At 61.1% G+C, this 55,754-nt stretch carries 54 protein-coding genes and 1 tRNA gene; 25 read left to right on the top strand and 30 right to left on the bottom strand.

Annotation, left to right across the window (positions count from 1 at the left end):
- Positions 1–232: 232 nt before the first annotated feature.
- Positions 233–2,173, top strand: coding sequence for a M23 family metallopeptidase (locus tag ACSQ9D_RS16585; RefSeq protein ID WP_436283103.1), 1,941 nt, complete (start codon positions 233–235; stop codon positions 2,171–2,173).
- Positions 2,174–2,228: 55 nt separating this feature from the next.
- Here the strand turns inward: ACSQ9D_RS16585 and clpB are convergent, their stop codons facing one another.
- From clpB to ACSQ9D_RS16615, 6 genes are all read right to left on the bottom strand, one after another.
- Positions 2,229–4,832 carry an ATP-dependent chaperone ClpB gene (gene clpB, locus ACSQ9D_RS16590; protein ID WP_436283104.1) on the bottom strand — a complete coding sequence of 868 codons (2,604 nt, stop codon included), beginning with the start codon at positions 4,830–4,832 and terminating at the stop codon, positions 2,229–2,231.
- A 354-nt stretch (positions 4,833–5,186) separates the two neighbouring features.
- Positions 5,187–5,972, bottom strand: a complete 786-nt coding sequence (locus ACSQ9D_RS16595) for a DUF4167 domain-containing protein (RefSeq protein WP_436283105.1) — start codon at positions 5,970–5,972, stop codon at positions 5,187–5,189.
- A gap of 354 nt (positions 5,973–6,326) precedes the next feature.
- Complete coding sequence (prmC, locus tag ACSQ9D_RS16600) at positions 6,327–7,208, bottom strand: peptide chain release factor N(5)-glutamine methyltransferase (protein ID WP_436283106.1); 882 nt, start codon at positions 7,206–7,208, stop codon at positions 6,327–6,329.
- Entirely contained in the window at positions 7,205–8,284 is a 1,080-nt protein-coding gene (prfA, locus tag ACSQ9D_RS16605) for a peptide chain release factor 1 (RefSeq protein ID WP_436283107.1), read from the bottom strand. The genes prmC and prfA overlap by 4 nt, the downstream gene beginning before the upstream one ends.
- Before the next feature lie 28 nt (positions 8,285–8,312).
- Positions 8,313–10,580, bottom strand: coding sequence for a phosphoenolpyruvate--protein phosphotransferase (ptsP, locus tag ACSQ9D_RS16610; RefSeq protein WP_436283108.1), 2,268 nt, complete (start codon positions 10,578–10,580; stop codon positions 8,313–8,315).
- Between the two features lie 90 nt (positions 10,581–10,670).
- A complete protein-coding gene (locus ACSQ9D_RS16615; RefSeq protein ID WP_436283109.1) occupies positions 10,671–11,945 on the bottom strand; it encodes an aspartate kinase in 1,275 nt (424 codons plus the stop codon).
- A 363-nt stretch (positions 11,946–12,308) separates the two neighbouring features.
- Here ACSQ9D_RS16615 and ACSQ9D_RS16620 point away from each other — a divergent pair, with 363 nt between their 5' ends.
- The 3 genes from ACSQ9D_RS16620 (at position 12,309) to ACSQ9D_RS16630 (ending at position 16,083) form a co-directional block, all read left to right on the top strand.
- Positions 12,309–12,521 (top strand): hypothetical protein, encoded by a 213-nt coding sequence (locus tag ACSQ9D_RS16620; protein ID WP_156140021.1) that lies wholly within the window; start codon positions 12,309–12,311, stop codon positions 12,519–12,521.
- A gap of 37 nt (positions 12,522–12,558) precedes the next feature.
- Positions 12,559–13,662, top strand: coding sequence for an NADH:flavin oxidoreductase/NADH oxidase (locus tag ACSQ9D_RS16625; RefSeq protein ID WP_436283110.1), 1,104 nt, complete (start codon positions 12,559–12,561; stop codon positions 13,660–13,662).
- A gap of 213 nt (positions 13,663–13,875) precedes the next feature.
- Positions 13,876–16,083, top strand: a complete 2,208-nt coding sequence (locus ACSQ9D_RS16630) for a CHASE2 domain-containing protein (protein ID WP_436283111.1) — start codon at positions 13,876–13,878, stop codon at positions 16,081–16,083.
- Here ACSQ9D_RS16630 and ACSQ9D_RS16635 read toward each other — a convergent pair.
- The gene (locus ACSQ9D_RS16635) at positions 16,068–17,048 is read right to left on the bottom strand and encodes a FecR family protein (protein WP_436283112.1); all 981 of its coding nucleotides are present in this window, start codon (positions 17,046–17,048) and stop codon (positions 16,068–16,070) included. The genes ACSQ9D_RS16630 and ACSQ9D_RS16635 overlap by 16 nt on opposite strands.
- Positions 17,049–17,238: 190 nt before the next feature.
- Between ACSQ9D_RS16635 and ubiG the strand changes: the two genes are divergently transcribed.
- Complete coding sequence (ubiG, locus tag ACSQ9D_RS16640) at positions 17,239–17,985, top strand: bifunctional 2-polyprenyl-6-hydroxyphenol methylase/3-demethylubiquinol 3-O-methyltransferase UbiG (RefSeq protein WP_436283113.1); 747 nt, start codon at positions 17,239–17,241, stop codon at positions 17,983–17,985.
- 16 nt (positions 17,986–18,001) lie between these two features.
- Here the strand turns inward: ubiG and ACSQ9D_RS16645 are convergent, their stop codons facing one another.
- The 6 genes from ACSQ9D_RS16645 to ACSQ9D_RS16670 form a co-directional block, all read right to left on the bottom strand.
- On the bottom strand, positions 18,002–18,880 hold the full coding sequence (locus ACSQ9D_RS16645) for an SDR family NAD(P)-dependent oxidoreductase (RefSeq protein ID WP_436283114.1): 879 nt from the start codon (positions 18,878–18,880) through the stop codon (positions 18,002–18,004).
- A complete protein-coding gene (locus tag ACSQ9D_RS16650; RefSeq protein WP_436283855.1) occupies positions 18,877–19,662 on the bottom strand; it encodes a hypothetical protein in 786 nt (261 codons plus the stop codon). The genes ACSQ9D_RS16645 and ACSQ9D_RS16650 overlap by 4 nt, the downstream gene beginning before the upstream one ends.
- Positions 19,663–19,672: 10 nt before the next feature.
- The gene (locus ACSQ9D_RS16655; RefSeq protein ID WP_037122158.1) at positions 19,673–20,260 is read right to left on the bottom strand and encodes a protein-S-isoprenylcysteine O-methyltransferase; all 588 of its coding nucleotides are present in this window, start codon (positions 20,258–20,260) and stop codon (positions 19,673–19,675) included.
- 65 nt (positions 20,261–20,325) lie between these two features.
- Positions 20,326–20,904, bottom strand: a complete 579-nt coding sequence (locus ACSQ9D_RS16660; protein WP_436283115.1) for a hypothetical protein — start codon at positions 20,902–20,904, stop codon at positions 20,326–20,328.
- 152 nt (positions 20,905–21,056) lie between these two features.
- Positions 21,057–21,185, bottom strand: coding sequence for an ABC transporter (locus tag ACSQ9D_RS16665; protein ID WP_436283116.1), 129 nt, complete (start codon positions 21,183–21,185; stop codon positions 21,057–21,059).
- 169 nt (positions 21,186–21,354) lie between these two features.
- Entirely contained in the window at positions 21,355–21,936 is a 582-nt protein-coding gene (locus tag ACSQ9D_RS16670; protein ID WP_436283117.1) for a L,D-transpeptidase, read from the bottom strand.
- A gap of 348 nt (positions 21,937–22,284) precedes the next feature.
- On the opposite strand from ACSQ9D_RS16670, the gene ACSQ9D_RS16675 reads away from it, so the two are divergent.
- Positions 22,285–23,040: an SDR family NAD(P)-dependent oxidoreductase gene (locus ACSQ9D_RS16675; RefSeq protein ID WP_436283118.1), complete on the top strand. Its 756-nt coding sequence runs from the start codon at positions 22,285–22,287 to the stop codon at positions 23,038–23,040.
- Between the two features lies 1 nt (position 23,041).
- Here ACSQ9D_RS16675 and ACSQ9D_RS16680 read toward each other — a convergent pair whose 3' ends face one another.
- Genes ACSQ9D_RS16680 through ACSQ9D_RS16695 form a run of 4 tightly spaced genes read right to left on the bottom strand, consistent with a single transcriptional unit; the run spans position 23,042 to position 24,999 of the window.
- Positions 23,042–23,470, bottom strand: coding sequence for a DUF1178 family protein (locus ACSQ9D_RS16680; protein ID WP_037122163.1), 429 nt, complete (start codon positions 23,468–23,470; stop codon positions 23,042–23,044).
- On the bottom strand, positions 23,467–24,324 hold the full coding sequence (locus tag ACSQ9D_RS16685) for a carbon-nitrogen hydrolase family protein (RefSeq protein ID WP_436283119.1): 858 nt from the start codon (positions 24,322–24,324) through the stop codon (positions 23,467–23,469). The genes ACSQ9D_RS16680 and ACSQ9D_RS16685 overlap by 4 nt, the downstream gene beginning before the upstream one ends.
- A 9-nt stretch (positions 24,325–24,333) precedes the next feature.
- Positions 24,334–24,591, bottom strand: coding sequence for a glutaredoxin 3 (grxC, locus tag ACSQ9D_RS16690; RefSeq protein ID WP_436283120.1), 258 nt, complete (start codon positions 24,589–24,591; stop codon positions 24,334–24,336).
- Positions 24,592–24,624: 33 nt separating this feature from the next.
- Positions 24,625–24,999 (bottom strand): hypothetical protein, encoded by a 375-nt coding sequence (locus ACSQ9D_RS16695; RefSeq protein WP_436283856.1) that lies wholly within the window; start codon positions 24,997–24,999, stop codon positions 24,625–24,627.
- Positions 25,000–25,118: 119 nt separating this feature from the next.
- On the opposite strand from ACSQ9D_RS16695, the gene ACSQ9D_RS16700 reads away from it, so the two are divergent.
- Entirely contained in the window at positions 25,119–26,003 is an 885-nt protein-coding gene (locus ACSQ9D_RS16700) for a methyltransferase domain-containing protein (protein WP_436283857.1), read from the top strand.
- Between the two features lie 12 nt (positions 26,004–26,015).
- Here ACSQ9D_RS16700 and ACSQ9D_RS16705 read toward each other — a convergent pair whose 3' ends face one another.
- The 6 genes from ACSQ9D_RS16705 to ACSQ9D_RS16730 form a co-directional block, all read right to left on the bottom strand.
- A complete protein-coding gene (locus ACSQ9D_RS16705; protein WP_436283121.1) occupies positions 26,016–26,186 on the bottom strand; it encodes a Flp family type IVb pilin in 171 nt (56 codons plus the stop codon).
- Positions 26,187–26,252: 66 nt separating this feature from the next.
- Positions 26,253–26,570 carry a hypothetical protein gene (locus tag ACSQ9D_RS16710; protein WP_436283122.1) on the bottom strand — a complete coding sequence of 106 codons (318 nt, stop codon included), beginning with the start codon at positions 26,568–26,570 and terminating at the stop codon, positions 26,253–26,255.
- A gap of 123 nt (positions 26,571–26,693) precedes the next feature.
- On the bottom strand, positions 26,694–27,107 hold the full coding sequence (mutT, locus tag ACSQ9D_RS16715) for an 8-oxo-dGTP diphosphatase MutT (RefSeq protein WP_037122175.1): 414 nt from the start codon (positions 27,105–27,107) through the stop codon (positions 26,694–26,696).
- The gene (locus ACSQ9D_RS16720; protein ID WP_436283123.1) at positions 27,104–27,925 is read right to left on the bottom strand and encodes a GNAT family N-acetyltransferase; all 822 of its coding nucleotides are present in this window, start codon (positions 27,923–27,925) and stop codon (positions 27,104–27,106) included. The genes mutT and ACSQ9D_RS16720 overlap by 4 nt, the downstream gene beginning before the upstream one ends.
- On the bottom strand, positions 27,894–29,135 hold the full coding sequence (gene argJ / locus ACSQ9D_RS16725; RefSeq protein ID WP_436283124.1) for a bifunctional glutamate N-acetyltransferase/amino-acid acetyltransferase ArgJ: 1,242 nt from the start codon (positions 29,133–29,135) through the stop codon (positions 27,894–27,896). Before argJ ends, ACSQ9D_RS16720 begins: the two co-directional genes overlap by 32 nt.
- A 122-nt stretch (positions 29,136–29,257) precedes the next feature.
- Positions 29,258–30,145: a peptidylprolyl isomerase gene (locus ACSQ9D_RS16730; protein WP_436283125.1), complete on the bottom strand. Its 888-nt coding sequence runs from the start codon at positions 30,143–30,145 to the stop codon at positions 29,258–29,260.
- Positions 30,146–30,392: 247 nt separating this feature from the next.
- On the opposite strand from ACSQ9D_RS16730, the gene secA reads away from it, so the two are divergent.
- The 3 genes from secA to ACSQ9D_RS16745 all read left to right on the top strand — a co-directional run bounded on the left by secA (position 30,393) and on the right by ACSQ9D_RS16745 (position 35,974).
- The gene (secA, locus tag ACSQ9D_RS16735) at positions 30,393–33,107 is read left to right on the top strand and encodes a preprotein translocase subunit SecA (RefSeq protein ID WP_436283126.1); all 2,715 of its coding nucleotides are present in this window, start codon (positions 30,393–30,395) and stop codon (positions 33,105–33,107) included.
- A 160-nt stretch (positions 33,108–33,267) separates the two neighbouring features.
- Complete coding sequence (locus ACSQ9D_RS16740) at positions 33,268–34,683, top strand: lipopolysaccharide biosynthesis protein (RefSeq protein WP_436283858.1); 1,416 nt, start codon at positions 33,268–33,270, stop codon at positions 34,681–34,683.
- A gap of 1 nt (position 34,684) precedes the next feature.
- Positions 34,685–35,974, top strand: a complete 1,290-nt coding sequence (locus ACSQ9D_RS16745; RefSeq protein ID WP_436283127.1) for a GNAT family N-acetyltransferase — start codon at positions 34,685–34,687, stop codon at positions 35,972–35,974.
- 15 nt (positions 35,975–35,989) lie between these two features.
- Here ACSQ9D_RS16745 and ACSQ9D_RS16750 read toward each other — a convergent pair whose 3' ends face one another.
- On the bottom strand, positions 35,990–37,618 hold the full coding sequence (locus ACSQ9D_RS16750; protein ID WP_436283128.1) for an AMP-binding protein: 1,629 nt from the start codon (positions 37,616–37,618) through the stop codon (positions 35,990–35,992).
- A gap of 183 nt (positions 37,619–37,801) precedes the next feature.
- Here ACSQ9D_RS16750 and ACSQ9D_RS16755 point away from each other — a divergent pair, with 183 nt between their 5' ends.
- Together ACSQ9D_RS16755 and ACSQ9D_RS16760 are read left to right on the top strand one after the other, a co-directional pair.
- Positions 37,802–38,782 carry an aldo/keto reductase gene (locus ACSQ9D_RS16755; RefSeq protein WP_436283129.1) on the top strand — a complete coding sequence of 327 codons (981 nt, stop codon included), beginning with the start codon at positions 37,802–37,804 and terminating at the stop codon, positions 38,780–38,782.
- Positions 38,783–38,853: 71 nt separating this feature from the next.
- Positions 38,854–39,648 (top strand): class I SAM-dependent methyltransferase, encoded by a 795-nt coding sequence (locus ACSQ9D_RS16760; RefSeq protein WP_436283859.1) that lies wholly within the window; start codon positions 38,854–38,856, stop codon positions 39,646–39,648.
- A 3-nt stretch (positions 39,649–39,651) separates the two neighbouring features.
- On the opposite strand, the gene ACSQ9D_RS16765 is transcribed toward ACSQ9D_RS16760, so the two are convergent.
- Entirely contained in the window at positions 39,652–40,230 is a 579-nt protein-coding gene (locus ACSQ9D_RS16765) for a TetR/AcrR family transcriptional regulator (protein ID WP_436283130.1), read from the bottom strand.
- A 124-nt stretch (positions 40,231–40,354) separates the two neighbouring features.
- On the opposite strand from ACSQ9D_RS16765, the gene ACSQ9D_RS16770 reads away from it, so the two are divergent.
- Both ACSQ9D_RS16770 and ACSQ9D_RS16775 read left to right on the top strand, forming a co-directional pair.
- Positions 40,355–41,653, top strand: a complete 1,299-nt coding sequence (locus tag ACSQ9D_RS16770) for an MFS transporter (RefSeq protein ID WP_436283131.1) — start codon at positions 40,355–40,357, stop codon at positions 41,651–41,653.
- A 120-nt stretch (positions 41,654–41,773) separates the two neighbouring features.
- A tRNA-Leu gene (locus tag ACSQ9D_RS16775) sits at positions 41,774–41,858 on the top strand.
- A gap of 129 nt (positions 41,859–41,987) precedes the next feature.
- Here the strand turns inward: ACSQ9D_RS16775 and ACSQ9D_RS16780 are convergent.
- Together ACSQ9D_RS16780 and ACSQ9D_RS16785 are read right to left on the bottom strand one after the other, a co-directional pair.
- A complete protein-coding gene (locus ACSQ9D_RS16780) occupies positions 41,988–42,308 on the bottom strand; it encodes a helix-turn-helix transcriptional regulator (protein ID WP_436283132.1) in 321 nt (106 codons plus the stop codon).
- A gap of 238 nt (positions 42,309–42,546) precedes the next feature.
- Complete coding sequence (locus ACSQ9D_RS16785; protein ID WP_436283133.1) at positions 42,547–43,599, bottom strand: glycosyltransferase family 39 protein; 1,053 nt, start codon at positions 43,597–43,599, stop codon at positions 42,547–42,549.
- Positions 43,600–43,954: 355 nt separating this feature from the next.
- On the opposite strand from ACSQ9D_RS16785, the gene ACSQ9D_RS16790 reads away from it, so the two are divergent.
- The 3 genes from ACSQ9D_RS16790 (at position 43,955) to ACSQ9D_RS16800 (ending at position 46,963) form a co-directional block, all read left to right on the top strand.
- On the top strand, positions 43,955–45,703 hold the full coding sequence (locus tag ACSQ9D_RS16790; RefSeq protein WP_436283134.1) for a cation:proton antiporter domain-containing protein: 1,749 nt from the start codon (positions 43,955–43,957) through the stop codon (positions 45,701–45,703).
- A 122-nt stretch (positions 45,704–45,825) separates the two neighbouring features.
- Complete coding sequence (locus ACSQ9D_RS16795; RefSeq protein WP_436283135.1) at positions 45,826–46,422, top strand: YqaA family protein; 597 nt, start codon at positions 45,826–45,828, stop codon at positions 46,420–46,422.
- 22 nt (positions 46,423–46,444) lie between these two features.
- Positions 46,445–46,963 (top strand): disulfide bond formation protein B, encoded by a 519-nt coding sequence (locus ACSQ9D_RS16800; protein WP_436283136.1) that lies wholly within the window; start codon positions 46,445–46,447, stop codon positions 46,961–46,963.
- Positions 46,964–46,978: 15 nt separating this feature from the next.
- Here ACSQ9D_RS16800 and ACSQ9D_RS16805 read toward each other — a convergent pair whose 3' ends face one another.
- Together ACSQ9D_RS16805 and ACSQ9D_RS16810 are read right to left on the bottom strand one after the other, a co-directional pair.
- Positions 46,979–47,536: an HNH endonuclease gene (locus ACSQ9D_RS16805; protein WP_024317008.1), complete on the bottom strand. Its 558-nt coding sequence runs from the start codon at positions 47,534–47,536 to the stop codon at positions 46,979–46,981.
- A gap of 111 nt (positions 47,537–47,647) precedes the next feature.
- Complete coding sequence (locus ACSQ9D_RS16810; RefSeq protein WP_436283137.1) at positions 47,648–48,334, bottom strand: DNA-3-methyladenine glycosylase family protein; 687 nt, start codon at positions 48,332–48,334, stop codon at positions 47,648–47,650.
- Here ACSQ9D_RS16810 and gluQRS point away from each other — a divergent pair.
- The gene (gluQRS, locus tag ACSQ9D_RS16815) at positions 48,333–49,214 is read left to right on the top strand and encodes a tRNA glutamyl-Q(34) synthetase GluQRS (protein ID WP_436283138.1); all 882 of its coding nucleotides are present in this window, start codon (positions 48,333–48,335) and stop codon (positions 49,212–49,214) included. The two genes, ACSQ9D_RS16810 and gluQRS, sit on opposite strands and share 2 nt — an antisense overlap.
- Here gluQRS and ACSQ9D_RS16820 read toward each other — a convergent pair.
- A complete protein-coding gene (locus tag ACSQ9D_RS16820) occupies positions 49,179–50,093 on the bottom strand; it encodes a YihY/virulence factor BrkB family protein (RefSeq protein ID WP_436283139.1) in 915 nt (304 codons plus the stop codon). The two genes, gluQRS and ACSQ9D_RS16820, sit on opposite strands and share 36 nt — an antisense overlap.
- A gap of 77 nt (positions 50,094–50,170) precedes the next feature.
- On the opposite strand from ACSQ9D_RS16820, the gene ACSQ9D_RS16825 reads away from it, so the two are divergent.
- The 7 genes from ACSQ9D_RS16825 (at position 50,171) to ACSQ9D_RS16855 (ending at position 55,578) form a co-directional block, all read left to right on the top strand.
- Positions 50,171–51,004, top strand: coding sequence for an SDR family oxidoreductase (locus ACSQ9D_RS16825; protein ID WP_436283140.1), 834 nt, complete (start codon positions 50,171–50,173; stop codon positions 51,002–51,004).
- Positions 51,005–51,024: 20 nt separating this feature from the next.
- Positions 51,025–51,228 carry a twin transmembrane helix small protein gene (locus ACSQ9D_RS16830; RefSeq protein WP_436283141.1) on the top strand — a complete coding sequence of 68 codons (204 nt, stop codon included), beginning with the start codon at positions 51,025–51,027 and terminating at the stop codon, positions 51,226–51,228.
- Positions 51,229–51,253: 25 nt separating this feature from the next.
- Complete coding sequence (locus ACSQ9D_RS16835; RefSeq protein WP_436283142.1) at positions 51,254–51,832, top strand: cob(I)yrinic acid a,c-diamide adenosyltransferase; 579 nt, start codon at positions 51,254–51,256, stop codon at positions 51,830–51,832.
- A gap of 41 nt (positions 51,833–51,873) precedes the next feature.
- On the top strand, positions 51,874–52,662 hold the full coding sequence (locus tag ACSQ9D_RS16840) for a rhomboid family intramembrane serine protease (RefSeq protein ID WP_436283143.1): 789 nt from the start codon (positions 51,874–51,876) through the stop codon (positions 52,660–52,662).
- Positions 52,663–52,833: 171 nt separating this feature from the next.
- On the top strand, positions 52,834–53,583 hold the full coding sequence (locus tag ACSQ9D_RS16845) for an electron transfer flavoprotein subunit beta/FixA family protein (RefSeq protein ID WP_436283144.1): 750 nt from the start codon (positions 52,834–52,836) through the stop codon (positions 53,581–53,583).
- A gap of 23 nt (positions 53,584–53,606) precedes the next feature.
- On the top strand, positions 53,607–54,548 hold the full coding sequence (locus ACSQ9D_RS16850) for an electron transfer flavoprotein subunit alpha/FixB family protein (RefSeq protein WP_436283145.1): 942 nt from the start codon (positions 53,607–53,609) through the stop codon (positions 54,546–54,548).
- Positions 54,549–54,696: 148 nt separating this feature from the next.
- Entirely contained in the window at positions 54,697–55,578 is an 882-nt protein-coding gene (locus ACSQ9D_RS16855) for a 3-hydroxybutyryl-CoA dehydrogenase (protein WP_436283146.1), read from the top strand.
- Positions 55,579–55,754: the final 176 nt, after the last annotated feature.

Below are 55,754 nucleotides of genomic sequence, written 5' to 3' on the forward strand. Positions count from 1 at the left end.
ATTTTCTGCCCTCCGGTTTCGCCGGTAGCCGGGTCATTTCTGGAGAAATAGCGCTTCAAAACGCGATGACGAGGTCTTTCGCCCTTACATCTTCACAATCAGATGGTCTCAAGGGGGAATGATTTGGGTAGCACATGCGGCCCATTTGACTTCCATTGTCAAACTATGCACTTTTCGGCGCCAGCCAGAGCTACCCGAAGAAGCCTACCGAAAGGACGCGGATCCACCTGCCATGATGACGGAGAAGATGATGATCCGCTCGTTCGGCAACGAGCCGCCGCTTCTCGCCGATGGCAGACGAGCACCCGACCGCCGCGAGGTTTCATTGCGCTGGCTTTCGGGTACGTTCCTCACCGGCATTACCTCAAGCGTGCTGATGGGGGTGGCACTCTTTGCCGCGCTCGACGGTCGCCAGCAACTGGCGATCCCCGCCGAGGCCTACGCCAATATCAATGCCGAGGCGCATGCCGATACCGATGTGACGCGTGGCAGCCGCCTGATTGCGCCTGCGATTGCCGCCAAGCCGTCCGACCGCAAGATCATGGAGGTCTCGACCGTCGTCCACGAGGGCGACAAGGAAGTCGTCCGCCGCCAGCCCTTCGCGCGCGTAAAGATGACGCTGGCTGCCAACCACGTGGCGACTGAAGACTATCCGAGCTTCAATCCGCTGACGATCTTCTCGGCAGACGAACCCGACGCACAGCCGACCGTTCGCACCGGGCAGATCTACGGTTCGGACGTGGAGTCTGAGGTCAGTCTGAAAACGGTAGCCTACCCCGCGGCAAAGTCCGATCTCCAGGTCGCACCCGGTATGACCCTCGACGAGATCGAGGAGAACGTGCGCTCCAACGGCTCAGTCCTTACCGACGGCGCGGCCCAGGTCGCAGCACTCTACTACGTGGACCCGCGCCGCTTCTCCAACGATGACAACGACGTCGACCTGACGGCCGGCCTGACTGCCCGTGTCCTCGAGCAGAACATGACGGTCTCCGCACCGGAATCGATCACGCCGCAGACGGAAGAGTTTGCCGACGACATCATCCCGGTGCGCCAGGACACGTCGATCATCAAGGCGATGACCGACTCGGGCTATCCGGAGCCGCAGGCCAAGGGCCTGTCTGCCTATCTGTCGCCTATGATCGGATCGGACGACCTCTCAAAGGGCGATGTGCTGCGGATCGGCATCCTGCAAAGAGGTGAACAAGCCAAGATCATCCGCGCCAGCGTCTATCGTGGCACCCGCCATCTTATCACCGTGGCGCTCGACGACCACGACCGGTTCGTCGCCGGACGCGAGCCGCCGCAGATCGACGCGGTCACGACCGCCTTCGACGACAACTCAACATCGGTCCCGTCCAACCAGAACCTGCCACGTGTCTATGACGGCATCTATCGTGCGGCGCTCTCTTACGGCATGACCAAGGACATGACCGCGCTGGTCATCAAGCTGCTGGCGAGCAGCGTCGACTTCCAGGCGGAACTGCGCCCGACCGATACTCTGGAGGCTTTCTTTTCCGTCGCCGACTCCAGCGGACAGGCAACGGCTGATTCCGAGCTTCTCTATGTGAACGCGCGCTTCGGCGACACTCAGACGCGGTTCTACCGCTTCCAGGATCCGGAAGACGGTTCGATCGACTACTTCGATCAGGACGGCAAGAGCATTCGGCAATTCCTGCTGCGCAATCCCGTTCCGAACGGCATCTTCAAGTCAGGCTTCGGTATGCGCCGACACCCGATCCTGGGCTTTGCCCGCATGCACACGGGCGTCGACTGGGCGGCTCCGCGCGGTACAGCGATCATTGCGGTCGGCAACGGCACCGTCGAGAAAGCCGGCTGGGATTCCGGCGGCTACGGCAACCAGACCATCGTCCGCCACGCCAATGGCTACGAATCCTCCTACAATCATCAGAGCGCCATCGCCAAGGGTATCGTTCCTGGCGCCAAGGTGCGCCAGGGCCAGGTGATCGGCTGGGTCGGCACGACGGGCGAATCCACCGGCCCGCATCTGCACTACGAGATGATCGTCAACGGCACCAAGGTCGATCCGCTCCGAGTCCGCTTGCCAGGCGGCAAGTCGTTGAAGGGCGGGGCGCTGGCAAAGTTCGAGGACGAGCGGCAGCGCATCGATGCCCTCCTCGGCAACCAGCCACCGCCGCAGGTCGCGAGCAAATAGTATCCGACAAAAATGGCGGCCGAGGCCGCCATTTCTTTCTGACTATCGAACCACTTTAAGCTGCTTCGTCGACCGCGGTATTCCGCGTGCGGAACAACAGCCGGTCAGTACCGCTGGTGATCTTCACCGTCGATCCGTCCGGCACCTGGCCGGAGAGGATCTGTTCGGCCAGCGGATCCTGCACATACTTCTGGATCACGCGCTTCAACGGCCGTGCACCATAGACCGGATCATAGCCCCTGTTGGCGAGCCAATTCCGGGCATCGTCGTCTAGCTCAAGCGTGATCTTGCGTTCGGCAAGCAACGCCACCAGACGCTTCAGCTGGATATCGACGATCGCCCCCATTTCCTCGCGCTTGAGGCGATGGAACAGAATGATCTCATCGATACGGTTCAGGAACTCCGGCCGGAAGTGACCGCGCACGACCTCCATCACCTGCTCGCGAACCGCCTCGCTGTCGTCCCCTTCCTTGAGCTGGGTCAGGTACTCGGCGCCGAGGTTCGACGTCATGATGATCATCGTGTTGCGGAAGTCGACCGTCCGGCCCTGGCCATCCGTCAGGCGGCCATCGTCCAGAACCTGCAGCAGGATGTTGAAGACATCAGGGTGCGCCTTCTCGATCTCGTCGAACAGAACGACCTGGTACGGCCGGCGGCGCACCGCCTCTGTCAGCGCACCACCTTCGTCATAGCCGACATAGCCGGGAGGGGCACCGATCAGCCGGGCCACGGAGTGCTTCTCCATGTACTCAGACATGTCCATGCGCACCATTGCCGTCTCGTCGTCGAAGAGGAAGCGGGCAAGCGCCTTGGTGAGCTCCGTCTTGCCGACACCGGTCGGGCCGAGGAAGATGAACGAGCCGATCGGCCGGCTCGGATCCTGGAGGCCGGCACGCGCGCGGCGGACGGCGCGCGACACAGCCTGAACCGCATCACCCTGGCCGATCACCGATTTCGCCAGCTCGTCTTCCATCCGAAGCAGCTTGTCGCGTTCGCCTTCCAGCATCTTGTCGACCGGAATGCCGGTCCAGCGAGAGACGACATGCGCGATGTTGTCGGGAGTAACGACCTCCTGCACCATGGCGCTGCGATCGCTATCCTGCTGTTCGGCCTCCGTCAGCTTCTTTTCGAGGTCCGGAATGACGCCGTAGGTCAGCTCGCCGGCGCGCTGGAACTCGCCCTTGCGCTGCGCGATTGCGAGTTCGTTGCGTGCTTCGTCCAACTGCTTCTTCAGGTCCGCGGCAAGGCCAAGCTTCTGCTTTTCCGCCTGCCAGCGGGCCGTCAGGGCATCGGCCTCTTCCTCGAGACCCGTCAGCTCGGTTTCGAGCCGCACCAGTCGGTCGGCGGACGCCGCGTCGGTCTCCTTTTTCAGCGCCTCGCGCTCGATCTTCAGCTGCATGATGCGGCGATCGAGTTCGTCCAGCTCCTCGGGCTTAGAATCCACCTGCATGCGCAGCCGCGCAGCGGCCTCGTCCATCAGGTCGATCGCCTTGTCGGGCAGGAATCGGTCTGTGATGTAGCGGTTGGAAAGCGTCGCAGCCGCAACCAAAGCCGAATCCGAGATACGGACCTTGTGATGCTGCTCGTATTTTTCCTTGAGGCCACGCAGGATCGAGATCGTGTCCTCGACCGTCGGCTCCTCGACCATGACGGGCTGGAAGCGGCGGGCAAGGGCCGGATCCTTTTCGACATGCTTGCGGTACTCGTCGAGCGTCGTCGCGCCGACGCAGTGGAGCTCACCGCGCGCAAGCGCGGGCTTCAGGAGATTGGAGGCGTCCATCGCCCCATCCGCCTTGCCGGCGCCGACCAGCGTGTGCATTTCATCGATGAACAGGATGATCTCGCCGTTCTCGGCCTGCACCTCGTTGAGCACCGCCTTCAGCCGCTCTTCGAACTCGCCGCGATATTTCGCACCGGCGATCAGCGCGCCCATGTCGAGCGCCATCAGCTTCTTGTCCTTGAGCGATTCCGGCACGTCGCCGTTGACGATGCGCAGCGCCAGGCCTTCGACGATGGCGGTCTTGCCGACGCCAGGCTCGCCGATCAGCACCGGGTTGTTCTTGGTGCGGCGCGACAGGACCTGGATTGTGCGGCGGATTTCGTCGTCGCGGCCAATGACCGGATCGAGCTTGCCTTCGCGGGCTTCGCTGGTCAGATCCCGGGCGTACTTCTTCAGCGAGTCGAAGCCTTGTTCGGCATTCGAGCTGTCGGCCGTGCGACCCTTGCGGATTTCGTTGATGATCTGATTGAGCGCAAGCGCGGTCACCCCGGCATTCTTCAGCGTCGTGGACGTCGAAGCCGAAGACTCGATTGCCAACGCCTGCAGCAGCCGCTCGACAGTGACGAAGCTGTCGCCGGCCTTCTTGGCCGCCTCTTCGGCGGTCGAAAGAACCTTAGCAAGCGGCTGAGCAAGATAGATCTGCCCGTTGCCACCAGACACTTTCGGCAGCTTGGCAAGCGCGGCATCGTTGGCAAGACGCGCAGCCTTGGCGTCGCCGCCGGCGCGTTCGATCAGCGAAGCGGCCATGCCCTGGTCGTCGTCGAGCAGTACCTTCAGAACATGTTCGGGCGTGAACTGCTGGTGACCCTGCGCGAGCGCATAAGTCTGGGCGGATTGAATGAAACCGCGCACCCGCTCGGAGTATTTTTCGATATTCATACTATACCTCCATGAATCGCCCTGCCCTCACGAGGCACAGGCCGATGACTGAGATTGAGCTCCCTCAATGGCAAGCTCATTGTCCGCCGCAGTTTGGGATTTGCGGCTGAACTTGGGCTGGATATGGTGGACAATTTCAAAAGTTTAAAGGGGCCATCAGGCGAAAAAGACTCCGGTCCTTGACCGGGAGACCCGCCGAGAAAGGCGTCGCATCGCAACGCTTGTGCCGTAAGGCATTTGCGGCTGCGGGGCAGCCGTTCCAGTTCGTTCAATTGGTTCAGGGCCAGAAACAGAAAAGGCCGCTCCGAAGAGCGACCTTTTTATCCGTTGGCTCGGATCGCTGAGACGATCCGATTATTCCGAAGCGGCATCCGCCAGAACAGGGGCGTCGCCGGAATCTGCGCCTTCGCCCTCGGCCGGAGCCTCGCCTTCCGCAGCGCGGCGCGGACGACGTGGACGGCTGCCGGCAGTGCGACGACGCGGCTGACGCTCGCGCGGCTGGCCTGCGGCGCTTTCCTCGTCCATCGAAACCTCTGCCGGGATACCTTCGATCTCAGGCTGCGGACCGCTGCCGTCGATGGCTTCGGGCTGCGGCGCTGCCGATGCAGCCGGAGCCGGCTGCTGTTCCTGACGCCGCGGCTGGCGGGGCTGGTCTTCGTTGCGGCGCGACTGCTCGTCGTTTCGGCGCTGCGGCTGCTCCTCCGAGCGGCGCTGCTGATGCTCATACTGCTGGCGCGGCGGCTGGACGATGACGACATCGTCGTTGTCTACGCCTTCGACGTCGTCGCCTTCGCGCTCGGCGCCTTCGCTGAACTCGTTGCGGTCGTCACGCTGGAAGCGCTCCTGCATCTGCGCCTGTGCGGCGGCAATAATGCGGTTGTAGTGTTCGGCGTGCTGCAGATAGTTTTCGGCGATGACACGGTCGCCGGAGCTCTGTGCGTCGCGACCGAGCTGTGCATACTTTTCAGCGATATGCTGCGCGGTACCACGGATCTTAACGTCGGGGCCGGAGCTGTCGTAGGTGCGCGTCAGCGGATTGCCGCCTTTGCGGTTGAAGTTGTTGTTGTTTCCACCACCGCCGCCGCCGCCGTTGTTATTGCCACGCCCGCGACCGCGCTTGTTCTGCTGTCCTGGCCTCATAGATCGTTCACCTGAATTCTTTGTTTGTTGTGGTTTGTTGTGGAGTGGTGGCACCAACCGCCGTGGCCGGTTCACCGGCTCAGAGCCCTCGTGCCGCAAGCATACTGCGCCTTCGCGCCAACCTGCCGCTTGTTCTCAAGTCAGTTTGACTGATTCACGCATTGGGTCGTGTTCAACCTTTGAAACTCTCGTTTAAAAGAGCCGACCCCCGAGGCCGAGCTAGTATCGAACGACTCACCGTTCTGTCCTATCTCTCCAACGCGTGGGGTCAACCTATATTGCTTCCCGTGGGAATCCAAGCCTTTTCTTCGCAATGGCACCAATGTCCTGTCTAGTGCTTTACGTTGCCGCGCATCACTTGAGCGCGAACACAAGCGCCCGGTCGTTCTGGCCGTAATCTTTCACGGATTCCAGCAGCTTGAAGCCCTCAGCCTCGAAAACGTCTATCACGTCGTTTCGCTGATCATAGCCGATCTCAAGTCCCACAACGCCGTCGGGCCGTATGAACCTAGCCGCATCTTTGGCGATGGTTCTGTAGGCGTCAAGCCCATCCGCGCCGCCATCCAGTGCGGCAGGTGGATCAAATTTCGTCACTTCGGGAGCAAGAGTGTGAACGACCTTAGAAGCAATATAGGGCGGATTTGAGACAATCGCATGAAACGCGCCATGGATGTTTTCAAACCAACTGGATTGAATAGCTTCAAAGCGATCCTGCAATCCATTTCTTTCCGCGTTTGATTGTGCCGTCCTCAACGCATCGGCCGATATATCGCTCCCGACGCCTGACGCTTCCGGACATTCGCTCAACAGCGCTAGGCATATCGCCCCGGTTCCGGTTCCTAGATCGAGGATATGGATATGGCCCTCGGCATTTGCAAGATCGCGCAGATAGGGAAGCATCGTATCCACGAGAATTTCCGTATCGGGCCTGGGCTCGAGGGTTTCCGCAGACAACGACAGCGGCAGGCCATAAAACTCGCGTTCGCCAAGAATGCGGTGAACCGGCTCGTGCGCCAGCCGGCGTTCCATTGCTTTCTCGATGCTTGCCACCTGCTCCGTGCCGATGGTCTCGGCGCCCCGCGTGACGATAGCAGTCGTCGAGAGACCAAGTAGCCCTGCGACCAGCACGCGGGCATCCGCGGCAGCGCTCTCTATGCCGGCTTCGGTGAACCGACGGCGGGCCTTGGCCAGCATGTGGGAAACCGTAGGCCCGGCCTGTTTCCCGCTCTTGCTCATTGCTGCTCGCCGAGTTGCGCCAGCTGGCTCGCCTGATGATCGGCCATCAGCGCGTCTACCACTTCGTCGATCTCGCCGACCATCATCCGGTCGAGCTTGTAGAGCGTCAGGTTGATGCGATGGTCTGTCACGCGCCCTTGCGGGAAGTTATAGGTGCGGATGCGTTCGGAGCGGTCGCCGGAGCCGACCTGGTTCTTGCGGTCGGCGGAACGCTCGCTGTCGGCGCGTTGACGCTCGGCGTCATAGAGCCGTGAGCGCAGAACCTGCATCGCCTTGGCGCGGTTCTGGTGCTGCGACTTCTCGGAACTGGTGACGACAATGCCTGTCGGCAGGTGGGTGATGCGCACGGCGGAGTCGGTGGTGTTGACGTGCTGACCACCGGCGCCGGAGGAGCGCATCGTATCGATGCGGATGTCTTCCGGCCGGACCTCGATGTCGATCTCTTCCGCCTCTGGCAAAACCGCGACCGTCGCGGCCGAGGTGTGAATGCGGCCGCCTGCTTCCGTTTCCGGAACGCGCTGGACGCGGTGGACGCCGGATTCGAATTTCAGCTTGGCGAACACGCCCTTGCCGGTAATCGTCGCGATGATTTCCTTGAAGCCGCCCGCTTCGCCTTCACTCGACGACAGCACTTCCACCTTCCAGCCGTGAGCGGCGGCATAGCGTTCATACATCCGGAACAGGTCGCCAGCAAACAGCGCAGCTTCCGAACCACCGGTGCCGGCGCGGATTTCCAAAATGGCGCTCTTCTCGTCGGCTGCGTCCTTAGGCAGCAACAGGATCTGGATTTCCTGCTCCAGCGCCTCCAGCCGCTCCTTCACGTCAGGCAGCTCCAGCTCGGCCAGATCGCGCATTTCACGGTCCACCGACTTGTCGTTCAGCAGTGTCTCGAGGTCTGCAAGCTCCGCAATTGCCTTCTCGTAGGCGCGGATCTTCGTGACGACAGGCTGCAGCTCGGAATATTCGGAGGCAAGCTTGACGTAGACATCGGCCGCCGGGCCGGCCGACATGCGCGCTTCGATCTCGCCAAAACGGCGTTCCAGCTCGCGCATCTTTTCAACGGGAAGCTTCGCCACCCTTCACTCCGATTCTGCTTGTCTTGACCTAAAGAGGAATATTGTGAGCTTCGGCGAAGTGGGCAAGCACATCGCGCATCGAAGTCGGCGACTTGGTATCGTCGAGCGCCTCATTCATCACCTTTGCCAACGCCTCGGCATCAAGGCCGAGCAACATCGCCTTGACCGGACCGATCGACGCCGGCGACATCGATACCGAACGGAAGCCGATGCCGAGCAGCGCCATCGCCGAGATCGGCTTGCCGGCAAGCTCGCCGCATAGCGTCACCGGTGTGTTGTTGCGTTCGCCCGCCCGCACGATGTCGCGCAGGATCCTGAGGAACGGCTTGCCAAGCGGATCGAAGCGGTCGGAAACCCGCGCATTGCCGCGATCGACCGCCATCGAAAACTGGAAGAGGTCGTTCGACCCGACCGACACGAAATCGACCGCCGACATCAGCTCGTCGAGCTGCCAGAGCAGCGCCGGCACCTCCAGCATCGCGCCGAACTGCAGCTTGCGCGGCAGGCCATGGCCGAAGCGGGAGAGGTGTTGAACTTCCTTCTGCAGGAGGTCGCGCACCGCGGTGATCTCGGAAACCTCGGTCACCATCGGCACCATCAGCTTCAGCTCAATGCCTGCCGCCGCCTTCAGCATGGCACGCAACTGCGTTCGCAACAGACCCGGACGATCGAGCGACAGGCGAATCGCCCGCCAGCCGAGAGCTGGATTTTCTTCCTCATGACCACGGAAATAGGGAACGACCTTGTCGCCGCCGATATCAAGCGTGCGGAAGGTCACGACCCGCCCGGCCGCCTGCTTCAGCACGTTGCGATAGAACAGTTCCTGCTCTTCCGCCTTCGGCATCGTGGAGGCGATCATGAACTGCAGCTCGGTGCGGAACAGGCCGATGCCTTCGGCGCCCGAATCCGAAAGCTGCGGCAAATCGACCAGCAGCCCGGCATTCATCATCAACGACACACGCTGCCCGTCCTTGGTGCGCGGCTCGACGGAGCGCAGCGCCCGGAACTGCTCCTGCCGACGGGCGCGGAACCGTACCTTTTCTTCGTAGGAACGCTGATGTTCAGGCATGGGGCGAAGATGCACATGCCCGCCATCGCCATCGATGATCACGGCATCACCGTTTTCGGCAAGCGCCACGACGCCCGCGGCCTGGCCGATCACGGGAATGCCCATGGCACGCGCGACGATCACCACATGGCTCGTCACCGCACCTTCTTCCAGAACGAGGCCGCGCACATTGGCACGCGGATAGTCGAGCAATTCGGCCGCCCCCATCGCACGCGCCAGGATGATGGCGTCACTCGGGAAGCCATCCCCCGCAGTGCGACCGGTATAGCCGGTCAGCTGCCGGAGCAGCCGGTTCGCCAGATCCTCGAAATCGTGCATCCGCTCCCGCAGATAGGGATCGGTCATGCGAATCATGCGCGCCTTTGTGTCGCTTTGCACCTTCTCTACCGCGGCTTCCGCCGTCAGTCCGTTACGGATCGCTTCCTCAAGCTTGCGCACCCAGCCCTGGTCATAGGCGAACATGCGGTAGGTTTCCAAAACCTCGCGGTGCTCGCCCTCCATCGAAACGTCGCGCTGCGACAGAAGGTCGTCAATCGAGATGCGGAGCGACCCGAGCGCCTCGCTGAGACGACGGATTTCCTTCTCGGAATCCTCGTTCAGCAGGTTGGTGACGACGATACGCGGCTCGTGCAGCACGACGTACCCCAAGCCGATACCTTCATTATAGGTGTCGCCGTCGATGGTCACCGAACGCGTCAGGTCGAGTTCGAGGCCCGGCTTGGTGATCTTCTTGAGCTCGCCGGTAGCAATCATCTCGGCGAGCACCATCGCGGTCGTTTCGAGCGCTTCGAGCTCTTCTTCGCGATAGGTGCGGCTTGCCTTGTTCTGCACGACCAAAACGCCGAGCGAACGGCCGGTGCGCAGGATCGGCACGCCGAGGAAGGAATGATAGATCTCTTCGCCGGTTTCCGGCAGGTAGCGGAAGGCTGGATGCGATTGCGCGTCGGAGAGATTGAGCGGCTGCGCGGATGCGGCGATCGTGCCGACCAGACCCTGCCCCATCTTGAGCTGGGAGAGGTGGACCGCTTCCTTGTTCAGACCTTCGGTTGCATAGAGCTCGAGGACGCCGTCGGCGCGCAACACGTAGACGGAGCAGACCTCCGCCACCATGTTGCCTGCAATCTGGCGAACGATCCGATCGAGACGCTCCTGCGGCTCCAGCGGCTCCGCCATCAATTCGCGTAGCCGCTTGAGCAGCACGCGCGGACCGCCGGAAAGGTCTCTCATTGCGTCTCAAGCTCCAAAACAAACATCAAAGTCTCACAGCCAACAGCCGCGTGACTTCTCAACTTGAACGCGCGGCAAGCCTGTTCAGAATCAGTTCTTATCCAGACCGTAGCAGGAATGCAAAGTCCTGACAGCGAGTTCCGCATATGGACCGTCGATCAGGATCGAAATTTTGATCTCCGACGTCGTGATCGCCTTGATATTGATGCCCTTGTCGGCCAGCGCCTTGAACGCGGTGGCGGCAACGCCCGCATGGCTGCGCATACCGATGCCGATAACGGACACTTTCACCAGACCCGATTCGTTCTGAACGACATCGTAGCCGATCTTTTCCTTGTTCTCGCCAAGAACCTTGATTGCCTTGTCGACGTCGCCGGAAGGAACCGTGAAGGTCATGTCGGTCTTCGAGCCGTCTTCGGAGATGTTCTGGACGATCATGTCGACGTTGATGTGGCTTTCGGCCAGTGGCCCGAAGATCGCCGCGGAAACGCCGGGCCGGTCGGCAAGACGGCGAAGCGAGATCTGAGCCTCATCCTTGGCATAGGCGATGCCGGTGACTACTTCCTGTTCCACGATTTCCTCCTCGTCACAAATCAGCGTTCCGGGCGGATTCAAGAAATCACCCATGCCCGGAGCATCGGGATCTTCGAAAGAGGAGCGCACGAAGGTACGGACCTTGTGCACCATAGCGAGTTCGACAGAGCGAACCTGCAGAACCTTGGCGCCGAGCGAGGCCATTTCGAGCATTTCCTCGAAGGCGATCTTCTTCAGGCGGCGCGCCTGCGGCACGATGCGCGGATCGGTCGTGTAGACGCCGTCGACATCGGTGTAGATGTCGCAGCGATCGGCTTTGACCGCAGCGGCGATCGCGACCGCGGACGTATCCGAGCCACCGCGGCCGAGCGTCGCGATGCGATTGTCGGGTCCGAGCCCCTGAAAGCCGGAGATGACGGCAACCTGACCTTCGCCCATGCGCTTGATGATGTCGGAGCCATCGATCTCGAGAATGCGGGCGGCGCCATGGGCGTTGTCGGTGCGGATCGGAATCTGCCAGCCCTGCCAGGAGCGGGCGTTGATATCCATCGCCTGCAGAGTGATTGCGAGCAACCCAGATGTCACCTGCTCGCCGGATGCGACGACCGCATCATATTCGCGCGCATCGTAAAACGGCGAATTGGCGCCAACGACCTTCGGGGCGCCCTGCACCCAGCCGACCAGCTCGTTCGTCTTGCCGGACATGGCGGATACGACGACCGCCACTTCATGGCCGGCATCGACTTCACGTTTTACATGGCGGGCAACGTTCTTGATGCGGTCCAGATCAGCGACGGACGTTCCGCCGAATTTCATTACGATGCGTACCATATGCCTCTACCACGACCTAGCGCCGAGAGAGACCAAAGCCAGACCCGGCATCACGAGCCCTGTAGGGAACCGCATGGCTGAAGAGCCAGGAATTGGGAGTCCTGGAACCCTTCTAAAGCCTTGCGCCCCAAGGGCCCAAGTTGCCGCGTCTCTTAGCGAGTTTGTGGGGGGGTGGCAAGGTGCGGAAAAGAGAATGAGGGCGTGACGGAGCGGAAGGCAGATAGGCGTCCTTGAAGTGAATGGGCTCGACGCTAATTGCAGCCCATCGGCCTGGACTCAAGTAAGGGGGAGCCTATGGAGCGATATGTCTTGAACGAAATGAACGCTGACCGCCGACGGAGTTTGGTGCACCTCGAAGGCCTGATGGTAACCTTGAAACCCCTTGCCAATGCGAACGAGAACACGAAGCTCTGCGTGGCGATGACGAGGGTGCAGGCTCTTTTGCGGGACACTTTCGACGAGGTGGCCGAAGCAGCCAATCCGGTTGCCGATGAAATTGTCGAGGAAGCCGTCCAAATCGTTGCAGAGATCGAATTCAGGCTGACGATGGGCCTGCGTTCTGGGACCGTTCATTAGCCGGCCTGGTGCGTGCGTATTTTAAAGGGGATCAAGCTTGTCGCAGCCCGTTCTGTTCACGCCGTTTCGCGTCCGCAATCTTGAGCTTGCAAATCGGATCGTGATTGCACCGATGTGCCAGTACTCCGCCGAGAATGGTTGCATGACCGATTGGCACATGATCCATCTCGGCCAACTGGCTTTGTCGGGCGCAGCCCTTCTGACCATTGAGGCCACGGCTGTCGTTCCCGAGGGGCGGATCACTTTTGCGGATGTCGGGCTGTACGACGATGCCACCGAAGTGGCAATGGCCCGCACTCTCGAAGCCATCCGCCGCTGGTCCGATATGCCGATTGCCGTGCAGCTTGCTCATGCAGGCCGCAAGGCATCCACGGAGGTTCCGTGGCGCGGCGGCGCCCAGTTTCCGCCCGATCACTTGCATGGCTGGCAGACCGAAGCACCCTCTAGGATTGCTTTCAGTTCAAACCATGTGCCGCCAACGGCGCTGGATCGGGAGGGGTTAAAACGCGTGCGGGACGGATTCGCTACCGCTGCGGTTCGCGCTGCGAGGATCGGCATCGATGCCGTTCAACTTCATGGCGCGCACGGCTACCTGCTGCATCAGTTCCTATCGCCACTTTCCAATCAGCGTTCGGACGAATACGGCGGCTCGCTCGAAAACCGAATGCGGTTTCCACTTGAGGTCTTCGATGCTGTCCGAGTGGCCTTGCCGTCCGACAGAACCGTCACGATGCGGGTCTCCGCAACAGACTGGGTCGAGGGCGGTCTGGACGTCGACCAGGTCATCACCTTTGTCCAGATGCTTGAAGCGAGGGGATGTGACGCAATCCACGTATCGAGCGGCGGGCTGCATCCGGCCCAACAGATCCCGGTCGGGCCAAGCTACCAGGTGCCGCTTGCCCGCGCGATCAAGTCGGCAGTGAACATGCCCGTTGTTGCCGTTGGCCTGATCACGGAGCCGACACAAGCCGAGGCAATTGTCGCTACCGGAGATGCCGACCTGATCGCCATCGCGCGCGCGGCGCTCTACGATCCCCGTTGGCCCTGGCGTGCTGCAGCCGCGCTCGGCGGCCAGGTGAAGGCCGCCAGTCAGTATCTCCGCTGCCAGCCGTCGCAGTTCAAATCGCTATTCGTAACCTAACGGCGCGCAGCAGCATTTAGCAACCTGAACAAGATGCCCCAAAACATTGGGGCACGGCTCTATGCGGGCGAGCCCCATGCCGGAGCTCCAACGGCCCGAAAGGTGCAGTTGCATCGCGCCACAGAAACAGGCAGCCTAACTGCGCCGAGAAGACGCCGGGCATGATCCACCGACCTGCGTCCATCGCTTCCGACGCAAGGGCTCCGATTGCATATGACGCGTGCGCAGCAAATCGGCGTAATCATTGGCCTCGCCATTGTCGCGGCCTTCACGGTACTGCGGGCAAGCGATCCGCCGCTCCTGCGGCAGATCCGTGACATCACATTCGACGAGTATCAGCGCATTTCCCCGCGCGCCTTCGAGCCGACGCCGGTCCGCATCATCGACATCGACGAGGCCTCACTCGAGGAATTCGGTCAGTGGCCCTGGCCGCGCGACCGGCTTGCGCTTCTCGTGCAGCGGCTATCGGATCTGGGAGCAGCCGCGATCGCTTTCGATGTGCTGTTTGCGGAGCCCGACCGTCTCTCGCCGCGCACCGTCATGCGCGATGTCGCCGGCGTCGACCCGATATTGCTGAGCCGGCTGCCTGATAATGACGAGCTTTTCGCCGAAGCGATCGCCGGACGCCCCGTGGTGCTCGGTTTTGGCCTGACAACCGAGGGCAACTACCGACCGCCGGTCAAGGCGGGCTTTGCCTTTACCGGCGAAAGCCCAGTCAACGCCCCTCCCCGCATCGACGCGGCAACACCGATACGCCCGCAATTGCAGATCAATGCCACAGGTCTCGGCCATATCAGCCTCAATCCCGGCAATCCCTCTGCTGTCGTTCGCAAGGTCCCGCTCTTTCTGACGGATGGCCAGCAGCTTTATCCGAATCTGGCGATTGAGGCTCTGCGCGTTGCCCAAGGTGCTTCAACCTATGTGCTGGCGGCCGCCCCCGAAGCACCCGACACGCTGACATCGGTCAAGATCGGCGAGTTCGTCGTGCCGGTGACGGCAAGCGGCGAGTTGTGGCTGTATACTAGTCCTGATGTTGCAGAGCGCTATATCTCCGCCGGCAAGATCCTAGCCCCGCAAGGCGTCGACCCGCAGGTCGCTGCTGCCATCGAAGGAAGCATCGTCTTTGTCGGGACGTCCTCGGCTGGTCTGCAGGATATTCGGACGACGGCTCTCGGCCAGAACGTCCCTGGTGTTTCCATGCATGCCCAGACCGTTGAACAGATCCTGACCGGTCATTTTCTCTCCCGGCCCGACTGGGCGGATGGAATGGAAATCCTTGCGATTGCCGTGCTGGGCACGATCCTGGTTATGCTGACCACCTTCGTCAGCCCGGCCGTAGCGCTCGCCTGTGGCCTCTGCATTACGGCGCTTGCGCTTGCGGCCTCATGGTTGGCGTTTTCCGCCTGGGGCCTGCTTTTGGATCCGCTGGCACCGATCATCGCCGGCTCGATCATCCATTTCGCCGCCACGTCGTTTCGCATCCTCGTCATCGACCGCGAACGGCGCGAAGTCCGCCGGGCCTTCGGGCAGTATCTTTCACCCTCGCTGCTCTACCGGATCGAGCACACCCGCAATGCGCTGCGCCTCGGGGGCGACGACCGCGAGCTGACGGTAATGTTCGTCGACGTGCGTGGTTTCACCGAACTCAGCGAACGGCTGCAGCCAGCCGAGGTCGTCCGCTTCTTGAACACGCTGCTCGATGCGCTGAGCCGCCACGTGACTGCCAATGAAGGTACGCTCGACAAGTTTATCGGCGACTCGATCATGGCCTTCTGGAACGCCCCGGTGGATGTGACAAATCACCCTGCCAAGGCGGTCCGCGCTGCCCTTGCCATGCGTGAGACGCTCGCTTCACTCAACGCATCCGATGCCTTCGGCTTCGGCCAGGATTATCAGGTCGGCATCGGCATCGGCATTCACACAGGCCTTGCCTGCGTCGGCAACATGGGCGCCGAGACGCGCTTCAACTATTCCGCCGTCGGCGATGCCGTCAACGTCGCGGCACGCATCGAATCCGCCTGCAAGGAGGTTGGCTTCGACATTCTCGTCTCGGAGAGCACGGCCGGCGAGCTGCCGCATTTCGCGCTCCTCGACGCCGGCCTGCTCGGACTGAAGGGCAAGAGTAGTAGGGCGCGGCTCTACGCAGTCGTCGGAGGTGAACAGGTTCGCGGTTCCAGCGCCTTTGCAGAAATACAGCGGATCCACACCGAGCTTGTCGCCGCGCTCCGCACTCATTCGGCCGAAAGCCGGAAGATGCTCAACATCGCCAAGCTCAAGGCTGCGGAACTAACGGCGATCCTGCCCCAATTCTACAGCCGCCTCGGGCGCCGAGCCGATCATTTCCGCGACAATCCCGGCAATGACGATGACACTATTCGTACGCGTTTGCCGCGCGAAACCAAGCTTCACCTTGAGCCGTAGTTATCGCTCCGGTGACCATGACGTCCGTCGTGATCGCGGTCGTCATTGTCTCCGTCATGCCCGCGGTGATCTCGGTCATGGTGGTCTCGACCATGGTGATCCCAGTCGTGATGGTGATGATCAGGCTTGTCCGGTTTATCGGGCTTGTCCGGCTTGTCGGGCCGATCCGGCGTGTCCTGCGCTTGTTGCGGCGCCTGCTGTGGTGCCTGGGGCGCTTGCTGGGGCGCCTGAGGCGCCGGCCGCTCCTGCCGTTGTTGTGGCTGCGGTCGATCCTGGCGGTCCTGGCGCAGTGATGCCAGCCCGCAACTGGTGCGAATGCCGCCGAGCGCGCCGGAGAGCTGCTGATCCCCGGAAAGGAACGGCAATGCTCGTGGATTGCTAAGTGTCTGCAGCGTACGGCGGTCGACCCGGCTGGGATCGGTCATTCTGCCGCCACGGGTTGCGATCACGCAGTCGCACTGCTGCCGCAACTGCCTGCAGCCGCCGGGCCCGCAGAAGCTCGCCGCACCGTTGAGCAACACGATGGCCGTCGTGCCATTGGGCCCGACGTAGAAATCGAAGGCCGTGCCGCGTACGCCGATTGTCCCGGCCGGGGTTACGATCGAATAGGCCGACGACGCCGAATTGCCGCTGATCCACCGGAACGTGCCTTTCGCCGCCTTGATCGAGAGCCGCTTTACGGAAGCGGAATCGTCATAGACGAACTTGTCGATCACAACCGTCGATCCAGCGCCGACAGCAAGCTTCGTTCCGTCTTTGAATATGAACTGTCCGAGACCCGACGATGACGTGCGGATACGCTCGTCTTTGTGGACGGGCGATCGCACCACCAGCGGGCCGGTCTGACCGGACACTTCCGTTCGGATCAAAGTCGCTTGTCCGACCGGCTCGGCAGAAAAGGCCTGCATTGGACTAAACAAAGCAAAGATGACGCCTGCAGCGACGGCACCACACAAGCGAGACATGATCGACCCCCAACAAACTATCAGTATATTAGCATATTGTTAACTTTAGCGTCTCCTCATCTTCTTGGTGTAGGCAGCACCGCTTTTCGCTTCGTCTGGGAGTTGCTTGCGACGTCACGTCCGCGGTCAGCCCTTGACTTCCTCACAGCTTCGTCCGACTTCACTCAGAACCGATGCGAGGAACGGAAATATGAGCGAAGCGGCAAAAACCACGATCGACCAGCAAGAGGTGGACCGCTTCTCGGCGATGGCGGCGGAATGGTGGAGCCCCACCGGCAAGTTCAAGCCGCTGCACAAATTCAATCCCGTGCGGCTTGCCTATATCCGCGACAAGGCAGCCGAAAACTTTGGCCTGGATGTGCGCAGCGCAAGGCCGCTGGAAGGTCTTCGCGTGCTTGATATCGGCTGTGGCGGCGGTCTGCTGTCGGAGCCGGTTGCACGCATGGGTGCCAGCGTCGTTGGTGCGGATCCATCGGAGAAGAATATCGGAATCGCCTCGACGCATGCGAAGGCCTCCGGTGTCCCCGTCGATTACCGTGCGATGACGGCAGAGCAGCTCGCCGAGGCCGGCGAGAGCTTCGACATCGTTCTAAACATGGAGGTCGTCGAGCACGTCGCCGACGTCGATTTCTTCCTGGGCACCTGTGCCAGGATGGTGCGTCCTGGCGGGTTGATGTTCGTCGCAACGATCAACCGGACCATGAAAGCCGCCGCACTCGCCATCTTTGCCGCGGAGAATATCCTGCGGTGGCTGCCGCGCGGCACTCATCAGTATGACAAGCTCGTCCGCCCCGAAGAGATCGAAAAGCCCGTTACGGAAAACGGCCTCTCGATTGTCGATCGCACAGGCGTGTTCTTCAATCCGCTGTCAAACCAGTGGAATCTGTCGAAGGACATGGACGTGAACTACATGATGCTGGCGAAACGCACCGGCTAATCGCATTCGCGGGGGATCAGGCGCCCCCTCGACGCGGCTGCCGCGAACCGCAGCACTCCTTGAAAGGCTTGCCCGAGCCGCAAGGACACAGGTCGCGACTGCGCCGTTGCAAGCGACCGATCAAAGGCACCTTCACCGCCGATGGCAGCGCCGATGCCACGAAGGCCACCAGCTTCGCCGAAAAGCCCGGCACGACCAGGCGACGGCCGGATTTGAAGCCGCGCCAGGAACGCTCGGCAACATAGTCCGAGCTGAGCTTTGGCAGGATCTTGAACAGTGCAGCCCGGCCGGCACCTGACCGCTCGAGGAATTCTGTCGACACCGGCCCGGGCGCGACGCAGGTAACCGTCACGCCGGTCGATCTGACTTCCTGATGAAGGGCCTCCGAAAAGGAGCGGACGAACGCCTTGCTGGCATAGTACAGCGCCATGTTCGGACCGGGCGTGAAACCGGCAATGGAGCCGAGATTGAGAACGCCGCCCCGTCCGCGTGCCACCATTCCTGGTAGGAAATGCAACGTCATATCCGTCAGGGCGCGGATGTTGAGGTCGACCATGCCGAGCTGGTCGGCAATCGGAAGCGTTGTCGCCGGACCGCGCAAACCATAGCCGGCGCTGTTGACCAGAACGTCGCAGGCCAAGCCGTTGGCCGCAAGGAAGTCCTGCAGTCGCGTCGAGGCGTCGCTTGCAAGAAGGTCGAGCGACAGGGTGAATGCTTGGCCACCGGCCGTTTTCACATCGTTGGCAGCAGCAGCCAATCCGTCCAATGATCGCGCAACGAGGACGAGGGTCGCACCTTCTCGGGCGGCCACCTTGGCAATTGCCCGGCCAATGCCGCGCGACGCCCCGACCACGACGACGGCGAGGCGCAATGTTTCACGCTGTTCGTCGGTCATGATGCCGTCCCCGACATCGCCTCGCCCGGGACCGCATCACTTGAAGCCATGCCTCGGACTTCATCGGCGATCGCCCCGTTCAGGATACTCTCGAAGCGAACCAGGGCGCGTGCTACATTGGCGCCATCCATCACCCGATGGTCATAGTGGATGCGGACGGTGACAGTTCCGTCTTCGGAAATCGAGCCATAATTGAAAATAGTGGTCAGCGGCGTCATCGGGTTCAACGATTCTGCTCCCAGGCCCGAATACACCGACAGCTGGAATGTGCCGAAGCGCCGCCCCCGCTGCCGTCCGAGGTTCAGCCCGAGCCACATCAGGAGCCAGCGGATCGGACCGGGCGCGCGCGCAAATTTCAGTGCCCTGCGGAACTGCTTGATCTCGTGAATCGGCTTTGATCTGGCTGCAAGAAACAATTCCTCGATCTCGGCAATCGGCCGATGCTCCGGATCCTTGATCGTGCTCAGAAGAACGATCCGCTCGCCCTCATGCTCGCGCTCATGGGCAACGGAGGCGATACTGAGCGGATACTCGTAGAGCTGCGGCCGTGGTAATTTGACATAGGCGCGCCGCAGTTCCGGCACGTCCTGACTGAGGAGCGCATAACCCTTCAGGAACAACACGGTCCAGGACGTCTTGCTCTGTTGCGCCATCCTCGCTTGTTGCAGCGGCGCAAGATTCATCTGCCGCTGCACCGTGACGCGCGGCACGCCGATCGAGAACCTCATGAGGTCTCCGACAAGACGTCGTGATGGCGAAAGCTTGATGGCGCGTCCCCGCATCATGCGTCCTCTAGTAGATGTAGGGGATAATTCGCTTCGTCCGGTCCATGTAGGCGCGATACTCAGGGCCGAAAATCTCCAGCATCATGCGCTCCTCCTTGTCCACCCGCAAAAAGAAGAGAATTGCGAAGCCGATCACGCCAGCCAGCCCCACCACCCAGTTTGCCAGCAGAAACGCCTGGCCGAGTGCCATGAGCAGAAAGGACGTATACATGGGGTGGCGGACGAGTGCGTAGGGTCCGTGGGAAATCAGCTCGTGCTTCTCGCGAATCTGCAAGGTGATCGACCAGTTGCGGCCGAGCGCCTTGTGCGTCCTGCGGAAGACCCACATGGCCGCGCAAAACAATATTGCGCCGAGGATCACCGCCCACGAATGCGCCGTATAGTCGGCAGCCTCGGGCATCCCCGTCGCGACATAAAAGCCGGGAACAAAGGCAAGTCCCAGGAGCGCGACGGAAAGACCTGCTGCTTCTACTCCCGAGCGACGGTCGCTGACGACCCTTGTTCGCCTCGCGCGACGCTCCGAAGGATAGCGAATTGCGTACCAGGCAATGATGCCAAGCACCCACACAATTTTACCAATGAGAGCAACGCTCAATTCAGATCACCGGAGCCCTTCGTCGATCATGCAAAAGCGATGGACCCGACGGGCTCGCTGTGCACTCACGTATTCATCTCTCGAAGCTTTGTAATGAACTCTTGCGGACGAAGCCAGATGCTGGGTGTCTTGTATCCCATGGAACGTGCAATCTCGCCGACGAAATTGTTGCAATTGTCGACCGTGGCCTGCCACAACGTCGATTTTGCCTGTAGCTGGCGAATGAAGGCGACAGTCTTATTGTACTCGGCCTGGGTGAGCAGGATGCGCCAGCTTGCCGAACGATAGGCTTCCTCGAGGTCTCCGTCTGTCGCCCCGGTTGACGCAGGAACGGGAATGAAGTGCCCGAGAACGTAGGGCGCGGCGTCAGGAGAAGCGGGCGCAAGCCCGGCGACCTGCGGATTGATCATCCCGCCGGCTTTGTTCAGGCGCCCGAAAACCGCATAGGTATGGCCATAGGTCAGCGCATAGCGTGAACGGAATTCGATGAAATACTGGCCTTCGCGCTGGGAGGCTTTACTGACTTGTGCGCCATTGGCGTCCGAGATGAACCTCGGCTGCGGTGGCTTGTCGTCCGATTGGCAGGAAGTGAGCGCGAGAGCAAAGAGAACTAGAAGGGATAGATGGCCTTTTGCAAGCGTCATAACTACGCTTCATCTCCGAGATCGAATGAGCACAGACACTCACGCAAAGATGCCAGCCTAGAGTTGCGCATCTGCCCGTAGGCCGCCTGGCTCCGACAACGATTTGGGGGAGGGGCCACACAAGTCCCTCCCCCTTCCTCAAAGGTCAGATGTTATTTGGTGATTGGGGCGGCCTCTACTGGCGGCGGGGCCTTGCCCTTGCCTTTACCGACTGATCCGCAAGCGCTAAGGCTCGAAACGGAAAACAACGCAACAAGGCACATGATTAGGATTCTGCTCATCAAGTAGTCCTCTCCGTTAGCATGGAATAGGTTATCGAAGGCAACGATTCTACTAATAGCGGTAAAATAGCCACAAGCCAAGTGCAGAAAGGGCACACTGCGCCGCCGCGTCACGCAAGCGCCGCGCAATGCTAACAGAGGGTGGCAATATCGATACAAAATGTAAGTATCATATGACCAAAACGCCGGTCCCCACGGGCGCGCGGCCATAGAGGTGAACGATGTCTTCATTGGTCATGCGGATGCAACCATTCGACACCGCCTGCCCGATCAGCCACGGTTCGTTTGTTCCATGGATACGGAAATAGGTATCTTGCCCGCCGCGGTAGAGATAAAGCGCCGCTGCACCGAGAGGATTGTTTTCGCCTCCGGGAACACCGCCCGCGTACTGCGCCAGACGCGGCTTGCGCTCGATCATGCTCGCTGTCGGCGTCCACGACGGCCACTCGGCTTTCCGGCCAATCACGGCGCCTCCCTTCAGCGTGAGACCTTCCTCGCCGACAGCAACACCATAGCGTGTCGCCCGGCCATCACCCTCGATGAAATAGAGATAGCGCTCGTACGTGTTGACGACGAGGCTGCCTGCCGGCTCGCTGCCTGAGTATTCAACCTCGCGCCGCCGGTAGCGGGAACTGACACGCGTCGAAGAAAAGGGGTTCCCTATCGGCCAACTCGCTGTGGTGCATCCAGAGGCCATCAAAGCGACACAGCCCAAGACAAGGCCACGGCGCGAAATATGGTCGTTATCCATTGTTACCTGCTTAAGAATTGCTGAGCCCTATTTCCTTCCTTTAGCATTCCGTTGTTTTCAGGCCAAGCCTCAACCCCACAGAGAATCCAAAGCCTCCACAAACAGCATATGCGGGGCGTTGATTGGCAGGCCGACCCGACCTTTCCGTACAGAAACCATCCTATCGTTGTATAAGTCCTTGATAACGGCATCGCTTTGGAAGGCGCCTCTTGCGGGAACAAGCGCCGCAAAGCTAGGTTGGAACGGTTTCGCGCGCTGGCGCCAGCGCGCATCACAGGAATTTCGAGGAGGCTGCAGCTGCTCACGTTTGCAGTTGTCTTGTCGCAGGGGGAGCGATAGCAAGAAACGATGAATCTTGGTTTCGAAGGAAAAGTAGCGATTGTCACCGGCGCCGGTTCGGGCATTGGCGCGGCCATCTCCCGCCGATTGGCTGAGGAGGGTGCGCAGGTTGTCGTCGCAGATATCAATGCCGACGCAGCCGAGCGGGTTTCCGATGAAATTCGCGCGCAGGGAGGCGTATCGCACCATTTTGCCGTCGACGTTACCGATGCGGCGGCGGTGGAGAAGCTGATTGGAACGGTCGTTGAGACGTGCGGTGGTCTGCATCTCGCCGTCAACAATGCCGGCGTCGATGGCGTGCGCAAGGCAACCGGGGACTACCCGCTTGACAACTGGCACAAGCTGCTGGACGTCAACCTCAATAGTGTTTTCTACTGCATGAAATACGAGATCGGGGCGATGCTGGCTGGTGGCGGCGGTGCGATCGTCAACATGTCCTCCGTTCTCGGCGTCGTCGCCTTGCCGATTGCATGCGCCTATACGGCGGCCAAGCACGGCGTCGTGGGACTGACAAAAACGGCCGCAATCGAATATGCGCGCTTCGGCATCCGCATCAATGCGGTTGGGCCTGGCTGGATCGAAACGCCGCTTTCGTCAGAGCATCGCGATATTGCAAGCAGCCGACGCATGGAGGCGCTGCAGCCGATGGGTAGGCGCGGCACGCCGGAGGAAGTGGCGGCACTCGCCTGCTTTCTATTGTCCGAGCAGGCGAGCTTCATCACCGGCAGCTACCATCTCGTCGATGGAGCCTACAGCGCGCATTAGCTTAATTCACATCGTCGGGCAAAACAGGTAGGGCAGCAATCTCGATGCCCTCGTCCAGAAGCGCCTGTGCCTCATCCGCTGTGGTCTGCCCGATGATCCCGCGGGCGTCGCTCTCGCCGTAGTGGATCTTGCGCGCTTCCTCGGGAAACCGCGTTCCGACATCCTCGGAATTGGCCTTGATCGCCGCGACGGCCCCTTTCAGCTTCTGGAACGCCTCCCGACGCATCGTATCCATCGCGAGCGTCTGCATCTCATCCTTCCTGCGCCCGGTTGAAACGGAAGGCGCCATCAGAAGCTTGGAGATGGACGCGGAATTGCAGACGGGACAAACTAAAAAGCCTGATGCGACCTGGCGATCGAAGTCGGCACTTTCAGAAAACCAGCCTTCGAATTCGTGGGCATTTTCACAACGCAGCGAATAACGGATCAAGCGGCCACGCCTCCTGCGACTGCCCCTGCAACCCTCTCGATGGAGAAATCACGACCGTTTTTCAGGTTCGGAATCTTGTCATGGGCGGCCTTGACGGCCGCGGGATCAATCTCGGCGAGGATGACGGCCTCGTCAGTCGGGCCGGCCGAAGCCAGCACACGGCCCCACGGATCGATGATCATAGAATGGCCGAACGTCTCGCGCCCGTCCTCGTGACGGCCGGCCTGGGCAGCGGCGATCACAAAAACGCCGTTCTCGATTGCGCGCGCCCGCAGCAGGATTTCCCAATGTGCTTCGCCGGTCTGCTTCGTGAAGGCAGCCGGCACTGTCATCACTTCGGCCCCTGCCACAGCTTGGGCGCGGAAAAGTGCAGGGAAGCGAACATCATAGCAGATGGCAAAGCCCATTTCAGCAAAGGGAAGCGACAATATGCGCGCCTCTGATCCTGGACGGTAAGCCGCGCTTTCACGCCAGCTCTCGCCATTGTCGAGATCGACATCGAACATGTGAATCTTGTCGTAGCGATTGAGGATCGTGCCGTCGGGACCGAAGAGATAGCCACGATTGGCGAGCTTATCGTCATCCAGCGCGATTGCGGTCGACCCCACGTGCATGAAGATACCCAGCTCCCGCGCCAGCTCCGAACCAGTACGAACGATGACATCCTTGGTCTCATCGCGCAGCAGCGCCTTGGCGGCCGCCCGATCGCGCTGCAGCATGCCGGTCATTTCGGGAGTCTGGACATAGATCGCGCCCTTTCCCGCAGCCTCGCGAACCAGGCGTGCCATCGCGGCCGCGTTCCTCTCGGGATCGACGCCGGAACACATCTGGATGGCGGCAGCTCTAAACGTCATCGCTCTTCCTTACACGGCAAGCAGAGGATCGAGCTCGCCGGCCCGATCTAGCGCATAGAGATCATCGCATCCGCCGACATGCTGCTCGCCGATGAAGATCTGGGGGAACGTCGCGCGGCCGTTCGACTTGCCGATCATCTCCTGGCGAAGCTCAGGCGCAAAGGTCGCATCGTGCTCGACGAAATCGACGCCCTTTTCAGACAGCAGCGACTTGGCGCGCACGCAATAACCGCAGGCTTGGCGCGTGTAGATGGTGACGGGTGCCATGAGGACTCCAGACAAATTCAAGTTATCTTTTCGTCATATAGTTTCTGAAAGAGCCCTTGCAAAGGTCAAAACCGTGAGGTCGCCCCCGCCTTGCGCACCACCCTGGCTGCCGACGAGGACGAGCCGCTTGCCCAAGACGTCGCTATCCCGCTCCTTGCCGATGGCGAAAACATCGCGAACATTCTCCTCGCACGCCTTTGCGCGGAGCCCCACCTGCGGGCGGGTGCGCTTGATGCGCAGCAGCGTTGCGCGCAGAAGCGCTTTTCCGCAGTAGGGCCGCTCGATGAAGCGCAGTCTGGACCAGCACGTCGGACAAAGGCCGCTGCCGCAAACCACACATCCCAGGAGATAGACGAGGTCGACCAGCAGCCCGAAGGGGCGCATCAGAGGCAACCCTTTCAGCTGCATGGGCAATCGCAGTCTCCCAAATCCATTGCCCCCTCGTCCCCGTCGGGAAAGACTAGCGCGTTTCGCCTCTGAGGAAAATCGCCTTGCGGCACCGGTCCGGCGGGACTATGCAACGCACCATGGATATCATCTTCGACCAGGCTCGGATCGCGACAAGCCGGCATCGCGCACTTCTCAACCACGACCCGAAGGCGACCTTCCTCCTCGATATCGCCGCAGAAGAACTCGGCGAGCGCCTCGCCGTGGTCGAACGGTCCTTCGAGCACGCAGTCGAACTGCACGGTACCACGGGCGCGGCGGCCCACGCTGCGATCACGACCGGCAAGATCGGACGACTGACGCGGGTCGAGAGCGAACGAGCCTATGCGAAGGCGGACGAGGCCTTTATCGAGGCCGCGCTGGAAGAGGTTCCCCTCGAGCCGCAGTCCGCCAACCTCGTGTTGGCGCCGCTCAGCCTCCACCTGACCAACGATACGCCCGGCGTTTTCATCCAGATCCGCCGCGCCCTCAAGCCAGATGGGCTCTTTCTTGCCGCGATTCCTGGGGCAGGCACGTTGCAGGAGTTGCGCGAAGTGCTGCTGGCGACAGAAATCGAGATGACCGGGGGCGCGAGTCCACGAGTCATCCCTTTCGCCGACGTGCGCGATGTCGGTGGCCTGATGCAGCGCGCTGGCTTCGCCCTGCCCGTAATCGACGCCGAAACCTATACGGTGCGCTACGACTCGATCTTTGCGCTAATGAAGGACTTGCGGGCAATGGGGATGACCAACCCGCTCGTCGCGCGCAGCCGCAAGCCTCTGACACGCGCCTTCTTCCTACGGGCGGCTGAAATCTACGCCGAACGCTATGCCGATCCGGACGGCCGGATCAGAGCAACCTTCTCGATCATCTATGCCTCGGGATGGGCACCGCACGAAAGTCAGCAAAAACCTCTTCGCCCGGGATCGGCGAAGGTCAGGCTCGCGGATGCGCTGAAGGTCGAGGAACACAAGCTGAAGCAGTAGTGTCCGCTTCTCTTAGTTCGGTACGGCAATATGGTTGCTGATGCCGAGAAGCACGTTGGCGAGGTTGCCACTCAGCGCTCCGAATCCAGCGATCATACCGACCGCGACCAGTGCCGCAATCAGGCCGTATTCAATTGCGGTTGCGCCACGGCCGTCTGCCAGAAATGCCCTTACTACTCGCATGCCCACCTCGGCGCTAGAGCGGCAGTCGTCAAGCACGTTGCGGCTGCCGCTGCAGCAACGCCAGTGTCAGCAGCCGACCCCGCTTCCGTAGCCCTGAACCACGCAAACGGAACCTGGCGTCTCCTGAAGGACGCTCCGCCGGATCGTATAGCGCTTGCCGCTCTCGGTCTTCGGAATCGAGCCGGTCGTAATCGTATCGAATTCGGACGGTGCGCTCGCGAAGACGCTCGACTTGGACTTGTCGGCAAGCATCGGCGTCAAGATCAAAGTCAAGGCAACAACAGCCGTGCCAAACAGCAGCGCGATGTTTAGCACTCCCGTTCTGCTCGAGGCAGTCGAGGCCCGTTCTTTCTCTCTCACTGCTTTCCAGAAATCGTCGTCCATGCGTCAAGCCTTCCACACACACGCCAGTTGCTTGATTGAGGCCGATATTTGGCAGAAGGTGTTAAACGATCGATTAATATCCACACCCAAATTGGACGCTTGCCGGATAATAATCAGACGTTTCTAAAGTAGATCCTGCAATATCGGAATGAGCGGTTCGTCGGCAGGCGGCATCGGGTAGTCACGCAGAGCCTGCGGCTTCACCCATTTCAACGCCTGCCCTTCTTTCCCGTGCGCAATTCCTTCATAGCGCCGGCAGACATAGAGCGGCATCAGAAGATGGAACTTCTCGTAGGTGTGGCTCGCGAAGCTCAGCGGCGCCAGACAGGCGACCTTCGTCGTGATCCCGAGCTCCTCGTGAAGCTCTCGCACCAGCGATTCCTCCGGTGTCTCGCCCGGCTCAACCTTACCGCCGGGAAACTCCCAAAGTCCGGCAAGCGACTTTCCCTCGGGACGCTGCGCCAGCAGAATGCGCCCGTCGGAATCGATCAGGGCGCAAGCGGCAACAAGAAGAATGCTTCGGGCAGCCTCGCTCATCGCGACGGCTCCTGTCGCCAATAGGAATAGCGGTAGGCCTCACGGAAGCCGAACCGTTCGTAGAGCGCCAAAGCCGGAGCATTCGTCGCCTTCACCTGCAACCAGGCGGAACGGGCGCTGCGCATCCTGGCCCAGCGCAGGGCGGAGGTCAGGATTTCCATGCCAAGTCCTTCGCGACGACGCTCCTTGGCGACGGAAAGCGACATGATGCCGGCGAGGTCATTGTCCTGAACGCAAAGAACGGTCGCCAGCGGCCCCGTCTGCGCGTCTTCGATCATGAAGAGACCCGATGGTGGCTTGATCGCATTGATGATCTCGGCGAGTGCCGGCTTCAGCTTGGACGACACGCCGTCGGTTGCCAGATTGGCATCCACGAAGCGGCCGATATCGTGCGTCGGCAGGTGGTCAAGCGTATCCGGCAGCTCGGCATGGGCAAGATCGCAGGTCATGACGATCGTCTCGTCGAATGATGCCCACTGCTGCTTCCGGATGAGATCGATCAATACCGGCGAGGCGAGCGGTGTCTGACGCAGGACAGCCGGGCGACCATAGGCTTCGAACTTGCGGCTTGCCTTGGCAAGGCGAATCTCGACATCGCGGTGATCGGAAGGATCGAGCGGCACGATCGAGTTCAGCCGGTTGGACGGGTGACCCGCGGTCAGCCGTACCTGCCAACTGCCGTCATACTGCACGGACGAGGCCGGCCAGGCTCGGAAGCCGACGGCCTCCAGCCTGCGCACGAGCGGCAGATTCGCATTCTTGGGTAATGTTTCAGTCAATGAAAGATCAGCTCCGGTAGTCACCGTTGATGGCGACATACTCCTTTGTAAGGTCGCACGTCCAGACCGTAGCGGTGCCGTTTCCGAGACCAATGTCTACCTTCACAGGAATATCCTGCTTTCTCATCACGTTGGTCGCAGCTTCCTCGGAATAGCCGGCGTCGCGCTCGCCGTTGACGGCAACCCGCACATCGCCGAACCAGATCGCCAGCCGGTCGCGATCAGCCATTTCACCCGACTTTCCGACCGCCATGACGATGCGGCCCCAGTTGGCATCCTCGCCGGCGGCGGCAGTCTTGACGAGCGGCGAATTGGCGATCGAGAGCGCGATCTTCTTGGCCGCGGCGTCGCTTTCGGCGCCGGTCACGGTGATCTCGAGCATCTTGGTTGCGCCTTCGCCGTCACGCACGACCTGCATCGCAAGATCCCTGAGAAGATCGTTAAGCGCAGCACGGAAGGAGGCAAGGCGCCCGTCGTCGGCGCTCTCAATACGGGGCTGGCCGTCTTCGGCGGCCACGCCCGTAGCAAACAGCATCAGCGTGTCGGAAGTCGAGGTGTCGCTGTCGACCGTCATCGAATTGAAGGTCGGATCGACGCCCGCCGACAGGAGCGACTGCAACGCAACCGGAGCGATATCCGCGTCGGTGACGACGAACGAGAGCATGGTCGCCATATCAGGCGCAATCATGCCGGCGCCCTTGGCGATGCCGTTGATCGCCACCTTCACGCCGCCGATCTCGGCGCTGCGGGTCGCAACCTTCGGATAGGTGTCGGTCGTCATGATCGCCTTGGCTGCCTCGAACCAGAAGTCGCCGGTCGCATCCTTGTGCATCTGGTCAAGAACGCCAGAGAATTTCGTCGCGTCCAGCGGTTCGCCGATGACGCCGGTGGAAGCGAGGTAAACTTCGTTCTCGCCGCAGCCGACAGCGGTAGCCGCGGACTTCGCCGTCAGGGCCGTCGCCTCTCGGCCCTTCAGGCCGGTGAATGCATTGGCATTGCCGGAATTGACAACAACGGCGCGTGCGGCGCCATGCGGCAGGTTTGCGCGGCAGAAGTCGACGGGTGCCGACGGGCACTTCGAGCGGGTAAAGACGCCGGCGACTGCGGCCGGCTTGTCGAACACCATCATCAGCACGTCGGTGCGGTTCTTGTACTTGATGCCCGCTGAAGCGGTGGCCATGCGCACACCGCGCAGCGTCGGCATGGATGCATAGGATTTCGGAGCGAGCGGAGAGATGGAACCGGACATGGCGATCGACCTGGTGGCTGGAAGGATTTCCGGGCGAAGTATAAGCCGGCTCGCCCTGCGGAAATACGACAACGATTATAGTGAAGGGCCCGGAAGAACCGGGCCCTGCATTCTAGACTGGATTACTGCTGCGGCTGCGCGGGGGGCTCATCGCCCGGCTGCGGCTGCTTGTTGGCATCCTCATAGCCCTTGCGCAGCGCCTCGTCGGTGATCTCGACCTTGGACTTATCCTTGGCGGCAGCAAGAAGCGCGAGATACTTGTCACGCATGACGAGCTGGCGAACCTGGTCCTTGACCTGATCGAAGGCAGGCGGAGGAGCATCGCGCTTATCCTCGACCAGGATCACGTGGTAACCGAAATCCGTCTTTATAGGGGTCTTGGTGTAGGTGCCCTTGTCAAGTGCGAAGGCAGCCTCTTCGAATTCCTTGACCATGCGGCCCTTGGTGAAATAGCCGAGATCGCCGCCATCGGCCTTGTTCGGATCGGTGGACTTTTCCTTCGCCAAGTCCGCGAAGTTCTTGCCGGCGTCGAGCTGCTTGATGACGTCCTTGGCCTCGTCCTCGGTCTTCACGAGGATATGGCGGGCGTGCACTTCTTCCTGCTTCGGCAGGGCAGCGACTTCCTTGTCGTAGCGCGCCTTGACTTCCTCATCGGTGACCGTATCGACGACATGCTTCTTGAAGTAAGCATTGTGCAGTTCGCGATCAGCGAGGTACTGCATGCGCTTCTTGAATTCGGCGGTCTGGTCGAGCTTTTCGGCAATCGCGTCCTGCGCTAGCAGCTTGACGTCAATGGCGGCGGACAGGGCGGCGACCTTCTTCTGTTCCTCCGGCAACTGCGCGAGCTGCGGGTCGAGATTGGCGACGGCCAGATCGAGATCAGACTGATGAATCTCGACATCGCCGACCTTGGCAACGACGGCATCCGGCTTGTCTTCCGCATAGACCGGCGCCTGAAACGCAACGAAGGTTGCGAACGCCATCACAGCGATTTTGTTGTAGTTCAACATCAAATAACCCTTCACAGTTAAACCCACCGGCTTCAACGTCGTGAATCCAGCCTGAAACAGCCATCAACACCGGAATGTGGCCTTTCTATATCAGCCAAATCCGTTGACATCATTCGACCCCCCTCTTATCTGTCACGCAACCTCGCGTCCAGAAAAGTTTCCTGGCGTTTCGAGACGTGTGCCTGAAATTCGGCCGGGCCACGGATAAGAAAAGCCGGGGAAGAAATATTGAGAAAGGACCAGTCATATGGTCAGCTTTGGCGGTATAGCCCGCAAAATATTTGGCTCTGCCAATGATCGCCGCGTGCGGTCCTTCCAGCCGAACGTCGCAGCCATCAATGCCATCGAAGAAAAGACGAAGGCCTTGAGCGACGAGCAGCTGGCTGCGCAGACGGTCGAGTTCCGAAAGATGCTTGCAGACGGCAAGACGCTGGAAGACATCCTCGTTCCGGCCTTTGCGGTCGTGCGCGAGGCTTCGCGCCGCGTTCTCGGCATGCGACCTTTTGACGTACAGCTGATCGGCGGCATGATCCTCAATGACGGCGCCATCGCCGAGATGAAGACCGGTGAAGGTAAGACGCTCGTCGCCACGCTGCCTGTCTATCTGAACGCACTCGCTGGCAAAGGCGTGCATGTCGTCACCGTCAACGACTACCTCGCCCGCCGCGACGCGGCGACGATGGGCAAGATCTATGGCTTCCTCGGCCTGACCACCGGCGTCATCGTCCACGGTCTTTCGGACGAAGAGCGCGCGGCCGCCTATAATTGCGACATCACCTACGCGACCAACAACGAGCTCGGCTTCGATTATCTGCGCGATAACATGAAGTACGAGAAGAACCAGATGGTCCAGCGCGGCCACAATTTCGCGATCGTCGACGAAGTGGACTCGATCCTCGTCGACGAAGCGCGCACGCCGCTGATCATCTCGGGGCCGCTCGACGACCGCTCCGATCTCTACAACACGATCGACGCCTATATTCCGCTTCTGTCGGAAGGCGACTACGAGATCGACGAGAAGCAGCGCTCGGCCAACTTTTCCGAGGAAGGCACGGAAAAGCTGGAGAACCTGCTGCGTCAGGCCGGCCTGTTGAAGGGCCAGTCGCTCTACGATATCGAAAACGTTGCGATCGTCCATCACGTCAACAACGCGCTCAAGGCCCACAAGCTGTTCCAGCGCGACAAGGACTACATCGTCCGCAACGACGAGATCGTCATCATCGACGAATTTACCGGTCGCATGATGCCGGGCCGCCGTTATTCGGAAGGCCAGCACCAGGCGCTGGAAGCCAAGGAAAAGGTGCAGATCCAGCCGGAAAACCAGACGCTGGCGCAGATCACCTTCCAGAACTATTTCCGCATGTACGCCAAGCTCGCCGGCATGACCGGCACGGCGCAGACGGAAGCTGAAGAATTCGGCAACATTTACGGCCTCGACGTCATCGAGGTGCCGACCAACCTGCCGATCCAGCGCGCCGACGAGGACGACGAGGTCTACCGGACGTTCGAGGAGAAGTACAAGGCGATCATCGCCGAGATCGCAGACGCGCAAAAGCGCGGCCAGCCCGTTCTTGTCGGTACCACCTCGATCGAAAAGTCCGAACTTCTCGCCGACATGTTGCGCAAGCAGGGCTTCAAGGACTTCCAGGTCCTGAACGCCCGCTACCACGAGCAGGAAGCCTATATCGTCGCCCAGGCCGGCGTGCCGGGCGCCGTGACGATCGCCACCAACATGGCAGGCCGCGGTACCGACATCCAGCTCGGCGGCAACCTCGACATGCGTGTCGAGCGTGAACTGGCAGAGGTCGAGCCCGGTCCTGATCGCGATGCGAAGACCGAGGCAATCCGCGAAGAGATCAAGCAGCTCAAGGACAAGGCACTTGCTGCCGGCGGTCTCTACGTCATCGCCACTGAACGCCACGAAAGCCGCCGCATCGACAACCAGTTGCGCGGCCGTTCCGGCCGTCAGGGCGACCCCGGCCGCTCGAAGTTCTACCTGTCGCTTCAGGATGACCTGATGCGCATCTTCGGCTCCGACCGCATGGACGGCATGCTGCAGAAGCTCGGCCTCAAGGAAGGCGAAGCCATCGTCCATCCCTGGATCAACAAGGCTCTGGAGCGCGCACAGAAGAAGGTCGAAGCCCGCAACTTCGACATCCGCAAAAACTTGCTCAAGTACGACGACGTTCTGAACGACCAGCGCAAGGTGATCTTCGAACAGCGCCTCGAGCTGATGGAATCGCCCAATATCTCCGAGACGGTCTCCGACATGCGCCGCGAGGTGATCGAAGACTTGGTCGAGAAGCATATCCCCGAGCGCGCCTATGCTGAACAGTGGGATGCCGCTGGCCTGAAGGAACGGACGGCTGCTCTGCTCAATCTCGATCTGCCGGTCGAGGACTGGGTCAAGGAAGAAGGCATTGGCGAGGACAACATTCGCGAGCGCCTGACGGAGGCTTCAAATGCGGCCTTCACCGAGAAGGCGGAGCGCTTCGGTCCCGATATCATGCACTACGTCGAGCGCTCGATCGTGATGCAGACGCTCGACCACCTGTGGCGCGAGCATATCGTCAACCTCGACCACCTGCGCTCCGTCATTGGTTTCCGTGGCTACGCGCAGCGCGATCCGCTGCAGGAATACAAGTCGGAAGCGTTCGAGCTCTTCACCTCGCTGCTTAACAACCTGCGCGAGGCCGTGACCGCACAGATGATGCGCGTCGAGCTCGTGCAGCAGGCGCCGGCCGAGCCGGAGCCGCCGTTCATGCAGGCGCACCATCTCGATCCGGATACCGGCGAAGACGATTTCGCGCCCGCCTACTTGGCCTCGGAAGTGGTTGTCGCCCCGGAAAACCGCAACCCGGCCGATCCGTCGACCTGGGGCCATGTCGGCCGCAACGAGGCCTGCCCCTGTGGCTCCGGCAAGAAGTTCAAACACTGCCACGGTGCCTTCGCACAGGCTTGAGCCCGCAGTCAATGCATTGAAAATGCCGCCTTCGGGCGGCATTTTCTTTTGTGGATGCCACCCGCCGCGTTAATTCCCTGCCGCTTGCTACAACCGTTTCTTAACGCTGTTCTGGCAAGACTTCCGCTACGATTTGCCTGAAGAGTTTTGCGTGTTTGTGATGGCGGTCATTGAGACGGCGGAAAAGATGCTGCCTGCGGGTCTGCGCCCGGCGGGGAGTCGTATGCTGCGCACGCTGGCTGCCTCCTTGACCGCGCGCGGCGAGAAGGCAGCCGCCCAGCGCATGGCGCTGACCGCCTTCTTTATCCGCATTGTCAGCGCCGCCGTCGCCCTTCTGTCGCAGATTGTTCTGGCGCGACTGATGGGCGAATACGAGTATGGGATCTTCGTATTCGTCTGGGTGCTGATCGTCCTCTTCGGCGATCTTTCCTGCCTCGGCTTCCACACCGCCATCGTCCGTTTCCTGCCGCAATACAAGGCAGCAGGCGCTCTTGAGAAGATCCGCGGGCTGACGGGCACCGCCCGCATCTTCGGATTGCTCTCCGGCACTGCCGCCCTCGCCATCGGCATGATCGCCCTGCATGTTTTCAGCGACAGGATCGAGAACTACTACATCATTCCAATCTTCCTCGGTCTCATTGCCATGCCGATGATTGCCCTCGGCGATATTCTGGAAGGCACGTCACGCGCCAACCACTGGCCGGTCATGGCGCTGAGCCCCGCCTACATCGTCCGGCCGGTTCTCATCATCCTCTTCATGCTGACTGCGATCGGCCTCGGCGCGCCGCAGACGGCGGTGACCGCCATGCAGGCCGCGCTTGCCGCCACCTATGTCACCGCCGTCGGGCAGTATGTCGCAACTCTCCTGCGGTTGCGCCGCCATTACCAGGAAGGTCCGCGCGAGGTCGATTTTCTCGGTTGGCTCGGCGTTGCCTTCCCAATCTTCCTCATCGAGGGCGTCAGCTTCCTCCTGACCAATTCCGACGTCGTCGTGGTCGGCATCTTCCTCGAACCGCACGACATCGCCATCTACTTTGCCGCCGCCAAGACGATGGCGCTCGTCCACTTCATCAATTTTTCGGTGAAGGCGGCATCCGGTCCGCGCTTCTCAAGCCTCATCGCCGAGGGGACACGCCAGCAGCTCGCTGTTGCTGCGGTCGACGCCGCCAGGTGGACCTTCTGGCCTGCGCTTGCCATCGGGCTTGCCGTTCTCGCCGCCGGTCACTTGCTGCTTTCCCTGTTTGGCGGCGCTTTCACGGCCGGCTATCTCGTCATGGTGATCCTGCTGGCGGGCATTCTCGCCAAGGCGCTGGTCGGACCGGCGGAAACGCTGCTGATGATGGCCGGCAAGCAGAACATCTGCGTTCTGCTCTATGCCGGAGCGCTGATCGCGAATATCAGCCTCAACGTGCTCCTCATTCCCGGACTGGGCATCAAGGGCGCCGCCATCGCCACGGCCTCGGCCATGGGCGTTGAAGCCATCCTCCTGCATTTTGCCGTCCGACGCGCGCTTGGCATCGCGCTCTTCGCATTTGCCACGCCTCCCGCGGCCAAGACAGATATGGAAGTCCGATAGAATGGTGCGCAATCCAACAGCTACCGAAACGACCGATCTCACGACGAACCGCATGGTCCACGAACTTGCCGCGCTCGATTTCGAGACGCCGCAGGCAGATGCGCGCGTCGCGGTTGGCCGTCCCGGGCGTGAGCTCTGCGTCTATTCCGGGAAGCTGGGCTACGAGCTGCAGGAAGAGCTCGACTTCCTGTCCAATCGCGCCATCGAGCCCAATGTCTTCTTCACGGGACGATTCCTCGCGCCCGCCATGCCGCGGCTAGACGACAGACAAGTCAACTTTGTCCTGTTGCGAGACCAGAGCGAAACTCGCAGCCGGATGCGCTTCCTGTTGCCGTTTTCCGTGGAAAAGCCGGGCTTCGCGGTCGGTCCCTCGATCGTGCGTGTCTGGTCGAACAGCTTCGCACCACTTGGCACGCCACTGATCGATGCCGAGGATGCAGGCGAGACGCTGGACAATCTCTATGACGGCCTGACCCATCGCGATCTGCGCTTGCCGCCGATCCTCGTGCTGCCGGACGTCAGGCTGAACGGCATCTTTGCGCGCATGGCAAGGGCAGTCGCCATCAGCCGCAACCTGCCGATCACCATAGCGAATCCCTATCAGCGTGCCATGCTGCAGAGCGACGAGGACGCGGCCACTTATCTGCGCAAAGCGATTTCTTCATCTCATATGCGCGAGATGCGCAGGCAATGGCGTCTGCTCGAGGAGCAGGGCACAGTGGTCTACAGCGTCGCCCGCCAGCCCCGTGACATCCACATGCGCTTCGAGGAATTCCTCGCGCTTGAAGCAGGCGGCTGGAAGGGCAAGAAGCGCAGCGCTCTGGTGACCGACCGCTACCACACCGCCTTTGCCCGCGAGGCCGTTTCCAATCTCGCCGCAGTCGATGCCGTGCGTATCCACACGATCGATTTGAACGGCAAGGCGATCGCGTCGATGGTGGTCTTGATGATGGGCAGCGAGGCCTATACTTGGAAGACGGCCTACGACGAAGCCTATGCGCGCTATTCGCCAGGCAAGCTGCTGATGGGCGAGTTAACGGAATGGCACCTTGACGACGCCAACATCGTGCGCTCCGATTCCTGCGCTATTCCGGATCACCCGATGATCAACCGCTTCTGGCAGGAGCGGGAGGACATGGGTACCATGGTGATCGGGCTTCACCACAACGGTGACCGCGACGTTCGCCAGGTGGCCGCCCAGCTTCACATGTACAGCAGCACCCGCAACGTTGCGAAGATGCTGCGGCAGAAGATCATGTCGCTTGCCCGGCGCGGCAAGTCTCCTCAGTAGTCACGCCAAACGGTCTCAGCCGGCGCTGGCGCGCTCGCGAAGTATGCGGCGGATCACCTTGCCTGTCGTCGTTAGCGGCAGTTCCGGGACGAATTCCACCTCGCGCGGATATTCGTGCATGGAGAGCCGCATTTTTACCCACTCGCTGATATCGGAGGCCAATCGATCGCTTGGCTCGTAGCCGGGCGCCAGCACGACATAGGCCTTGACGATCTCGGTGCGCACGGGATCGAGCTTGCCGACGGCGGCGGCAAGCTGCACGGCGGGATGGCCGATCAGACAATCCTCGATTTCCGCCGGCCCGATGCGATAGCCTGAGGAGGTGATGACGTCGTCATCCCGCCCGAAGAAGGTGACGTAGCCCTCCGTATCCTGGCGCCCGATATCGCCCGTCAGCAGCCAATCGCCGGCAAACTTCCGCTCTGTCGCCGCAGCGTCGTTCCAATAGCCGAGAAACATCACCGGATCCGGCCGACGGATGGCGATCTGTCCGGTTTCGCCAACCGGCAACTCTTGACCCGTTTCGCTGACAATCGCGACGCGATGTCCAGGCACCGGCCGGCCGATCGCGCCGGGACGGCTGACACCGATTGCGGCATTCGACGAGAGCACGAAATTGCACTCCGTCTGGCCATAGAACTCGTTGACGGTAATCCCGAGCGTCCGCTTGACCCATTCCTGTGTTTCCGCGCCGAGCGACTCGCCTGCCGAGCCTATCGTGCGCAGCACGAGGTCGTACTTCGAGCGTGGATCAGGCACCGACTTCAGGAGCCGCAATGCCGTCGGCGGGATGAAACCGTTGCGCACCCTCATCTCGGCCATAATGCGATAGGCCATGTCGGCATCGAACTTCTGAGCCGGCGACGAAACGACGGGGACGCCGAGCAGTAGGCTGGGCAGGAGCGCATTCAGCAAGCCGCCGGCCCAGGCCCAGTCGGATGGCGTCCAGACCTTGTCTCCCGGCTGCGGGAAGCTCTCATGGGCGAATTGCATCCCCGGTATGTGCCCGGCCAGCACCTGGTGGCCGTGCAGGGCCCCCTTCGGCGGACCTGTCGTTCCCGACGTGAAGATCATCAATGCCGGATCATGTGGCGCGGTCTTCGCAACCTCGAAGATTGGCGGATGGCCTCCCACGAGCGCCGCGAAGGATCGTGCGCCGGGTCCATCGCCGTCAACGTTGACGACCTCGGCCAAATCAGGCAGCCGTTCCCGGATCTGGCTGATGCGCTCGAGTCCGAACGCATTGGTGATAACGGTGGAAGCACCCGCCGTCCGCAGCCGGTACTCCAAGGCTTCGACGCCGAAGAGCAACGCCAGCGGCAGCGCGATCGCGCCCATCTTGTAGATCGCCACATGCGCGACGACCGTCTCGAAGGACTGCGGCAGGAGCAGCGCGACCCGATCGCCCTTCTTCAACCCCAGCGACACCAGCGCATTGGCGAGCGATGACGATCGATCCGCCAGCTCCCGGTAGGTCATGGAAAGGTGGTTACCGTCAGGGCTGAAATGCTCGAGGCAGACCCGCTCCGGCGCCCGCTCGGCCCAGTCGTCGCTGACCGCACGGCCGATATTGAAATCGTGCGGTTCGTCCCACGCAAAATCGCGGTAAAGGTCTTCGTAGCGATCGCGCTGCGGCAGTCTCATCGGCGGAAATCCAGTCAAATGCTGCAGCAGCTAACACCCGGAACCCGGTCTACGCAAGCGCGAGACCTGCCGGACGCCTTTGGATCGGTCACAAAACTTTTGTGTGAGTGGCCGACACTTTCGCGCTTGCCGCGCTAGATCAAAGGACGCGCTGGGTAGCGACTCGATGTTTGGAGCAATTTCATGGACTACGTCAAATTTGGCGGTACCGGGCTGGAAGTGTCGAAAATCTGCCTGGGCTGCATGACCTTCGGTGAGCCTGGCCGCGGCAATCACAGCTGGACGCTCGGCGAGGAAGACAGCCGCGCGCTGATCAGGCAGGCGCTCGACCTCGGCATCAACTTTGTCGACACCGCCAACACCTACTCCGATGGTTCCTCGGAGGAGATTGTCGGGCGGGCGATAAGGGACTTTTCCAAGCGGGACGACATCGTGCTCGCGACCAAAGTCTTCAACCGCATGCGTCCCGGTCCGAACGGTGCCGGCCTCTCGCGCAAGGCGATCTTCGACGAGATCGACAACAGCTTGCGTCGCCTCGGCACCGACTATGTTGACCTCTATCAGATCCACCGTTTCGACTATACGACGCCGATCGAGGAAACGCTGGAAGCGCTGCATGACGTCGTGAAGGCAGGCAAGGCGCGCTATATCGGCGCTTCCTCCATGTATGCCTGGCAGTTCGCCAAGATGCTCTACACCTCGCGCACCAACGGCTGGACGCCCTTCGTCAGCATGCAGGATCATCTGAACCTGCTCTATCGCGAGGAGGAGCGCGAAATGCTGCCCTTCTGCCAGGATCAGAAGATCGCGGTGATCCCCTGGAGCCCGCTCGCCCGTGGCCGGCTGACGCGCGCCTGGGATGAGAAGACCGTGCGCAGCGAAACGGATGAATTCGGCAAGACGCTCTACAAGCAGGCGGAAGACGCCGACCGCGCCATCATCGGCATCGTGGGCAAGCTGGCCGACAAGCATGGCGTCTCCCGCGCCCAGATCGCCACGGCCTGGATCCTGCAGAAAGGCGCGGTGACGGCGCCGATCATCGGCGCGTCGAAGGCCAATCATCTGGCAGACGCGGTTGCCGCCTTGTCTGTCAAGCTGACGCCGGAGGATGTTGTGGCCCTGGAGGAACCCTACGTTCCCCACCGGGTCGAAGGTTTCAAATAACGAGGTCATTTTTGAGAACACCGGTCGCCTGTGTCGAGCCGGCGACCGGCATTCCGTTCAAGGATATCGCCATGACGACCATTCCATTCGAGGCGCGTCGCTTTCAATCCACGGCCGCCTACTATACCCGCTATCGCGTTCCTTATCCCGATCGGCTCATCGAGCGGATCGCGGAACAGGTGGGCCTTTCCGCCGGCGAGCGCATGCTTGACCTCGGTTGCGGTCCGGGCCAGCTCGGCATTGCCTTTGCCCGACTGACCAAGGCCGCGGTGATCGGCCTCGATCCCGAGCCGGAAATGCTGGAGGCGGCTGAGGCCGATGCCGTCGCTGCCGGTGTCGACATCGCCCTCATCAGAGGCTCGTCCTACGATCTCGATTCGCACTTCTGGCCGCTCAAGATGACGGTCATGGGGCGTTCATTTCACTGGATGGACCGCTCGGCGACGCTGAAAGCTCTCGACGAGATCACCGTCGCCGACGGCTGCGTCGTGTTGTTCGGCGATCGCCATATCTCCTCGACACCGGACTGGCGGCAGGCCGTCAACACGCTGGCCGAAACCTTTGCGCCGGAGCGCAATGCCGATCGCGAACGGCGGAAGCGGCCGGATTGGATAGAGCACGAAAGCATCCTGCTTCGCTCCCCCTTCAATGATCTGGAACGAATCTCCGTTGTCAGGCAACGCAGGCTCGGCCTCGACGATATTGTCGGCCGGGCCTTCTCGACCTCGGTGACATCGCCACAGGCGCTCGGCGAAAGGGTTCCGGCCTTTGAGGCAGAACTTCGCGGCACCCTTCTCAAGCTTTCGCCCACGGGCGTGTTCTCGGAGGTGGTGGAGATCGGCGGCCTGATCGCACGGCGCAGCTAACCGTCAGCCCTTTTTCGCAGGAGAAAGCGCATCACGCGTCGTGTAGAGGAAGTTGTCGGAGAGTTCGCGGCTTTCGACGGCGCGCGCCAGGACGACGGCGCCCATCATCGCCGAAAGTGTCGCAAAACCCCGCACGCGCCGGTCCTCCGAAGTCTCGCCGGGAACGATCTCGGACAGAATGTCGACGAGCATTGAAAGCCCATCGTTGAAGGTTTCGCGCACTGCCCCGCGGCTTCGGCTGACTTCCTGGGCAAGCGAAGCAAAGACGCAACTGCCGCCTGGATCATCGACGCTACAACGCGACAAATAGTGATTGAGCAGCGCATCAAGTGGCGCCTCCGGCGCTGAGGCGATGATCTCATTCCAGCGGATTTTCACCTTCTCGATCAAGGCGCGGCTCACTTCCAGCGCCAGCTCTTCCTTGGATTCGAAATGACCGTAGAATCCGCCATGCGTCATCCCGGCCGCCTTCATAATTTCGGCGACCCCGATGCCGTCGAAACCCTTTTCGCGAAACAGCACGCCAGCAACCGTCAGGATCTTCTCGCGATTCTCGGCAAATTTCTCTCGGCTGACCCGCATTCGGTTCTCCGCAATTAGCAGCTTGACAATTTATATGACGTCCATCATCAATACGCAACAATTATGATGAGCATCATCTAAAAGCTTCCGATAGTCTCCGAAAACTCAAGACGGAACGGCCACCATGGTATCGACTGCACTTGCATCATCGCTGGCGCGACGCAACATCCACTATGGATGGGTGGTCGTCGCAGCAACCTTCCTCACCATGCTGGTGACCGCCGGCGCGATGGGCGCCCCCGGCGTCCTCATCAAGCCGCTTCAGGACGAGTTCGGCTGGGAGACCTCGCAGATATCCTCTGCACTCGCCGTCCGGCTGATTCTGTTCGGCCTGATGGGACCGTTCTCCGCCGCCTTCATGAACTATTTCGGCGTCCGCAAGGTCATCGTCTTCGCCATGGCCCTGATCGGCAGCGGCTTCGTCGGCTCGCTCTTCATGAACCAGCTCTGGCAATTGCTTCTGCTCTGGGGCGTCGTCGTCGGCTTCGGCACCGGCCTGACCGCAATGGTGCTCGCCGCGACCATATCGGCCCGCTGGTTTACCAAGCATCGCGGCCTCGTGGTCGGCATGCTGTCGGCGAGCTCGGCGACCGGGCAGTTGGTCTTCTTGCCGCTGATGGCCGAATTGACGGAACGCTACGGCTGGCGCGCCACGGTCTTTCTGGTCTGCGGCATGATCATGTTCGCCGCCCTCATCGTGCTGGCCTTCATTCGCGACCGCCCTTCCGACCTCAACCTGCCGGCCTTCGGCGAAGAACACATTACCCCGCCGCCGCCGGCGCAGTCCGGCCTGCTGGCGATGCTCGCGACCCCGATCACGGTGCTCAAGGAAATCTCCCGCACCTCGACCTTCTGGATCCTGTTCGCCACCTTCTTCATCTGCGGCCTCAGCACCAACGGTCTGATTCAGACGCATTTCGTCACGCTTTGCGGTGACTTCGGCATCATGCCGGTGGCTGCCGCCAGCGTGCTTGCCGTCATGGGCATCTTCGATTTCTTCGGCACGATCGGCTCCGGCTGGCTTTCGGACCGCTTCGACAATCGCTGGCTGCTCTTCTGGTACTATGGTCTGCGTGGCCTCTCGCTGCTGTTCCTGCCCTTCAGCGACTTCAGCTTCTACGGCCTGTCGATCTTCGCCGTATTCTATGGCCTCGACTGGATCGCCACCGTGCCGCCAACCGTCAAGATCGCCGCCGACCGCTTCGGCCGCGAAAAAGCCGGCCTCGTCTTCGGCTGGGTCTTCGCCGGCCATCAGCTGGGAGCAGCAACCGCCGCCTATGGCGCCGGCTGGTCGCGCACGGAACTGCAGAGCTATCTGCCCGCCTTCTTCATCGCCGGCGCCTTCTGCCTCCTCGCCTCGATCCTCGCGATCACGCTGAAGAAGTCGGGCCTTCATCAGCCCGCCGCCTCTGGCGCACATTGATGTCGTTTCCGGCCGCAGCTCGCGGGCCGGAAACTCCGATAAATCAAGCCGAGAACTTCGCCCGCCGTCTTGCGCGCGCGGGCGAACGCATGCTAGACAGCCGCCTCGTCGGTATCCGTTGCCCCATTGGCGGAATTGGTAGACGCGCTCGACTCAAAATCGAGTTTCGAAAGAAGTGCTGGTTCGACCCCGGCATGGGGCACCACCGACAACGCCATCGCAGCGAGACGCCGCCCATTGTGCCCGAAAGGTTCTCCTTCTCGCTGTTCCCAGCGGACTGGTTCACTCCTGCGACGAGGATGCCTCCAATTGTTTGGCCGTGGGAGATCGCGAGCTATCGATATTGTTGCCGGCACGATTGCTTCGTGCCATCCGCAACGTCGCGGACGGCAACTCTCCGTAAACTGGTTTGATAGTAAGGTGCGAATGCTCCCAAATTGCCAAAGCCGCAATCGAACGCCACGGATGTGACCGTCGTCCCCGACGCGGGTACAGCAAGCATGTCGCGGGCCCGGGTCAGCCGAACCCGGCGCGCGAATGCCATCGGAGAAATTCCACGTGCCTGCCTGAATGAGTGGAACAGGCTTCTGACGCTGGTATTAGCGGCTGCCGCCAGTGCTTCGATCGTGACCGGCTTGTCCCAGTTGGCGCGCATGTATTCTTCCGCTCGGCGCACCTGCCATGGGGCTGAGCCGAGGGAATCGCCCTCGAGCTTGTGGCTGTGATGATGCTCAAGGCGCTGGACGATTTGGGGTTCGGCGGGCACTGCCCGTCGAGAAACAGCTTGGGCGGCTAGAAGCCACTGCGCGCCGAGCGACCAAGTAGCTCGACGCTGACTATCCTGGCCCTCACTTACGCGCCTCAACGGCGCGCGCACGGCATCAAGCGGATCTTCAGTGGAAACTCGCAGCGAAAACGACGCCCAGGAAAACGAAGATCAGCGCCCCGACGAGCACGGTGAGCTTCCCGATTGCGCCGGGGACGTGAACACCTGCCGCATCGACCTTGAACGCCAGATAGAGCGGGAAAGCCACGAAGAAGATTGAGATCCACTTCGGACGCATCAACGTGGCATCAACGGCGAGCATGATCACGAAGACCACAATCATGCTGATGACAAGCATTCGGCCGATCACGCGTGTCCATTCACTGGACGCAGCGAAGATCGTGCGGATATGACCACGATAGACGACGGCAAAGACAGCGAGCGTTAATGCGGAGCATTTGACAATCGATGCCAGCAACTGCCAGGCAGCCCTCAGTTGGCTGGGAGCCTCGTTGCTCGTTGCAGCCCGCATCTTCGTCAGCGTGTCGCCCGTTGCCGTATCGAGATGGGTTACGACCCAATAGACATGCGGACCAGCAACGACGAGACCAACCGCGATCGTCACCGCCAGCCGCCAGCTGAGAACCAATCGCCGCAGTCCAGGTTCGAGCAGGAGCGCAATCACGGTCGCGACGGGAATGATCGCAAAATTGTACTTTGCGAGGAATCCCATGCCGGCAGCCGCCCCGAGAAGCGCGTAGTTGCCGACCGATGGCCGTTCCGCCATCCGTGCCAGCACGTACAGGAAGAATGCAACGGCGGCGAAGGCGCCGACGCTATGAGTCAAATCCCGCTGGGAGAGCAGAAAGATCGCGGGCAGGCTGAGCAGGCCGAGGACCGAGATCCAAGCAGTGTCGCGCCCCCCCGCCACTTTGCGGGCCGCCAAGCCGAGAAAGATGCAGCTCACCAGCAGCGTGGCATTTTTCAGGAAGGCGAGTGTGTCGACCGACACGCCGAAGACCTTGCCAAAACAGTAGAACAGCCAGTTGTAGAGCGGCGGCTGATCGCCGTATCCCAGCTGCAACGCATGCGAGAACGCAACCTGTTGTGCCTCGTCGGACGCCAGATCACCCCCACGCAAGAGCCTAAGAATGAAGCTGGCGGTGAAGTATGTTGTCACCAGAAGTATCGGCAGGAGTGTGCTTAGCCGTGTCGCACGCCGGGCAGAAACATATGAACCATCAGCAGTGTCAGTCAATTCGGCCCCATATGCATTCGGCTTGGACGGATATTCAGTGACGGAAATATGCAATTCCTCTGATGGACTGTATAGCGGTTCACCTGCAATTTCGGGGACTTACCAGCGCTGTTCCGAAGAAGAGTGTTGCTCCAACGCAACGTTTGTGCACCCGATCCCTCGCAGCATTGCCGCCGCAATCTCGCCCTACCCATCAATTGGCCGGGGTGGCAAATCAACTGTTTAATTTCTCGGGCGTTTCGGCCAAACTGCGCCCGCCAAGAGGGAAAGTGCACGCGTGCATCAGGAAGTATCGCTTATTGCCACAGTTGCCGTGAGTTTCGTCTGCGCGGCGATACTCGGCTATATCGCCGATCGAGTGCGTCTGCCGCCGCTTGTCGGATACTTGTTGGCCGGTATCGTCATGGGGCCGATGACGCCCGGCTTCGTCGCCGACGCCGGGCTTGCCAGTCAATTGGCAGAGATGGGCGTCATCTTGCTGATGTTCGGCGTTGGCTTGCATTTTTCCACCGCCGATCTGCTTGCCGTGCGCGGGATCGCCGTGCCGGGTGCGATCGCGCGGATCGTTGTCGTCACGCTGCTCGGTGTCGGGCTCGTCAGATGGTGGGGCTGGGGCCTGGGTGCGGGGATCGTCTTCGGCCTCAGCCTGTCGGTAGCAAGCACGGTTGTGCTGTTGAAAGCCTTGGAGGAGCGGAACCTGCTCAACTCGGCCAGCGGCCGCGTGGCCGTTGGCTGGCTGATCGTCGAAGACCTTGCCACGGTTCTAGCATTGGTGCTTCTGCCCGCCGTTGCCGAATTGCTCGGCGGCCATGCCGCCAGCGGTATTGCACAAGGCGCCGGGCTACCGCTTCCCCTGACGATAGCGCTGACACTTCTGAAAGTCGGCGCTTTTGCGGTCATGGCGATCTTTCTCGGACCAAAGATCGTCCCTTGGCTCCTGACGCTGGTCGCTAGAACCGGTTCACGCGAACTCTTCACGTTGACGGTCCTGGCCATAGCGCTTGGCATCGCATTCGGCTCCGCGCAAATCTTCGGCGTCTCGTTCGCGCTCGGCGCTTTTTTCGCCGGCGTGGTAATGAGCGAATCCAACCTCAGCCATCGGGCCGCTGCCGATTCGCTGCCGCTTCAGAATGCCTTTTCAGTGCTATTCTTCGTCTCTGTCGGCATGCTGTTTGATCCTTCGATTCTGGTGCGCCAGCCGATGGCCGTGATCGGCGCACTGGCGTTGATTATCGTCGGCAAGACCGTCATCTCCTTCCTCATCGTGGTCATGCTTCGCTATCCGATCGGAATGGCGCTGACCGTATCAGGCGGACTGGCGCAGATCGGCGAATTCTCGTTCATTCTTGCCAGTCTCGGCGTTTCCCTCGGACTGCTGCCGAATGACGGGCAGGATATCATCCTCGCGTCCGCGATCATTTCGATCACGCTCAATCCGCTCGTCTGCATGGGCGCCGAAGCGCTACACACCCAGGTGCACGGTAGATGGCCGGCCCTCAGCAATCGCTTCGGCCGCCGCCGGCATGAGGCGCTCGGCCGCGAACTTGAAAAGATCCGGGCGATCAACGAAGCCCGCGAGCACAAGCATCAGCTCGAGATGCAAGAGCTTATCGAAACCTTTCCACTGTTTGCCAAAGTGGACGAAGATTCGCAGGAGGAATTGCTGCTCCTCTTCCAGCCGAAATCTGCCTTGCCCGGCGAGCGCGTGATGCGCAAGGGCGACCGAGGCGATGGCATGTACTTCCTGTCGTCAGGCGCGGTGGAAGTGCAGCTGCCGGGTGAGCCGATCCGACTGGACCCTGGCGCGTTCTTCGGCGAGATGGCGCTGCTCAGTGGCGGACGCCGCACAGCAGACGTCGTCGCCGTGGATTTCTGCCAGTTCTTTGTGCTGGAAAGGCGCGATTTCAACATGTTCACGGCAAAGCATCCCGTTTTGCGTCAGGCCGTCAGCGAAATGGCACGCGAACGAACAGAAATGAACGTCATGCGGCAGAAGCGCGATCAACCCTCCAGCGTCGACTCCTGAGCTCAGCGCCTCAGTTTGATCACGAAGATTTTTTGGCACGTCACCCTACGAAGGACACAGCAAGCATTTACAGCCGCACCGACGCCCCATAAAGCTCATGCGCTCGAAGCGAAAGGATTGGAATGCTCCGCAGACTCTACGACTGGACCATGTCTCTCGCAGCCCGGAAATCGGCCGAAGTCTGGCTCGCGGTTATCGCCTTCGTCGAAAGCTCTGTCTTTCTGGTTCCTGCCGACGTTCTCTACCTGCCGATGGCACTCGCAAAACCGGAACGCGCCTATCGCTACGCGCTGATCGCGACCGTCGCCTCCGTCCTTGGCGGCATCGCCGGTTGGGCGCTCGGCTACTATGCCTATGACGCGATCGCCCGTCCGGTTCTGGAATTCTACGGAAAGCTCGATGCCTTCGAGCAGCTCCGGCTTTATATCCACGACGAGTGGGAAATCCTGCTGTTGCTGCTGGTGACCTCGGGCTTGGCGCATCTGCCGCCGATCAAGGTCGTGACGATCCTCGCCGGCGTCATTCACATGAATCTCGGCTTCTTCGTCATTTCGGCGATCGTGGCACGGGGCGCACGCTTCTTCTTCCTCGCGTGGCTGCTGCGCCGTTACGGCGAGCCGATCCGCCACTTCATCGAAAAGCGTCTTGGGCAGGTTGCGGGCGTTGTTGCCGCCGTCGCCATCGCTCTCGGGATTGCTTATAAACTACTTGCCCACTGAGCCATTTGCGCGGAGTCCGTTCATGCCTGCCTCGTTTTCCCTTGTTCGCCCGGTCGTCGGCTACTCGATGGTGCTCGCACTTGGCATGGCGGTGGTGGTCGGCACCGCGCTCGGCTTTCAATATCTTGGTGGGTACATCCCCTGTGCGCTCTGCCTGCTGCAGCGCCAGCCCTATTACTACGGGATTCCGATCGCGATCCTTGGCGCGATCGCTTCCGCAGTCGGTCTTCCCAGCTGGATCGGCCGCGCATTCTTGCTCGCCGCCGGCATCCTGATGATCGTTGGCGCTGGTATGGGTGTCTACCACGCCGGTGTCGAGTGGCAGTTCTGGCAAGGACCGGCAACCTGCTCCACGACGGCAGGCAGCATGACGCAAAACGCTGGCGACCTGTTGGGCGAGCTGAATAGCATCAAGGGTCCGTCCTGCACCGACGCCGCGCTGCGCGTCCTCGGCCTGTCGTTCGCGGGCTGGAACGTGATCGCAAGCCTCATCCTAGCGGCCTTCGCCTTCATCGGCGTCCGCAAAACGGCCGGAGGCTGACGGACGGGAGACTGATCAGGGCTGCAGTTCGCTATCCCAGTAAAGATAGTCGAGCCAGCTGTCGTGCAGATAGTTCGGCGGGAAAAGCCGGCCGTTGTTGTGCAGGTCCTGCACTGTGGGCTGGTACGGCTTCTGATGCGGGAACATGCCAGCCTGTTTCGGCAGCTTGCTGCCTTTTCTCAGATTGCAGGGAGAGCAGGCCGCAACGACGTTTTGCCATGTAGTCTCGCCGCCGTGAGCGCGCGGAATGACATGGTCGAAGGTCAGGTCGTCGTGCTCGCCGCAATACTGGCATTCGAACTTGTCGCGCAGAAACACGTTGAAGCGGGTAAAGGCCGGATTGCGGGAAGGTTGAACATAGGTCTTGAGGCAGACGACGCTCGGAAGCCGCATCGAAAAGCTCGGCGAAGACACCGAATGTTCGTATTCTGCAATGATATTCACACGGTCGAGAAATACCGCCTTGATCGCGTCCTGCCAGGACCAAAGCGACAAGGGGTAATAACTCAGGGGCCTGTAGTCAGCGTTCAGGACGAGCGCCGGCAGGGCCTGTGGGGAAACTGCAATCGTCAAGGGACTCTCCTGATCGATTCGGCATCTGCCCTCTTATATTAGGCCGGTTGTGACGGCATTGTGAAGTCTAATAAATTCAGGCATCAATGCCGCGATGCAAAGCGCCGTCGCTCAGTCGATCGGCAAGATGCCGCGACCGAGCTTGACGGCATAGTAGGCCCAGAAAAGCCTTGCCGCGACCGACCGCCATGGCGACCACGCACGGGCCAACGACGCCAGCTCGCGGGCAGGCGGGCGGGCGCCGAGACCGAATGCCGCAGCCACCGCACTCTGCAGGGCGACGTCGCCAGAAGGAAAGACGTCCGCGTGGCCGCCGCAGAACATCAAGTAGACTTCGGCGGTCCAGGGACCTATTCCCTTGAGAGCCGTAAGCTCAGCCAGCGCTTCGTTGGGCGGTAACGCAGAGAGCGCGAGGAGATCGAGGCGTCCAGAAGCAACCGCGTCGGCAATGCGCGACAGCGTTTCCGCCTTGGCGCGCGAAAGGCCGAACTCCCGCCACGCGTCGGGATGGAGAAGCACGTAGTTGTCCGCCGTCAGCACGCCTTCGACCGGTCGCATCCGTCGCCAGATCGCTTCGGCGCTGGCTCGCGACACCATTTGCGAGACGATGACGTGCGCGAGACCCTCGAAACCCGGTTCGCGCAACCGCAAAGGGAGGGGGCCGGCCTCGGCCGCAATGGCTGCAAGCCGCGGATCAAGGCGAAGCAGGTTCCCCAGCCCCTCCCTCACATCATCATCGCTGCGAATGATCAACACGCTTCCTCGCGATCCTATCGAATCCGTGGCAGAAGAAAGCATGACCGCGAATCCTCGTCAAAAGCCTGTCTTTCGTTTTGCGCCGAGCCCCAACGGCCCGCTTCATCTTGGCCACGCATTGTCGGCCCTTCTGAACCGAGACATGGCGATATCGGCAGAAGGGCGCTTCCTGCTGCGTATAGAAGACATCGACCTGACACGCTGTACACCCGAATTCGAGGCAGGGATTTATGCCGACCTCGAATGGCTCGCCCTAGACTTTGAACGACCGGTGCGGCGGCAATCGGAGCATTTCGAGGAATACCAGGCGGCTCTTGACAGCTTGATTGCCGAAGGGCTCGCCTACCCATCATTCATGACCCGGGGCGAGATCAAGACGCGGGTCGACGCCGCCGAAGCAGATGGCGGGCCTTGGCCGAGGGACCCTGACGGCTCGCCGCTCTATCCACCGGATGATCGCAAGCGCTCTAATTTCGACCGGCAGCAACTGCTCACATCGGGCCTGAAACACGCCTGGCGGCTCGACATGACGAAGGCCTTGCAGGCCGTGGGCGAGCACCTTTCCTGGGAGGAAACGGGAGATGGCAACCGTGGCCGGATAGCTACAGATCCTGGTGCCTTTGGAGACGTTGTTCTGTCGCGATCGGATGCGCCGTCGAGCTACCATCTCTCGGTCGTCCTGGATGATGCTCTGCAAGGCGTCACCCACGTGGTTCGCGGGCTCGATCTTTTTCATTCGACCTCGGTGCATCGATTGCTGCAGACACTGCTTGGCCTGCCCGCGCCGGTCTATCACCACCATCGTCTGATCACCGATGAGGACGGACGCAAGCTTTCGAAAAGCCGAAGCGACACCGGGCTTGCCGAGCTTCGCGACCGCGGCCTGTCACCGGCTGAGATCCGCCGTCTTGTCGGGCTTTGACGTCTTGCCCTGACCGCCGCCCAGGAAGTTGTTCTTGAAGATCGCACGCACGCGAAACTTCAGGAGGGCAGCATTGAGCTCCGCGCCAATGATGAAGATGACGCCGACCATATAGAGAAAGATCAGAACGATCATCACCGATGCCAGACCCGCATAAGTCGCGGTGTAGTTGGCGAAGGTCGCGAGATAGTAGGCGAAGATCAAGGCCCCCGCCAACCAGAGCAACAGCGTCACCAGCACGCCCGGCACGACGTCGAACACGCGGCGTCGCCCCGCCGGCAGCCATAGATGCACGACGAAGAGGCCGACGGTCAGCATGAACAGCGTGCCGTAGACGCGCCAGCTGAAGACGACCTCAAGGGTATCGGCAAAGAGCGGAAACCATCGGCGCGCATAATCGAGGGCAAGCGGCACGGCCACAAGCAGGATGCTGACAGCCGCAAAGATAATCACGGCGATCAGGACATAGCCAAGGCTTGCAAGGCGGGTGAGATACCACGGCCGCGTTTCCTGGACACGGTAGGCACGGTTGAGCGAAATTCGCAGTGCTTCGACCCCGTTCGAGGCGAAGTAGGCCGCCGCCAGCACGGACACGGTCAGCAGGCCGCCACGCGGCACCGTCAGAACTTGGATTACCTGATCCACGAGTGGCTTGGCGATTGCCTCCGGCCAGGTATCGAAGATCAGATGGATCGCCCTGTCGGAGAACTGGTCGGCACCCAGAAAAGTCGCGAGCGTCGTCCCGAAGATGAGAAACGGAAAGACGGCGAGAAGGGTGGACAATGCGACATGGCTCGCCATCGCGAAGCCGTCGTCTTCAATAAGGTGGCAGATAGCGTCGTAGACCACATCATAGAAGATGCGCATTATCTTCGGCATTCCGTCTCCCGGCTTTCGTCGTTGTGTCGCCCGTTCGAATATGGGAAACCACTCCCATTTTGTACAGGAATCATTCCATGTCGGATCAGCGCACCATCATCGTGACCGGATGCTCTTCCGGGATCGGCGCATACTGCGCCCGCGCGCTGAAGGCCGACGGCTGGCGGGTCTTTGCCACCGTGCGCAAATTCGATGACCTGGCGCCGCTGGAAGCCGACGGCATCGAGGCCTTCCGCATGGACTATACGCGCGGCGACACGATTTCGGATCTCGTGCGCGACGTGACCGCGCTGACAGGCGGGCGTATCGACGCGTTGTTCAACAACGGCGCCTACGGGCAGCCCGGCGCCGTCGAGGATCTTCCGACCGACGCCCTGCGCGCTCAGTTCGAAACGAATGTCTTCGGCTGGCACGAATTGACGCGCCAGGTCGTGCCACTGATGCGCAAGCGTGGCCAAGGCCGGATCGTCCAGTGCTCATCGATCCTCGGCGTCGTGCCGTACCGGTTCCGCGGCGCCTATACCGCTTCCAAATTCGCTCTCGAGGGCCTCAGCATCAGCCTTCGCATGGAGCTGCAGGGCAGCGGAATTCATGTGAGCTTGATCGAACCCGGGCCGATTGCCTCCCGCTTCACGGCAAACGCGCTTGCAAAACTCAACGAACATATCGACGTGAAGAACTCCGTGCATGCGGCAGATTACCGCCGTCAGCTTGCACGCCTTGACGGCTCGGGCCGTCCCAATCGACATAAGCTCGGTCCGGATGCCGTCTATGCCGTGTTGAAGCACGCATTGAACTCGAACAATCCGAAACCACATTACCCCGTAACCACGCCGGCAAAGCAGGGTATGGTGCTGAAAAGGCTGCTGCCCGCAGACCTTTTCTACCGCCTGATGCGCTTGGTGGACTAATCAAGAAAGCCAGAGCCAGCATGTCCACGGTCACCTACATCCTCGCGATCATCGTCATGGGCATCGTCGCCCTGGTGCTGATTCGTGGCCTCTTCAACATGATGAAGGGCGGCGATCCGAACCTTTCCAACAAGCTGATGCAGCTGCGCGTACTGCTGCAGGCGATCGCCGTGCTCCTGATCATGCTGACGCTCTGGCTGACCGGTGGCGGCCGCCCTAGCTAAGGCGGAAGGAGAGAGGGGGATAGACATGGTAAGGCTCAACAAAATCTACACGAAGACAGGTGACGACGGCACGACCGCGCTTGTTTCAGGGCCTCGGCGACTGAAATACGATCTGCGCGTCGAGGCCTACGGCACCATCGACGAGGCCAACTCCGCCATCGGCGTCGCGCGGCTTCATATGCAGGGCATGCCCGTCCTGGAGAGAATGCTGACGTCGATCCAGAATGACCTCTTCGACCTTGGTGCGGACCTTGCAACGCCGGATGATCGCAAGCCACCGGCACACGAACCGCTGCGCATAGTCGATAGCCAAGTCGCGCGTATCGAGACCGACATCGACGAGTTGAACGCAGACCTGCAGCCTTTGAAGTCCTTTGTGCTGCCGGGCGGGCACTCGGCTGCTGCTCATCTTCATCTCGCCCGCACGATCGCACGCCGCGCGGAGCGGCTGATGGTCGAACTTGCCCGGACACATGGCGAGGTCGTCAGCGACGCTGCATTGAAGTACGTCAACCGCGTTTCGGACTTCCTTTTCGTCGCCGCCCGCCACGCCAATGACCGTGGCCATGCGGATGTGCTTTGGGTTCCGGGAAAAAACAGGTAGGCTCCCCCGACTATGTGACGCGAACGCCGGGGGCAGGCTTCATGTTCATACCACTGCACGATGCCAATACGCTGAAGCATATCAAGGTCCAGTGGGTGACGATGGCGCTGATCGCGCTGAATGTCGCGGTTTGGCTGTTCACTGGTGTCGTCGCCAGCCCATCTGCGTCGCAGGCGACGATCGTTGGCTTGGGCTATATTCCGGCGGTCGCCTTTCACTATGCGACGCTGGAGCCGGCGCTGGCCTTCACGCCGGAACCGCTGACCTACATCACCTATTCGTTCGTGCATTCCGGCTTCTGGCACCTCGCGTCGAACATGCTCTTCCTTTGGGTGTTCGGCGACAATGTCGAGGACGCGATGGGGCATCTTCGCTTCCTTGCCTTCTATCTGCTCTGCGCGACCGCCGGTGCGCTCTTCCACGGCCTGGTGGGGACGACATCGGAAGCGCCGCTTGTGGGCGCCTCCGGCGCAATTTCAGGCGTGGTCACGGCTTACGTCGTGCTGCATCCGCGTGTGAAGGTCTGGGTCCTGGTGCTGATGCGCGTGCCCCTGCCATTGCCGGCCTTCGTTCCTCTCCTTCTCTGGATCGGCCAACAATTCGTGATGCTGCTAATCGAACCCGATGGCAGTATTTCCTGGGGGGCACACGTCGGCGGCATCGTCGCCGGCGGCCTGCTGGTCCTTGTCATGCGCCGCCGCGGCGTCCCTCTCTTTGATCGAGAAGTCGTCACGCCGAAGGCCGTCAGCGACCGGCCCATCCCCAACCCGACAATGGTCGTGGCGCCCGGTCAACAGTTGCGCGCGCGCCTTCCCTGGGACAAGCAATAACTCCAATATTGACGTGAACGTAAACGTAATATATTCACGGGATCAATTTGCCTGTCTGCGTCATGGAAGCGTTGTGTTTGGAGGAAAAACGCGTATCCATGTCGCCATTCGACAATCGGAGCAGCGCCGAAACGCGCATTTTCTTGGCGAAAGAGTTGAAGGAAGGACCCCATGAAAATTCTCGTCCCCGTGAAGCGGGTGGTTGATTACAACGTGAAGATCCGCGTGAAGCCGGATGGCACAGGCGTCGAGCTCGCGAATGTGAAGATGTCGATGAACCCGTTCGACGAGATCTCGGTCGAGGAGGCGCTACGGCTGAAGGAAGCCGGCAAGGCCGAGGAAGTGATCGTCGTCTCGATCGGCCCTGCCAAGGCCGAGGAAACGCTGCGCACCGCGCTTGCCATGGGTGCCGACCGCGCCATCCTCGTCGAGACCGACGAGACGCTAGAGCCGCTTGCGGTTGCCAAGATCCTCAAGGGCGTCGTCGATGCCGAACAGCCGGGCCTCATCATCACAGGCAAGCAGGCAATCGATGACGACAGCAATCAGACCGGCCAGATGCTGGCGGCCCTCCTCGGCACGGCGCAGGCGACCTTTGCCTCGAAGATCGAGATCGGTGACGGCAAGGCTCAGGTGACCCGCGAAGTCGATGGCGGCCTGCAGACGATCGAGATCAAGCTGCCGGCCGTCGTCACATCGGACCTACGCCTCAACGAGCCGCGCTACGCCTCGCTGCCGAACATCATGAAGGCGAAGAAGAAGCCGCTCGACAAAAAGAGCCCGGCTGACTTCGGCGTTTCCACCGCGCCGCGCCTCAAGGTGTTGAAGACCGAGGAGCCATCCGGCCGCAAGGCAGGCGTCAAGGTCAAGTCGGTCGCCGAGCTGGTCGAGAAGCTCAAGACCGAAGCTGGCGTCCTCTAAGGTTCGAGAAAGGAAATACGACCATGGCCATTCTTCTTCTGGCTGATCACGACGGCAACCACCTCTCCGACCAGACCGCCAAGACGCTGACGGCGGCCGCCAAGATTGCCAATGAACAGGCAAGCGACGTGCATGTTCTCGTCGCCGGCGCCGGTGCCAAGGCTGCTGCCGAGCAGGCTGCCAAGCTTTCCGGTGTTGCCAAGGTGCTGGTTGCCGAGGATGCAAGCCTCGCCAACAATCTCGCCGAGCCCCTGGCAGCCCTGATCGTCCAGCTTTCCGGCAGCTACGACACGATCATCGCCGCCGCCACCTCGACCGGCAAGAACGTCATGCCGCGCGTGGCCGCCCTCCTCGACGTCGCGCAGGTCTCCGAGATCATCGAGGTGGTCTCCGCCGACACCTTCAAGCGGCCGATCTATGCCGGCAACGCCATCCAGACGGTACAGGCAACCGACGCCAGACGCGTCATCACCGTGCGTACCGCCTCGTTTGCTGCAGCAGCAGAAGGCGGTTCCGCCCCGGTCGAAACCATTGCGGCCGCCGAAAACCCGGGCCTGTCGACGTTCGTCAAGGACGCGCTGTCTGCCTCCGACCGTCCGGAACTGACCTCGGCGAAGATCATCATCTCCGGTGGCCGGGCGCTCGGTTCTGCCGAGAAGTTCAGGGAGGTCATCCTGCCTGTCGCCGACAAGCTCGGTGCCGCCGTCGGCGCATCGCGCGCTGCCGTCGATGCCGGCTACGCGCCGAACGACTGGCAGGTCGGCCAGACCGGCAAGGTGGTGGCGCCCGATCTCTACATCGCCTGCGGCATCTCGGGTGCCATCCAGCACCTCGCCGGCATGAAGGATTCGAAGGTCATCGTCGCCATCAACAAGGACGAAGAGGCGCCGATCTTCCAGGTTGCCGACTATGGTCTCGTCGCCGATCTGTTCGAAGCCCTGCCGGAACTGCAGAAGGCGCTTTGAACCGAGCAGATGCCTTCATTTCGCACTTGCGAATGACTGGAAAATTATCATTTTAAGGGCTACTACTTCTGCCGGGCAATCATTTGCCCGGCAGTTTTGTTAGAAAAATGCGGTAGCGCAGGGGCGTATGCCGAGCGGGGGTTTGGAGATGAGTGCGGTGTTGAAGACGATTGGTATCATCGGCGCGGGCCAGATGGGTTGCGGCATCGCACAGGTTTCGGCAGATGCGGGCTATAAGGTCCAGCTCTACGATCTCTCCGACGAACGCGTCCAGCATGGTCTCGCCACCATCAACGGCAACCTCGCCCGCCATGTGACGAGCGGCAAGATGACGGACGACGAGCGCTCCGCCACCCTCGCCCTGATTTCCGGCTCCTCCGACATCAACGATCTCGCCGCTTCGGATCTCGTGATCGAAGCTGCGACCGAAGACGAAAGCGTCAAGCGAAAGATTTACGCCCAGGTCTGTCCAGTCTTGAAGCCGGAAGCGATCCTCGCCACCAACACGTCCTCGTTGTCGATCACCCGGCTCGCTTCCGCCACCGACCGCCCCGAGCACTTCATGGGCATCCATTTCATGAACCCGGTGCCGGTGATGAAGCTGGTAGAGCTGGTGCGCGGCATCGCCACGGAAGAGGGCACCTTCGCCACCGCCAAGGAATTCGTCGCCTCGCTGGAAAAAACGGTGACGGTCGCCGAGGATTTCCCGGCCTTCATCGTCAACCGCATCCTGTTGCCGATGATCAATGAAGCGATCTACACGCTCTACGAGGGTGTCGGCACCGTCGATGCGATCGACACCGCGATGAAGCTTGGCGCCAACCATCCGATGGGGCCGCTGCAGCTGGCCGATTTCATCGGTCTCGACACCTGCCTGTCGATCATGCAGGTGTTGCACGACGGCTTGGCCGACTCCAAGTACCGCCCCTGCCCGCTGCTCGTGAAATATGTCGAGGCCGGCTGGCTCGGCCGCAAGTCCGGCCGCGGCTTCTACGACTATCGCGGCGAAACGCCGGTCCCGACCCGCTAAAGCGCGGGACGCTCTCTCGGAATCGCTTTCAGATTGGCTTGTCGCGCTTTCGTTTTTGCCTTTAGGCATGCCTCCATCCCGAACCTGTCGCCGTTTTCGGGAGACCCACCCAAACCGATCAGACACAAGTTCACCTCCGCACAGCGCCATTCGCCTGCAGCATCAAAGTGCAGTCC

Origin of the sequence: Rhizobium sp. LjRoot258 (assembly GCF_964254185.1) — a bacterium.
Taxonomy (GTDB): Bacteria; Pseudomonadota; Alphaproteobacteria; order Rhizobiales; family Rhizobiaceae; genus Rhizobium.

Coding starts and splice junctions, on each gene's coding strand:
- ACSQ9D_RS16585 (WP_436283103.1), top strand. CDS start 233: ATGATGACGGAGAAGATGATGATCCGCTCGTTCGGCAACGAGCCGCCG.
- clpB (WP_436283104.1), bottom strand. CDS start 4,832: ATGAATATCGAAAAATACTCCGAGCGGGTGCGCGGTTTCATTCAATCC.
- ACSQ9D_RS16595 (WP_436283105.1), bottom strand. CDS start 5,972: ATGAGGCCAGGACAGCAGAACAAGCGCGGTCGCGGGCGTGGCAATAAC.
- prmC (WP_436283106.1), bottom strand. CDS start 7,208: ATGAGCAAGAGCGGGAAACAGGCCGGGCCTACGGTTTCCCACATGCTG.
- ptsP (WP_436283108.1), bottom strand. CDS start 10,580: ATGAGAGACCTTTCCGGCGGTCCGCGCGTGCTGCTCAAGCGGCTACGC.
- ACSQ9D_RS16615 (WP_436283109.1), bottom strand. CDS start 11,945: ATGGTACGCATCGTAATGAAATTCGGCGGAACGTCCGTCGCTGATCTG.
- ACSQ9D_RS16620 (WP_156140021.1), top strand. CDS start 12,309: ATGGTAACCTTGAAACCCCTTGCCAATGCGAACGAGAACACGAAGCTC.
- ACSQ9D_RS16630 (WP_436283111.1), top strand. CDS start 13,876: ATGACGCGTGCGCAGCAAATCGGCGTAATCATTGGCCTCGCCATTGTC.
- ACSQ9D_RS16635 (WP_436283112.1), bottom strand. CDS start 17,048: ATGTCTCGCTTGTGTGGTGCCGTCGCTGCAGGCGTCATCTTTGCTTTG.
- ubiG (WP_436283113.1), top strand. CDS start 17,239: ATGAGCGAAGCGGCAAAAACCACGATCGACCAGCAAGAGGTGGACCGC.
- ACSQ9D_RS16645 (WP_436283114.1), bottom strand. CDS start 18,880: ATGACCGACGAACAGCGTGAAACATTGCGCCTCGCCGTCGTCGTGGTC.
- ACSQ9D_RS16650 (WP_436283855.1), bottom strand. CDS start 19,662: ATGCGGGGACGCGCCATCAAGCTTTCGCCATCACGACGTCTTGTCGGA.
- ACSQ9D_RS16660 (WP_436283115.1), bottom strand. CDS start 20,904: ATGACGCTTGCAAAAGGCCATCTATCCCTTCTAGTTCTCTTTGCTCTC.
- ACSQ9D_RS16665 (WP_436283116.1), bottom strand. CDS start 21,185: ATGAGCAGAATCCTAATCATGTGCCTTGTTGCGTTGTTTTCCGTTTCG.
- ACSQ9D_RS16670 (WP_436283117.1), bottom strand. CDS start 21,936: ATGGATAACGACCATATTTCGCGCCGTGGCCTTGTCTTGGGCTGTGTC.
- ACSQ9D_RS16675 (WP_436283118.1), top strand. CDS start 22,285: ATGAATCTTGGTTTCGAAGGAAAAGTAGCGATTGTCACCGGCGCCGGT.
- ACSQ9D_RS16685 (WP_436283119.1), bottom strand. CDS start 24,324: ATGACGTTTAGAGCTGCCGCCATCCAGATGTGTTCCGGCGTCGATCCC.
- grxC (WP_436283120.1), bottom strand. CDS start 24,591: ATGGCACCCGTCACCATCTACACGCGCCAAGCCTGCGGTTATTGCGTG.
- ACSQ9D_RS16695 (WP_436283856.1), bottom strand. CDS start 24,999: ATGCAGCTGAAAGGGTTGCCTCTGATGCGCCCCTTCGGGCTGCTGGTC.
- ACSQ9D_RS16700 (WP_436283857.1), top strand. CDS start 25,119: ATGGATATCATCTTCGACCAGGCTCGGATCGCGACAAGCCGGCATCGC.
- ACSQ9D_RS16705 (WP_436283121.1), bottom strand. CDS start 26,186: ATGCGAGTAGTAAGGGCATTTCTGGCAGACGGCCGTGGCGCAACCGCA.
- ACSQ9D_RS16710 (WP_436283122.1), bottom strand. CDS start 26,570: ATGGACGACGATTTCTGGAAAGCAGTGAGAGAGAAAGAACGGGCCTCG.
- mutT (WP_037122175.1), bottom strand. CDS start 27,107: ATGAGCGAGGCTGCCCGAAGCATTCTTCTTGTTGCCGCTTGCGCCCTG.
- ACSQ9D_RS16720 (WP_436283123.1), bottom strand. CDS start 27,925: ATGTCGCCATCAACGGTGACTACCGGAGCTGATCTTTCATTGACTGAA.
- argJ (WP_436283124.1), bottom strand. CDS start 29,135: ATGTCCGGTTCCATCTCTCCGCTCGCTCCGAAATCCTATGCATCCATG.
- ACSQ9D_RS16730 (WP_436283125.1), bottom strand. CDS start 30,145: ATGTTGAACTACAACAAAATCGCTGTGATGGCGTTCGCAACCTTCGTT.
- secA (WP_436283126.1), top strand. CDS start 30,393: ATGGTCAGCTTTGGCGGTATAGCCCGCAAAATATTTGGCTCTGCCAAT.
- ACSQ9D_RS16740 (WP_436283858.1), top strand. CDS start 33,268: ATGGCGGTCATTGAGACGGCGGAAAAGATGCTGCCTGCGGGTCTGCGC.
- ACSQ9D_RS16745 (WP_436283127.1), top strand. CDS start 34,685: ATGGTGCGCAATCCAACAGCTACCGAAACGACCGATCTCACGACGAAC.
- ACSQ9D_RS16750 (WP_436283128.1), bottom strand. CDS start 37,618: ATGAGACTGCCGCAGCGCGATCGCTACGAAGACCTTTACCGCGATTTT.
- ACSQ9D_RS16755 (WP_436283129.1), top strand. CDS start 37,802: ATGGACTACGTCAAATTTGGCGGTACCGGGCTGGAAGTGTCGAAAATC.
- ACSQ9D_RS16760 (WP_436283859.1), top strand. CDS start 38,854: ATGACGACCATTCCATTCGAGGCGCGTCGCTTTCAATCCACGGCCGCC.
- ACSQ9D_RS16765 (WP_436283130.1), bottom strand. CDS start 40,230: ATGCGGGTCAGCCGAGAGAAATTTGCCGAGAATCGCGAGAAGATCCTG.
- ACSQ9D_RS16770 (WP_436283131.1), top strand. CDS start 40,355: ATGGTATCGACTGCACTTGCATCATCGCTGGCGCGACGCAACATCCAC.
- ACSQ9D_RS16780 (WP_436283132.1), bottom strand. CDS start 42,308: ATGCGCGCCAACTGGGACAAGCCGGTCACGATCGAAGCACTGGCGGCA.
- ACSQ9D_RS16795 (WP_436283135.1), top strand. CDS start 45,826: ATGCTCCGCAGACTCTACGACTGGACCATGTCTCTCGCAGCCCGGAAA.
- ACSQ9D_RS16800 (WP_436283136.1), top strand. CDS start 46,445: ATGCCTGCCTCGTTTTCCCTTGTTCGCCCGGTCGTCGGCTACTCGATG.
- gluQRS (WP_436283138.1), top strand. CDS start 48,333: ATGACCGCGAATCCTCGTCAAAAGCCTGTCTTTCGTTTTGCGCCGAGC.
- ACSQ9D_RS16810 (WP_436283137.1), bottom strand. CDS start 48,334: ATGCTTTCTTCTGCCACGGATTCGATAGGATCGCGAGGAAGCGTGTTG.
- ACSQ9D_RS16820 (WP_436283139.1), bottom strand. CDS start 50,093: ATGCCGAAGATAATGCGCATCTTCTATGATGTGGTCTACGACGCTATC.
- ACSQ9D_RS16825 (WP_436283140.1), top strand. CDS start 50,171: ATGTCGGATCAGCGCACCATCATCGTGACCGGATGCTCTTCCGGGATC.
- ACSQ9D_RS16830 (WP_436283141.1), top strand. CDS start 51,025: ATGTCCACGGTCACCTACATCCTCGCGATCATCGTCATGGGCATCGTC.
- ACSQ9D_RS16835 (WP_436283142.1), top strand. CDS start 51,254: ATGGTAAGGCTCAACAAAATCTACACGAAGACAGGTGACGACGGCACG.
- ACSQ9D_RS16840 (WP_436283143.1), top strand. CDS start 51,874: ATGTTCATACCACTGCACGATGCCAATACGCTGAAGCATATCAAGGTC.
- ACSQ9D_RS16845 (WP_436283144.1), top strand. CDS start 52,834: ATGAAAATTCTCGTCCCCGTGAAGCGGGTGGTTGATTACAACGTGAAG.
- ACSQ9D_RS16850 (WP_436283145.1), top strand. CDS start 53,607: ATGGCCATTCTTCTTCTGGCTGATCACGACGGCAACCACCTCTCCGAC.
- ACSQ9D_RS16855 (WP_436283146.1), top strand. CDS start 54,697: ATGAGTGCGGTGTTGAAGACGATTGGTATCATCGGCGCGGGCCAGATG.